Source organism: Pseudomonas sp. HMSC076A11 (genome assembly GCF_001810205.1).
GTDB classification, from domain to species: Bacteria; Pseudomonadota; Gammaproteobacteria; order Pseudomonadales; family Pseudomonadaceae; genus Pseudomonas; species Pseudomonas aeruginosa.
The window spans coordinates 22,193-78,965 of the sequence record NZ_KV800285.1; the positions used below are offsets into that span (position 1 = coordinate 22,193).

The window sequence follows — 56,773 nt, forward strand, 5'->3', positions numbered from 1 at the left end:
GCTGCTCGACGAACCGACCAACCACCTGGACATCAACACCATCCGCTGGCTGGAAGGCGTGCTCACCGCGCGCAACAGCACCATGATCATCATTTCCCACGATCGCCACTTCCTGAACAGCGTCTGCACCCACATGGCCGACCTGGACTACGGCGAGCTGCGCCTGTTCCCGGGCAACTACGACGAGTACATGACCGCCGCCGAACAGGCCCGCGAGCGCCTGCTGTCGGACAACGCCAAGAAGAAGGCGCAGATCGCCGAGCTGCAATCCTTCGTCAGCCGCTTCTCGGCCAACGCTTCCAAGGCCAAGCAGGCCACCAGCCGCGCCCGGCAGATCGACAAGATCCAGCTGGAGGAGGTCAAGCCGTCCAGCCGGGTCAGCCCGTTCATCCGCTTCGAGCAATACAAGAAGCTGCACCGCCAGGCGGTGACCGTGGAAAACATCAGCAAGGGCTATGACGGCAAGCCGCTGTTCAAGGGCCTGAGCCTGCAGGTCGAGGCCGGCGAGCGCGTCGCCATCATCGGCCCCAACGGCATCGGCAAGACCACCCTGTTGCGCTGCCTGGTCGGCGACCTGCCGGTGGATGGCGGCGAGGTGAAATGGACCGACAGCGCCGACGTCGGCTATTTCGCCCAGGACCATGCCGACGACTTCGCCGACGACATGAGCCTGTTCGACTGGATGGCCCAGTGGACCCAGGGCGGCGAACAACTGGTGCGCGGCACCCTCGGCCGCATGCTGTTCTCCAACGACGAGATCAAGAAGTCGGTGAAAGTGATCTCCGGCGGCGAGCAGGGCCGCATGCTGTTCGGCCGGCTGATCCTCAAGCGCCCCAACGTGCTGGTGATGGACGAGCCGACCAACCACCTGGACATGGAGTCCATCGAGGCGCTGAACCTGGCGCTGGACAACTATCCGGGCACGCTGATCTTCGTCAGCCACGACCGCGAATTCGTTTCCTCACTGGCTACCCGCATCATCGAGCTGGGCGAGAACGGCGTGACCGACTTCAGCGGCAGCTATGACGACTACCTGCGCAGCCAGGGCGTGATCGTCTGAGTCCCCGTCGCGCAACGCAAAAGCCCCGCATCCGCGGGGCTTTTTCATTCCGGCATGGACGCGCAGGGCCTATGGGGAGCGCGACTCAGTCGACGTAGCCGGCCATCATCGCCGCGCGGGTCGCCAGGCGCTGGCCCTCGGCGATCTTCTCGCGCTGTTCGGCGGTCAGCTCGCGGGGCGGGTGGTCCTTGATGTAGGCAGCCACGTTCACCCCGATGTAGACGATCAGGGCGGCGGCGATCAGGACGTTCTTCGGATTGATGTCCGAGCGCCGCTTGCAGGCTTCGCAGATGCCGTTCTCGACGAGACGGGTCGCTCGGGCGCCGCAGTTGCGGCAGTAACACGCGCTCACAGGCCGGTTCCTTGTGCTTGTAATTGTCCGGCCAATCTACACGCAGCGCGCCGCTGCGCACAACGCGAAAACCCCGCCGAAGCGGGGTTTTCCGATGACGCGGGGATCAGGCCGCGGCGAACTGCCCGGCGATCTGCCGGCGGGCGACGGCGATGGCCTGGGCGCGGGGCTCCTCGCCATAGGCCAGGCCTTCGGCGCGAACCACTTCGATATCGGTGATGCCGAAGAAACCCAGCACGGTGCGCAGGTAGCCTTCGTGGGCCGCGCCGGTCGGCTGGCCGGCATGCACGCCACCGGCGGTGGAGACGATCACCACTTTCTTGTCGCCGGCCAGGCCAACCGGGCCGTTCTCGGTGTAGCGGAAGGTCTTGCCGGCGACCGCGATGCGATCGATCCAGGCCTTGAGCTGGCTGGAGATGGTGAAGTTGTACATCGGCGCGCCGATGACCACGACGTCGGCGGCGAGGAACTCTTCCAGCACTTCTTCACCCACCGCGACTTCATGCTTCAGCGCGGCATCGCGCAGCTCCGCCGGGGTGCTGCCGGCGGCCAGGGTCAGGGCGGAGAAATGCGCCACCGCGTCGGCGGCCAGGTCGCGGTAAGTGACGTCAAGCCCGTCTTCGTTCTGCCGCCAGGCCTGGACCAGCTCGGCGCTCAGTTGGCGGGAAGCGGAGGCGTCGCCGAGGATGCTGGAATCGATATGCAAAAGTTTCATGTCTCGCTCCTGAAAGTGGGGGATCGCAGTGTGGCGATCGAGTGGTTTGCATCCTACCGGCAAGGCCAATCGACGATTAGTCGGTAGAAACATGACTATTCGTCCCACACATAGGACAATCTGTTTTTCCCCCCAGCGGAGCGCCTGCATGCCCCACGACCTCAACGACCTCTACTACTTCGCCAAGGTGGTGGAATGCGGCGGCTTCGCCGCGGCCGGACGCGAGACGGGGATTCCCAAGTCGCGCCTGTCGCGGCGCATCGCCGAGCTGGAGGAGCGCCTTCAGGTGCGCCTGCTGCACCGCACGACACGCAAGCTGGCGCTCACGGAGGTCGGCGAACGCTACCTGCAGCACTGCCGCAACCTGCTGCTGGAAGCGGAGATGGCTGAACAGGTGATCGCCGAGCTGAGCGTCGAGCCGCGTGGCCGGCTGCGCCTTTCCGCACCGGTGGCCATGGCTTCGAGCAACCTGGCCGACCTGTTGCCGCGGTTTCTCGAACGACACCCGCAGGTCCAGCTGGAAATCCTCCTGACCAACCGCCGGGTCGACCTGCTCAACGAGGGGGTGGACGTGGCACTGCGCGTGCGCGAACTCGGCGACGAGGACCCTGCGCTGGTCTGCCGGCGCCTGGCTCCGGCGACCACGCAGATCCTCGCCGCCCCGTCGCTGATCGCCGGGCGTCGCCTGGAACATCCGGAAGACCTCGAAGACCTGCCCTTCCTCGGCGCTATTCATAACGACCGCAAGGTCCACGCGACCCTGATCGGGCCGGATGGCAGCCGCTACCAGTTGGAACGCGAACCGCGCCTGGGCGTCGACGACTTCGTCCTGCGCAAGAAAGCCGCCGTGGCCGGCCTCGGCGTCACCCTGCTGCCCGAAGGCTACTGCGACAGGGAACTGGCCGATGGCAGCCTGGTGCGCATCCTGCCGCAGTGGACCTTGCCGAAAAGCACCATGCAGGCCGCCTACCTGCCGCGCAGCAGCCAGATTCCGGCGATCCGTGCCTTGATCGACTTTCTCGTGGAAGCCCTGCAACGCCCCTCGGGCGAGACCGGCCCGGCCTACCGCCGCGCCCGCGAGTGAGCCGCGCCGTTCAGCCGATCCACTGCAACAGCGCGGCGGACAGGCGCCCGCCGAGCAGGCTGTCGAGCCAGAACAGCTGGTGCAGCAGGACGATGCCCCAGAACACCAGTTGGAACGAGAGCTTGCGGGTCTTGTGGCGGAATACCTGCTGCGCGACCAGCGCGCCAGGCCAGCCGCCGAGCAGCTCGAACAGGTGCAGGCGGACCTCCGGGGTACGCCAGTCGCCGCGTGCGGCGCTGCGCTTGTCCCGCCAGTAGAGGGCGAATGCGAGCAGGCTGGCCAGCGGATAGGCCAGCAGCGGCCAGAGGGCCTGTCCGTCCAGGTACATCCGCCAGGCGCCAGCGGCCGGCAGCACGCAGAGGATCAGCAGGACCAGCAGCTTCGCCAACGGGCGCTGCAACGCGCTCGGCGGAGTCGGCGCCGGCCGCGCCTGGGCCCGCGTCACCGGCGCCTGGGCGCCACGGCGGACAGTTGGCGGATCGATGGTCAGCGCGTCCAGCCGCGCCCTCTCGGCGCGCAGGCGGCCCTGGGCATCCTGGCTGGCGAGAAACCACACCTGGTCGCCCTGGCGGGGACGGCGGTCGCCGCGGAACGCGGAGATATGCAGGAAGACTTCTTCCCCGCCGGTCTTCGGCAGGATGAAGCCGAAGCCCTTGTCGTCATACCAGCGGCTGATCATGCCCGGCTTTTCCATATCCACATCCACTCGCTCGCTACCCGTTTCGCGCTGCATTCTAGCCACCCGCGGCGGCCAGACGAAAAAAGGCGCGGCTCGCGCCGCGCCTCTTGCCTGTTCCCGGGCCTCACACCTCGCCGGCGGTGCTCCAGTCGATCAGGTGGAATTGCCAGGTCGCCAGGATCAGCAGGCCGAAGGCGATCCGATACCAGGCGAAAGCCGCGTAGCTGTGGTTGCCGATGAACTTCAGCAAGGCACGCACCGCCAGCATGGCGAAGACGAACGAGGTGACGAAGCCGACGGCGAACACCGGCAGGTCCTCGGGGCGGAACAGGTCGCGGTACACGTATCCGGAATAGACCGCCGCGCCGACCATGGTCGGCATCGCCAGGAAGAACGAGAACTCGGTGGCCGCCTTGCGCGAAAGGCCGAACAGCAGGCCGCCGATGATGGTCGCGCCGGACCGCGAGGTGCCGGGGATCATCGCCAGGCACTGGGCACAGCCGATCTTCAGGGCGTCCTTCCAGGTCATGTCGTCGACGTGTTCGGCGCGGATCACATGCTTCCGGCGCTCGGCCCAGAGCATGACCACCCCGCCCACCACCAGCGCCAGGGCGACGGTGATCGGATTGAACAGCCACTCGTGGATCAGGTCGGCGAACAGGACGCCGAGGACTACCGCCGGGAAGAACGCGATCAGCAGGTTGGCGGTGAAACGCTGGGCCTGGCGCTGGCTCGGCAGGTCACGGACGACTTGAAAGATCTTTCCCCGAAATTCCCAGACGACAGCGAGGATCGCCGCCAGTTGGATGATGATGTTGAACGCCTTGGCGCGTTCGCCGCCGAAGCCGATGAGGTCGGCGACGATGATCTGGTGCCCGGTGCTGGAAATCGGCAGGAACTCGGTCAGCCCCTCCACGACGCCCAGGATGAACGCCTGGAAAGCAGTCCACCACTCCATGTTTCTCCCCCTTCTACTACTGTCCCGAACGAGCTTTCGTTGTTCTCGGCGATACACTCGCCGTCTTTTATGAAGGCCTTACGACTCCGAAGAACCCGACCAGTTCCCCCACTGCCGAAGTCGAAACCGGCGGGCATGCTACCAGAGCGGCCGGCCAGGAATCTTGGAATTCTTGCCAGCCGGCGTCTGAACAAATCTGTCCGCGCCCGTCCCCTCCGCCCTGGTCTTCGCGAAGCGCCGGATACATTCGCTACAATGCGTCCTCGTCGCATGAGGGCCTTCCGTGTCACCCCTTGAACTCTTCGCCGCTTCGCTCGGCGCCATCGCCGTCTACCTGACCGTCCGCCAGAATCCCTGGTGCTGGCCTATCGGCCTGGTGATGGTGGCGCTCTACGCCTGGATATTCTTCGAGGTGAAGCTTTATTCGGACATGCTCCTGCAAATGGTCTACGCGGCGCTACAGCTCTATGGCTGGTGGCAGTGGACCCGCGGCGGGCAGGACCACGACGGCCGCTCGGTGAGCCGCCTGAACGCCGCGCAGCGCCTCTACGGGCTCGGTGCGGGCCTGGTCGGCAGCGTCGCGCTCGGTTACCTGATGGCCAACCACACCGATGCCGCCAGTCCCTGGTGGGACGCCGGATTGACCGCCTTCAGCCTGGTGGCGCAATGCTGGATGGCGCAGAAGCGCCTGGAATGCTGGGCCCTGTGGATCGCCGTGGACGTGCTGTTCGTGGCGCTCTTCGCCAGCAAGGCGCTGTACCTGACCGCCGCCCTCTACGCCCTCTTCACCCTGCTGGCGATCCACGGCTGGCGGACCTGGCGCCGCGACCCGGCATTGCGCGAGGGCGTCGCCGCATGAAGGTGCTGGTACTCACCGGGCCCGAATCCAGCGGCAAGAGCTGGCTTGCGGAGCAGCTCCAGGCCCGCTTCGGCGGCCGGGTGGTCGGCGAGTACGTCCGCCACTTCATCGACGAACAGCGCCGCGACACCTGCTACGCCGACATCCCCGCCATCGCCCGCGGGCAACTGGCCTGGGAGGACGCCGCTCGCGCGGAACGGCCGGCGCTGCTGATCCTCGATACCCACCTGCTGAGCAACATCCTCTGGAGCCGGATTCTCTTCGGCGCCTGCCCGGACTGGCTCGAACCCGCCCTGCTGCGGCGGCGCTACGACCTGCACCTGCTGTTCTCGCCGGAGGGCGTAGCCTGGAGCGCCGACGGCCAGCGCTGCCAGCCGGAACTGGCGCAGCGCCAGGCCTTCCACCGCGAATGCCAAGCCTGGCTGGAGCGCCATCGGCAGCCCTACCGCGCCATCGCCGGCGACTGGGCCGAGCGCCGGCGCCAGGCTTTCGCCGCAGTGCAAGGGCTGCTCCGGGACGGCTGAAGGGCCGGCCCTGTCACGCCAGCGATACACCGCCAGCACAGTCCGGCCCTTGGCGCAGAGCGTTTCGCGACGGCGCCGCGGAAAGCTGTCTCGGCGCTGAAACAGCTCCGGGCGCTTCCCCGGCAGGCTTGACCCCATGGTCGGCGGGCCTGCTGTTGCACGGATGCAACACTGTCCGCCAGGTTCCCCCGGCGCTCACCTCCAAGCCCTTGATTGACAAGGAAAACGCAAAACCGGCACGCCCCATGCTCGCTCCCTGCCAACGCTGATTAGGGCTCAGCGCCAACGAAGGAAGCGCCATCATGTCGGGGAGTTCGCTACGCATCGTCGTTCCAGCGCTGCTGGTCATCGTCGGCTCCGTGCCGGTGAGCCTCCCCGCGCATGCGGCGGACGGTACGATCGTCGTCCAGCGCCAGGTCCAGCCACGGGTCGCCTACCGTCCGAGCATGGTGCCCGACCCACATCCCACCGTCGTCGACACCAACGTCTCCGCCGAGGTCAACGCCCTCGCCAACGGGGCGGCCAGCGGCAATACCGTGAGCCGCGAACTGGGCGATGCCGACTTCGCCATCGTGACCAGCGGTTCCGGGATTCGCAGCATGATTCTCACCGGAAGCGCCCTGCCGGGTTTCGCCAGCCAGCCGGCGAACCCGGCGACGGTCCAGGCCGTCGGCAACCTCGGCACCACCCACGGCGCGGGAGGCGGCGCCGGCGCAGGCCTCGCCGGGCAGATCAACGGCAGCCTCAAGCAGGGCCTGGCACCGCTGCAGATGCTCGGGGGTGGTCAATGAAGCGCCTGTCCGCCCTCCTCCTCGCCTTCGCCTGTATCGCGTCGCTCCAGGCCGACCCGCTGGCCTCACGCAATCGCGCCAGCATCGATGACAGCGGCACCTACCGCGGCAACTTCGCCCTCAACCAGGCCGCCGGCGACGCCCAGCAACAGAGCAACGTTCGTGTCGTCGCGGTAGGCTCCGCGGCCCTCGTCGGCAGCGACCAGCGCCAGCATCTGCAACTCGACGCCAGCCAGCCGATCGCAGCCAGCGCCAGCATCTCGGGGGCGGCGCTGCGCGGCAGCGGCATCCTCGGCGTCAACCAGGGCGCCGGCCTCGGCAACCAACAGATCAACGCCTTCCGGCTGAGTCTCAGCAACGGCCCGGAAAGCCTGGATGACAGCGTTCTCGCGCAAAGCGTGGCGCTGACCAAAGTCTCCGGTTCGGCCACTCCGGTCCCGGGGGGACGCAGCGTCTCGACGGACGATCGCGCCTTCGCCGGGAGCAGCGGCGTGGTGCAGGTGAACCAGAGCGCTGGGGTGGGCAATCAGTCGATGAACACCCTCAGCGTCAGGGTCATGGAATGACTCTGCCAAGCCAACACAAGCCCAACACTAAGCACAGAAATGCAAGGAGAAACGCCATGAAAGCGACTATGGTCCTGACCCCGCTGGCCCTGGCAATGGCTGCAGTGCTGTCGGTATCGGCCTACGCCGGAAACGAAGGTGGCTGGCACCCGCCGAAACCCAACCCGCAGTCGAACAACAAGGGCGGAGCCACGGCCCTGGTGGTGGATACGCAGCAGAACTACAACAACAAGGTCAGCAACTTCGGCACGCTGAACAATGCCTCGGTGAGCGGCTCGATCAAGGATGCCTCGGGCAACGTCGGGGTCAACGTCGCCGCCGGCGACAACAACCAGCAGGCCAACGCCGCCGCGCTGGCCAGCGCCGACGCCAGCTTCGTGTTCGGCACCGCGACCGCCAGCACCAGCGTGCTGCAGAGCGGCTACGGCAATACGCTGAACAACTACTCCAACCCCAACACCGCATCGCTGAGCAACTCGGCCAACAACGTCTCGGGCAACCTGGGCGTGAACGTCGCCGCCGGCAACTTCAACCAGCAGAAGAACGACCTGGCCGCCGCCGTCTCCAACGGCCAGTACAGCACTGCCGGTAGCGCCGCGTCGCAGACCTCCACCGGCAACACCACCGTCAACAGCGCCAACTACGCCTATGGCGGCACCTACGTGTCGCTGAAGCTGAACGCCGACGGCAGCTACAAGGGCACCTCCGACCAGATCGGCGACGTCTACCTCGACACCTGGGAAGGCCAGACCCATCCGGGCGGCAGCAATACCGGCCACATCGACGTGGACAGCCAGGCCCAGGGCGCCAAGGACCTGAACCACGACGGCGGCGCGTTCGCCTTCAAGGAAAAGGGCGACGTCGACCTGAAAGGCACGGTGTCCGGCTTCATCCCGGCGATCGTCGGCTTCAAGACCCCGGTCACCAACAACGCCAGCCTGAGCAACTCGTTGCAGAACGTCTCGGGCAACGTCGGGGTGAACATCGCCGCCGGTGGCGGCAACCAGCAGAGCAACTCCCTGTCCATCGCCGCCGGTTGCAGCAGCTGCCCGGCCGGTGGCGAGAGCCTTGGCTTCTGATCCTGGCCCAGGGGTTCCGGCGCCAGCCGGAACCCTTTTCCACCCGACACAGGAACCGGCCATGCGCACGCTCATCCTTTCCCTGCTGCTGCTCGTCGACCTCACCGCCCAGGCGGCGACCCTCGGCTTTCCCGCCCTGCCCGGCGGCGGCCTGGTCTACAAGCAGGTGCAGAGCATCCGCGAGCGGCGCTTCGCCGACCTGGTCGAGCAGAAGACCGATTTCAGCTGCGGCGCCGCGGCCCTCGCGACCATCCTGGAGAAGGCCTACGGCGCCCCGCTCGACGAGCAGGCGGTGATCCAGGGCATGCTCGCCCACGCCGACCCGGAGATCGTCCGCACCCAGGGCTTCTCCATGCTCGACATGAAGCGCTACGTCGAATCCATGGGCATGCGCGCGCGCGGCTACCGGATCGAGGCGGCGCAACTGGAACAACTGAAGATCCCCGCCATCGTGCTGATGGAAATCCGCGGCTACAAGCACTTCGTCGTCCTGCAACGCACCCAGGGCGAGTACGTGTACGTGGGTGACCCGGCGCTGGGGCACAAACGCTACGCGCTGACAGAGTTCGCCAAGGGCTGGAACGGCATCGTCTTCGCCGTGATCGGCCAGGGATACGACCGCGGCAATCCGCTGCTGACGCCGCCCGAGCCGCTGACCGCGCGCAATCGCCTGGACCGCTTCAAACCGGTCAGGGACGCCGAACTGATGGAATTCGGCTTCATCCAGAGCGATTTCTTCTGATCGCAGGAGCCGGATGCTCCGGGAGCACGCCATGTACACGCACCACTGCTTCGTCCTCGCCTGCTGCCTGGGCGCTGCGCTGCCCGCCCCCGCCAGCGACCTCTTCGCCCCCGCCGAACTGAGCGACCAGGAGCTTTCCCAGTTGCGCGGGCGCTACGTGCTGCCGGGGCGGATCGTCAGCTTCGGGGTGACCATGAGCAGCACCTGGCAGAACGCCAGCGGCCAGGTCCTCGGCGCACGCGTCGACCTGCAGGTGCGGCAGAACCTGGCGCGCCCGGTCCTCAACGTCACCCTGGTCGATCGGCCAGGCGACGCCCCGCCACCCGTCGCCGGCAACGGCCAGGTCCTCGGCGGCGCCGGACTGGCGCAGACCCAGGGGGTCAGCCAGAGCATCCGCACCGCCGGCGACCACAACAGCGCCAGCAATGGCGTCAGCATCGAGGTCCGCCACGGCGAGGCGCCGCCGCCACTGCCGGGCGGCACGCCGCTGGAAGGTGCGCTGGCCCTCAGCGGCGAGGCCGGCACGGTCAAGGTCACGCCGAACGGCGGCGCCCTGCAACTGGCGATCCAGGCCAGCGGCCAGGGCGCCAGCCTGCAAAGCCTCGGCGCCGGCGGCCTGGTGCAGAGCGTGGCGCTCAGCGGAAACCGCAACCTGGTGCAGAACCTGGCGGCGCTCGAGGTGATGCTCAAGGACCGGCCGGGCGCCGATCCGGCACTGAATTGCGCCTGGGAGCAATTGCGCGCGCTGCGCCCCAGCGGCTACTGAAAGTTGATCTAGTCTGAAATCACTGTGCTATCGGAAGGCCATAAAAACGGAACGGCAAACATGACCCAGACACTCTCGCTGCGAGCTGTCCTCTGCGCCACCACCCTGGTTTCCCCGTTCCTGGCGCAGGCCGCGACGGAGTCCGAGGTCGAGGCGCTGAAGAAGGAACTCCTGGAGCTGCGCCAACGCTACGAGGCCCAGCAGAACGCCCTGATGGTCCTCGAACAGCGCGTGCGCCAGGTCGAGGCGCAACCCCAGGCGCCGCAGCCGCAACGCCTGGTCAAGTCGATCCAGCCGCCGGCGCAGGCGCGCAACGACGCCAACGCGGTCGCCGGCACCTACGGCGCCAGCCTCAAGGACGATGGCGCGCCCGCGCCCAGCGTGGAAAACATCTACCAGGACGCCAGCGGCTTCTTCGGCGGCGGCACCTTCAGCCTGGAGACCGGCCTCACCTACAGCCACTACGACACCCGCCAGTTGTTCCTCAACGGCTTCCTGGCGCTGGACTCGATCTTCCTCGGCAACATCGGCGTGGACCAGATCGATGCCGACATCTGGACCCTCGACCTGACCGGCCGCTACAACTGGAACCAGCGCTGGCAGGTGGATATCAACGCCCCGGTGGTCTATCGCGAATCGACCTACCAGTCCGCCGGCGCCGGCGGCTCGACCTCGCAGATCACCGAGAAATCGGTGACCGGCGACCCACGCCTGGGCGACGTCAGCTTCGGCGTCGCCTACAAGTTCCTCGACGAAAGCGAGAGCACCCCGGACGCGGTGGTCAGCCTGCGGGTCAAGGCGCCCACCGGCAAGGATCCCTACGGCATCAAGCTGAAGCAGGTACCGGGCAACAACAACCTCAACGTGCCCGACGACCTGCCCACCGGCAACGGCGTCTGGTCGATCACCCCGGGCATCTCGCTGGTGAAGACGGTGGACCCGGCGGTGCTGTTCGGCAGCCTGTCGTATACCTACAACTTCGAAGAGTCGTTCGACGACATCAACCCGCAGCAAGGCGTGAAGACCGGCGGCAAGGTCAAGCTCGGCAACTGGTTCCAACTCGGCGTCGGCGTGGCCTTCGCGCTGAACGAGAAGATGAGCATGTCGTTCTCCTTCTCAGAGCTGATCAGCCAGAAGAGCAAGGTCAAGCAGGACGGCCAGAGCTGGCAGACCGTCAGCGGCAGCGACGCCAACGCCGGCTACTTCGGCCTGGGCATGACCTATGCGGTGAGCAACAGGTTCAGCATCGTGCCCAGCCTGTCCATCGGCATCACTCCGGACGCGCCGGACTTCACCTTCGGCGTGAAATTCCCCTACTACTTCTGAGGGGCCACCGTTCGAGCCTGGGCATGCCTTACCCCTCGAAGGGATGCGTGAGCCTGGGAGCGATCCTCGCCTAGCTGCGCAGGGCGGATAACGCCGCAGGCGTTATCCGCCGGTAGCAACGGCACCGTCCCTCTCAAGCCTCGCCAGCGAGCGCCCGCTCGACTTCCTCGCGCGAGGGGATCGAGGTCTGCGCGCCGAGGCGGGTCACCGAGATCGCCGCGGCGGCCTGGCCGAAACGGATCGCCGCCGCCTCGTCGAGGCCGCGCGCAAGGGCCGCGGCGAAGCCACCGACGAAGGTGTCGCCGGCCGCCGTGGTATCCAGCGCCTTGACCCGCGCCACCGGGAAATGCTCGACCCGCCCCTCGCCCACCAGCAGGGCGCCCTGGGCGCCGAGGGTGACGATCACCCTGCCGGCGCCCATTTCGCGCAGGCGCTCGGCGGCACGCCCGGCGCTCTCCAGGGAGTCCACCGGCAGGCGGCAGAGCAGTTCGCTTTCGGTCTCGTTGGGGACCAGGTAGTCCACCAGCGGCAGCCAGTCCGCCGGCACGTCGCGGGTGGCCGGCGCCGGGTTGAGGATCACCGTCTTGCCCAGCGCATGGGCCCGGCGCAGCACATGGCCAACCGTCTCCAGCGGGCTTTCCAGCTGGCAGACCACCACCTGCGCCTGCTCCAGCAAGTGTTCGTGGCGCGCCAGCACGGCCGGCGACAGGTGGCCGTTGCCGCCGGCGACGATGACGATGGCGTTCTGGCTGCTGTCGTCGACCACGATCAGCGCCACCCCGCTGGACTCCCCGGCCACCCGCTCGACGCCCTGGCAGTCGATGCCCTCGGCCTGCAGCGCGCGGTACAACTGGTCGCCGTAGGCATCGTCGCCAAGGCAGCCGATCATCGCCACCCCAGCGCCGAGACGCGCCGCGGCGACCGCCTGGTTGGCGCCCTTGCCGCCGGGAATGGTGGTGAAGGACTGCCCGGCGAGGGTCTCGCCGCCCCGTGGCAGGCGCGGCGCGCGCACTACCAGGTCCATGTTCAGGCTGCCCACCACCAGTACTTTCGCTTGCATCGTTGCGTCCTTGTTCCAGCCTCTCTCTAGCGAGGGCGCCCCCGGCGCCCGGTTCAGACCCGCACCAGCGGCGGCGCGGTGGATTCGCGCAGGACCAGCGCCGGCGCCACCACCCGTCGCTGCATCGGCTCCTCGCGCTCGGCGATGCGTTGCAGCAGCAGTTGCGCGGCGATCTCGCCGAGCAGGCGGATCGACTGGCCCACGGTGGTCAAGGCGGGAAACACGAAGCGGCTCAGCTCGATATCGTCGAAGCCGATCACCGACAGTTCGTGCGGCACCCTGATATTCAGCTCGGCCGCGGCGCGCAGCACGCCGATGCCGATCATGTCGTTGCCGGCGACGATCGCCGTCGGTCGCTCGCCCTCGCCGCCCAGCAGGCCGAGCGCCGCGTGGTAGCCGCCGGGGCTGCTGAACTCGCTTTCCAGCAGCCACTGCGGGCGCACCTCCAGGCCGGCCTTGGCCATCGCCCGCCGGTAGCCCTCGACTCGCAGGGTCGAGACCTTGGTCGACAGCGGCCCGCCGATGCAGGCGATGTCGCGATGGCCCAGTTCGAGCAGGTGGCGGGTCGCCAGGTAGGCGCCCATCTCATGGTCGATCTGCACCCGGTCGGCTTCCACGCCTTCCACCTCGCGGTCGACGATCACGGTCGGCGTGCGCATGTTCGCCAGTCCCTTGGCCAGCGCGCCGTCGCCGCCGGCGGACGCCAGGACCAGGCCGTCGATACGTTTCTCCTGGAGCACGCGCAGGTAGTTGGCCTGCTTCTGCGGGTTGTCGTCGGAGTTGCAGAGGATCACGCAGTAACCGTTGCGCTCGCAGCAATCCTCGATGCCGCGCGACAGCTCGGCGAAATACGGGTTGGTACTGTTCGGCACCAGCAGGCCGATGATCGAGGTGGTGCGCACCTTCAGCGAGCGCGCCACCGCGCTGGGCACGTAGTGCAGCTGCGCGATGGCGTCCTCGACCTTCTTGCGCACCGCGTCGCTGACCGGCCGCGTCCTGTTCACCACATGCGATACGGTGGTGAAGGAAACCCCCGCCATCGCCGCCACGTCCTTCATTGTCGCCATCGTTCAGCCCTGTCTGCGGGCGCGATGGCTGCGGTAGGTATCCAGCACCACCGCTACCACGATCACCGCCCCGGTAATGATTCGTTTGGTCGGCTCCGACGCACCGATCTGCGCCAGCCCCGCCGCCAATACGGAAATGATCAGCACGCCGAAGAAGGTGCTGACCACCGAACCTCGCCCGCCCATCAGGCTGGTGCCGCCGATCACCACCGCGGCGATGACCTGGAGTTCCAGGCCGACCCCGGCGTTGGGATCGGCCGCTTCCAGACGCGAGATCTGGAACAGCGCGGCCAACCCGGCGAGCAGCCCCATCAGGGCGAATACTGCAATCTTATAGGGTTTCGGGTTCACACCGGCCAATCGCACCGCTTCTTCGTTGGTACCGATGCCGATCAGGTAGCGGCCGAACACCGTGCGGGTGAGCACCGCCTGGGCGGCGAACATCACCAGCAGGGCGATCACGAAGGCCGGCGAGATGCCGAACGCCAGCGGATTGGACAGCCAGGCATAGGCGTCGCCGATATAGGCCGTGCGCGAGTCGGTCATCTGGTAGGCCAGCCCACGGGCCATCTCCAGCACCCCGAGGGACACGATGAACGAGGGAATCCGCCAGGCCACCGTGATCGAACCGGTGACGCAGCCGGCCAGGGTCGCGCAGGCCATCCCGAGCATCGCCGCCGGCAGCACGCCCCAGCCCCAGCCGAGCGTCGCCAGGCTTACCGCCGAGGCCGCCAGGGCCAGCACCGAACCTACCGAGAGATCGATGCCGCCGACGATCAGGATGAAGGTCATGCCCACCGCCAGCACCACCAGGTCGGGGATCTGGTTGGCGATGGCGAGGAAGGTGCCATAGCTGAGGAAGTGGCTGCTCAGCGCCGAGAACAGCGCGATCATCGCCAGCAGCGCGCCGGCCAGGCCGAGGTAGGTGCCCAGGCCGAAATAGTTGCCGCGTCGCAGGGTTGGCGCTGCGGCGGCGGTAGCGGAAGACGTCGGGTCGCTCATTTCTGGTTCCTTGCGTTGCGTATTCACGACGTCGCCAGCAGCGCGTCGCGTTTCTTGTAACCGGCGAAGGCCGCCGCCAGCAGCGCGTCCTGGGTCCAGGCGTCGCGCTCGAAGGTGTTCACCATACGTCCCGCCGAGAGCACGCCTATGCGATCGCAGATCAGCATCAGCTCGCGCAGGTCGCTGGACACCACCACCAGCGCCTTGCCCCGGCGGGTCAGTTCGGCGAGCAAGGCATAGATGTCGAACTTGGCGCCGACGTCGATGCCACGGGTCGGCTCGTCGAACAGCAGCACCTGGCAGTCGCGCTCCAGCCAGCGGCCGATCACCACCTTCTGCTGGTTGCCGCCGGACAGTTCGCCCACCGCCTGCGCGGTGTCCGCGCAGCGCACCCGCAGCGCCTCCACCTGACGCCGCGCCAGGGCTTCCTCGCGGCGCCGGTCGATCACCCCGTGGCGCGCCAGCGCCGGCAGGTTGCCCAGGGCCAGGTTGGCGCTGATCGACTGGTCCAGCAGCAGGCCCTCGCCCTTGCGGTCCTCGGTGATCAGCGCCACCCCCTGGCGCACCGAGTCGGCCGGCGAACGCAGGCTCAGGCGCTGCGGCGGATCGCCGAGCAGGACCTGCCCACCGTCGGCGCGGTCGGCGCCGTAGATCAGGCGCAACAATTCGGTGCGCCCGGAGCCGATCAGTCCGGAGATGCCGAAGATCTCCCCCGCGCGCACCTCGAACGACACCTCATGCACCTTGCCGCGCCGGCTCAGCCGCTCCACCCGCAGCAGCGGCGCACCGGTCTGCCGTGGGCCCAGGTCGAAGCGCTCGCCCAGTTCGCGGCCGACCATCAGGGTCACCAGTTGGTCGGCGTCGTAGCGCTCGATCGGCTCGACGCAGACCAGGTGGCCATCGCGCAACACCGCGATGCGCTGCGAAATCCGCGCCAGTTCCTCCAGTCGATGGGAGATGTAGACGATCGCCACGCCGCGTTCGCGCAGCCGCTCGACCTGCTCGAAGAGCATGTCCACTTCGCGCGCGGTAAGCATCGCCGTGGGTTCGTCGAGGATCAGCAAACGGCAGTCGCCGATCAGGTTGCGGGCGATCTCGACCATCTGCTGGTGGCCGATGCCGAGGTCGCCGACCAGCGTGTCGGGATCGATCGCCTCCAGGCCGACCTGGGCCATCGCCTCGCGGGCCGCCGCGCGCAGGCGCCGACGGTCGATCCAGCCGGCGCGCCGGGGCAGGTCGTGGAGGAACAGGTTCTCCGCCACCGACAGGGTCGGCAGCAGGTTCAGTTCCTGCATCACCATGCGCACGCCCAGCGCCTCGGCCTCGCGGCGGCTAGCGGGGGCGTAAGGCCGGCCGAGGAGCTCCAGGCTGCCGGCGCCGGGACGTTCCAGGCCGCCGACGATCTTCGACAAGGTGCTCTTGCCGGCACCGTTCTCGCCGGTCAGGGCCAGCACCTCGCCGCCGAACAGTTGCAGGTCGATCTCCGCCAGCACCGGCTGCGCGTAGGTCTTGCCGACCCCGCGGATGCTCAGCAGCGGCAATGCGTCGCTAGACATGGGAAGGCTCCATCGGACGGCTCAGGGCGCGGTCACCAACTCGACAGGCGTCTCGACCACGCCGTCCTTCTCATGTTCCGGGGTTTGCCCGGCGAGCAGCTTGAGCGCGGTCTGGATACCGAACACCGCCTGCTTCGCGGCGAACTGGTCGGCAGTGGCCAGCACCCGGCCATCCTTGAGCATCGGCTTGATCGCCTGGATATTGTCGTAGCCGACCACCTTCACCTGCCCGGCGCGGCCCGCCGCGCGCACCGCCGATACCGCGCCGAGGGCCATGCTGTCGTTGCCGGCGAGCAGCGCCTTGAGGTCCGGATGCTCGTTGAGCATCGCCGAAGCCACCGCGTTGCCCTTCTCGATTTCCCAGTTGCCCGACTGCAAGGAGACGATCTTCATCCCCGCCGCGTCCATCGCATCCCTGAAGCCGGCGGTGCGCTGCTGGGCATTGGTGGTCGTGGAGACCCCTTCGATGATGCCGACCTCGTCGCCGGCCTTCAGTCGCTTCGCCAGGTACTCGCCGACCAGCCGCGCACCCTTGCGGTTGTCGGGCCCGACGAAGGGCACGCCGATCTTCTTCACCTGCAGCACCTGCGGGTCGAAGCGGTTGTCGATGTTGACCACCACGATGCCGGCATCCAGCGCTTTCTTCACCACCGGCACCAGCGCCTTGGAATCGGCCGGCGCGATCACCAGTGCGTCGACCCCGGAAACGATCATCTGCTCGACGATGCGGATCTGGCTGGAGGTATCGGTCTCGTCCTTGATGCCGTTGGAAACCAGTTCGAACCGGTCGGCATGCTCCTTCTGGTAGGCCTTGGCGCCGTCCTCCATGGTCAGGAAGAACTCGTTCGCCAGCGACTTCATCACCAGCGCGATCCTGGGCTTCTCGGGAGTTTCCGCGTGGACGGCGGACAGGGGCAGGAACGAGGAACAGGCAGTCAGCACAACGGCAGCCAACAGGCGCCGGGAAGCGACCCGCTTCATGGTGTATCCTCCAGCTTTTCTTATCGTTGTATTGAGGCTTTTCCAGGAGATTATCCAGACGCAAACGTTTGCGTTAGGTGAATATGCGTCGATCTGACAGATTCTGTCAATCGCCACGAGCAACTGTCGCGAACCGGTCGGGATCGGTTGGATTCTAGTTCGCTACGGCTGGGAAACGCAGGATATTTTGCCTGGCCGGCAGATCTCCCGCCGCCCACTCAGCGCAACCGGTGCTTGTGCAACAGGCGGTAGAAGGTCGGCCGCGACACCCCGAGCATCCGCGCGGCCACGCTGAGGTTGTCGCCGTAGCGGGCCAGCGCGTCGCACATCGCCTGGCGCTCGGCGCAGAGCTTGTAGACCTCCAGGCTGGACAACGGCGGGCCGTCGCCGCGCGCGCATTCCAGGCCGAGGTCCTGGGCCTCGATCTGCCGCCCCTCCGCCAGGACCAACCCGCGACGCACCCGGTTGGCCAGTTCGCGGACGTTGCCCGGCCAGGCGTGCATCGCCATCGCCGCCAGCGCGTCCTCGCTGAAGCGGCGCGGGCGGCGGCCGGTCTCCAGGCTGTAGAGCCGGGAGAAATGATTGGCCAGCAGCGGCAGGTCCTCGCTCCGTTCGCGCAACGGCGCGGTGCCGACCTGCAGGACATTGAGCCGGTAGTAGAGGTCCTCGCGGAAGGTCCCGGCGTCGATCGCCGCCTCCAGGTCGACATGGGTCGCCGCCAGCACCCGCACGTCCACCTCGACCGGCCGGCTACCGCCGACCCGCTCGATCTGCTGTTCCTGGAGAAAGCGCAACAGGTTGGCCTGCAACTCCAGCGGCAGGTCGCCGATCTCGTCGAGGAACAGGGTGCCGCCGTCGGCCGCCTCGATCCGCCCGACCTTGCGCTGGTGCGCGCCGGTGAAGGCGCCCTTCTCGTGGCCGAACAGCTCGGACTGGATCAGGTGCTCGGGAATCGCCCCGCAGTTGATCGCGACGAACGGCCTGTCCGCGCGCCGCGACTGCCGGTGCAGGGTACGCGCGACCAGTTCCTTGCCGGTGCCGCTCTCGCCCCGGATCAGTACCGGCGAGTCGGTCGGCGCCAGCTTCGCCAGCAGCCGGCGCAGGTCGCGTACGGCCAGGCTCTCGCCGAGCAGTTCGTGCTCGCCCTCGGCATCGCCGGGCACCGTGCCGCGCCCGCGCAGGCGGGCCATGCCAAAGGCGCGGCCGAGGGTCACCTGCACCCGCGCCATGTCGAACGGCAAGGTATGGAAGTCGAAGAACCATTCGCAGACGAAATCGCCGACGCCATTCACCGGCAGGGTGTCCGGGCTGAGCACGGCGATCCACTCGGTGCCGCTGCGGCTGATCAGGTCCTTCACCGTCTCCGGCCGCTCCAGGTGGAACGGCCGCAGGCGCAGCAGGCCGACGTCGCAGGCGCGTTCGCGCGCCGTTTCCAGCGCGCAGCTGTCCACTGCCCAACCCGCCTCGCGAAGTCCCGGCAACAGGCGCCGGCAATCGTCGCACGGGTCCACCACCAGCAGACGGCGGAGGTTCGATGCATCTGGCATGTGTGCTCCTTTGCGGCGCCAATTCTTTGAGCCGTCATAAAAACGGCATGTTGGCGCTCTGAAAGGAAAATCTAGCAATTTTTTGACGCGCGAAAGTGAATCTTTGTTTATATCGCCAATGCCGAAATCGTCTTATCAGTCGTAGCCGCGACGCTTGACTTCCAGGCGCCGGACGAACTCCTCCAGGACCAGCTTGTAGAGGTCGTCGCCGAGGTAGACATCTTCCACCCCGCAGTCGATGTTCGGGTTGTCGTTCACCTCGATCACCACCACCTTGTCGCCGGCCTGCTTCAGGTCCACCCCGTAGAGGCCGTCGCCGATCAGATTGGCGGTCTTCACCGCCAGCTCCACCACCTTGCGCGGCGCCTCGTGCACGGGCATGGTGCGGAAATCGCCGCTGACCTCCTCGGCGTCCGGGCTGTGGTCGTAGATCTGCCAGTGGCCCTTGGACATGAAGTACTGGCAGGCGAAGATCGGCTTGCGGTTGAGCACGCCGATACGCCAGTCGTACTCGGTATAGAAGAACTCCTGGGCAAGGATCAGCACCGAGCGCTCGAACAGCTCGGCGCTGGCCGCCAGCAACTGCTCCTGGTCCTCCACCTTGATCACCCCGCGCGAGAAGCTGCCGTCGGGAATCTTCAGCACCAGCGGGAAGCCCAGGCGCTCGCCGACCTTCTCCAGTTCCTGCGGGTTCTCCTTGTAGAGAATCTCCGTGGCCGGCATGCCCAGCTTGTGGCTGCGCAGCAGGTCGGCCAGGTACACCTTGTTGGTGCAGCGCAGGATCGACACCGGGTCGTCCATCACCACCAACCCTTCGCTCTCGGCCTTCTTGGCGAAACGGTAGGTGTGATCGGCGACATTGGTGGTCTCGCGGATGAACAGCGCGTCGTACTCGGCGATCCGCGAATAGTCCTTGCGCTCGATCAGGTCGACGTCGATGCCGAGGCTGCGGCCGACCCGCACGAAGTTCTTCAGCGCCTTGGCATCGGAAGGCGGGAACGCCTCGCCGGGGTCGTGGAGGATCGCCAGGTCGTAGCGGAACGGCTTGCGCGAACGCGGCTTGCGCCAAATCTGCCGGCTGAAGCTGTCCAGGGCGTTGGCGAAGAGGTCTTCCTGGTCCTCGCGCAGCTTGTGGATGGCGCCGGGCTTGATGCCCTCGATGTGCCAGGTGCGGTTGCGCTTGAACTCCACCAGCAGCAACGGGCAGGGAAACGCCTCGAACAGTTGTCGCGCCAGGTCCTGCAGCGGCTCGATATCGGTACGGCCGAAATACAGGGTCAGGGTGAAACCATCGGTGCTGCCGTAGGGGTGCGCGGCCAGGGCCTTGTCCAGGGTGCGATCCAGATCTTCCAGGACCAGGCTGTACAGCGACTTCCTGGCCAGCTCGCTGATCGTCCGCACCGAGGGGATCACCTTGTGCCCGCGCGCCTCGGCGAGCAGCGAGCAGTAGTAGCCATGGCGCAGGTACTTGTAGTGCCGGCACAGGTTGATCACCTGGACCCGCTTGCCAGTGTCGTCGTCGATGGGCAGTTCCAGGTATTCCTGGGCGGTGACCACATCCTCGCTGGGGTAATAGGACGTCCAGTCTTCCTTGCGTTCCACGATGATGAACAGCTTGCTCACGACACCTCCCGGGGTGACAGCGAAACCACGGCGCATTCGGAACCGGCTTGCCGGCGCACGCATCCCGGCCAATACTCGGCGGGAATCCCTTGCGAAACCGCTCTATGGCGCCTGCCAGCAAACCGAAGCGTACAGCACCCATTACAGCACGCCCGCGCGGAAGTTCCCGCCCGCGGCCGTGGAGACCGCTATGAACCTGACCCTCCGCCCGGCCGGTGTGGACGACCTGTCCGCCCTGGTCGAGCTGGAAAACCGCTGCTTCGACTACGATCGCCTGTCCCGCCGCAACTTCCAGTGGATGCTCACCCGCGCCCACGCCAGCCTGACGGTAGCCGAGGGCGACGGCGGCGTGCTCGGCTACGCCCTGGTGCTGTTCCACGAAGGCACCTCGCTGGCCCGCCTCTACTCCATCGCCATCGACCCGCGCGCCCGCGGCATCGGCCTCGGCCAGAAGCTGCTGGAAGCCGCCGAGCAGGCCGCGCGGGACAACGACCGCGCCTACATGCGCCTGGAAGTGCGCCCGGACAACCGTGGCGCCATCGCCCTCTACGAGCGCAACGGCTACCGTCCCTTCGCCACCGTGCGCGACTACTACGAGGACCACAGCGAAGCGCTGCGCTTCGAGAAACGCATCCGCAATCCCGGCCACGACCAGCGCCGCCACGTGCCCTTCTACCGGCAGACCACCGATTTCACCTGCGGCCCGGCCTGCCTGCTGATGGCCATGGGCGCGCTGCAACCGGAGCGCCAGTTGACCCGCCGCGAGGAACTGCGCCTGTGGCGCGAGGCGACCACCATCTACATGACCGCCGGGCACGGCGGCTGTAGCCCCCAGGGCCTGGCGCTGGCCGCCTGGCGGCGCGGCTTCCGGGTCAAGCTGGTGCTGTCCGCCGGCGGCCCGCTGTTCCTCGACGGCGTACGCAACGAAGACAAGAAGGCGGTGATGCGCCTGGTCCACGAGGACTTCTGCGAGGAACTGGACGCCTCGGGCGTCGAGCAGAAGCGCTCGGCCAGGCTCGACATCCCGCGCCAGCTGGCCAGGGGCGGCCAGCCGCTGGTGCTGATCAGCAGCTACCGCCTGACCCGCTCCAAGGCCCCGCACTGGGTGCTGGTCACCCACTACGACGAGGACTTCGTCTACCTCCACGATCCCGACGTCGACCACAGCCAGCACCGCCAGCCGCTGGATTGCCAACACATCCCGGTAAGCCACGCCGAGTTCGACAAGATGAGCCGCTTCGGCCGCAGCAAGCTGCGCGCGGCGGTGATCCTGTTCAACCCGGAATGATCCGCATCGCCCCGCCCTGCGGCGGGGAGATGTTCTCACCTATCAATCAATTCCATCGATAGTGGCTAGTGAGACTATCCATTTTTCATTCGCCAACGCCGATGTTTACATAGTCGCCAGATCCCCGAATAACCAGAACGGAACTGGAGACGACACCATGAGCTACTCCGCCAAATCCTTCTCGGCCCTGATCAATGCCATGCGCGCCGACGGCATCACCCGCCTGGAACAACTGGCCCGCCAGCCCTTCCGCAACGCCCAGGGCTTCTGGAGCGCGGAGGCGAAGAAATGAAAGCCCTGCTCGACCGCCGTACCGATCCCACCTGGATGCTCTACGCCGCAATCATCGCCTGGCTGGCCTTCTCCGGTCTCTGACCGGCAGGCCGCTGGCGCCTCGCCCTGCCATTCCAAGACGCTCCGGCGTCCCGCCTTTCTCCGGTGAAATACCGAGCTTTCGTCGCCAACATCGCCAGGCGAGGCCTGCGCAAACGTTTCACCCGTTCGCTGTCAAGAAAACCTTGTCAAAAAAGCTGATAGCAGCTTGCCAATATGCCAACGCCTTGGCATAACGGTGCCAAAAAAAGGCCTACAAGGACGTTCCTGATGCGCACCGTGAAAAAGGCTCTGCTGGTTGTCGGCGTGATCGTGCTGGCGGTCGTCGGGGTGGTGGTCTACTACGTCGCCAATCCCAACCTCCCCCACTACCAGGCGCCGAGCGAGGTACGCTACCTGCCGCAATGGCAGGACGAGGCCCGCCAGCGCTTCTACTACACGCCCCAGGGCACCCTGGTGAAGGGCCTGCACTACGACTGGTTCACCGCCCTCGAACTGCCCTTCTCCGAAGAACCCTTCGCCGCCCCCGAATACCTCGCCCGCTTCGGCTTCCTCGTCGATCCGCAGCAGAAGGCCAGCGACCTCAACCCCGGCAACCTGCCGGTGGGCTTCAGCCAGCACCGCGACGAGAAGACCGGCACCCGCTACCTGGACATCACCTGCGCCGCCTGCCACACCGGCGAACTGCGCTACCAGGGCAAGTCGCTGCGCATCGACGGCGGCGCCGCCATGCACTCCATCGCCGCCACCGTGCCGACCCTGCGCGGCGGCGCCTTCGGCCAGGCGCTCGGCGCAAGCATGGCCGCCACCTACTACAACCCGTTCAAGTTCAACCGCTTCGCCAGGAAAGTCCTCGGCGAACGCTACGAACAGGACAAGTCGCAACTGCGCGCCGACTTCAAGGCCGTGCTCGACACCCTCCTGCGCACCGCCTGGAACGACACCCGCCGCCACCTCTACCCCACCGAGGAAGGCCCCGGCCGCACCGACGCCTTCGGGCGCATCGCCAACAGCGTCTTCGGCGATGCCATCGACCCGGGCAACTACCGCGTCGCCAACGCCCCGGTGAGCTATCCGCAGCTCTGGGACATCTGGAAATTCGACTGGGTGCAATGGAACGGCTCGGCCATGCAGCCGATGGCGCGCAATATCGGCGAGGCCCTCGGCGTCGGCGCGCGCCTGCAGATCTTCGACGAGCACGGCCAGCCGCTGCGGGGCGAGCAGCGCTACGCCTCCAGCGTACGCCTGCACGACCTGCACGCCCTGGAAGAAACCCTGCAACAACTGAAACCGCCGACCTGGCCGGAAGACCTCTTCGGCCGCATCGACCTGCAACGCGCCTCCCAGGGCCGCGCCCTGTTCGAAGCCAACTGCGCCTTCTGCCATGCACCCAAGGTGCAACCGGCGGAATACGCCGCCCCCGGACGCAATCCCGAGTGGCGCATGCACATGGTGCCGACCGAGGTGATCGGCACCGATCCGACCACCGCCGACAACATCGCCGACCACCGCTACGACCTGCGCAAGCTCGGCTGGAGCGTCGACGAACTGGCGCGGATGAACGTCCAGCTGATCGGCGCCGATCCGCAGCAACTCGACCTCTCGCAACTGTCCTCGGCCAAGGGCCTGGCCTACATCACCGCCTTCGTCGAGCAGCGCGCCTACCGGGACGCCGGCATCCCGCCGGAACAGCAGAAGACCATGAACGGCTTCGACCTGCCGATCGGCGTACAGGAACTGCGCGCCTACAAGGCCCGCCCGCTGGACGGCGTCTGGGCGACCCCGCCGTTCCTGCACAACGGCTCGGTGCCCAACCTGTTCCAACTGCTCTCCCCGGCCGCCGAACGCTCGCCGCAGTTCTACGTCGGCACCTTCGAATTCGATCCGAAATTCGTCGGATTCCGCACCGAGAAATTCCCCGGCGGCTTCCTCCTCGACACCCGTCTCACCGGCAACCGCAACAGCGGCCACGAATTCCGCGACGGCTGCCGGCAGAACGGCGTGATCGGCCGCGCCCTCAGCCCGGAAGAACGCTGGGCGCTGGTGGAATACCTGAAGGTGCTCGGCAACCCCGAATTCGAGCGCCGCCTGGTCCCGGCCCAGACCCCACCCTGGACGCCCGGCCCGAAATGCCCGGCGCCGGAGCAACGGACCGCGCAACGCTGAACCTGGGAAATGGAGAAGCGCGAGGCATGGCGCCGCCGCCCCTCTCCACCCCGAGCAGCCCCTCTCCCTTCAGGGGGGACGCCTGGCCAGAGGACGGGGAGAAGCAATCGTGGCGCACTCCCCGCCCAAGAAGAATAAAAGCCCACAGCCAACGCACACCACCAAGGACACCCACTCCATGCGCGCACTCCTCACCCACGCCTGGCTGTTCCTCGGCAAATGGCTCGGCCGCCTGCTCCTCCTGCTGCTGGCCGTCGGCCTCGGCGGCTGGGCCATCGGCAGCCTCTACTACGCCTGGAAATTCTCCGGCCCGGTGTCCGCGGAAGAGCAGATCGCCCCGGACGAAGCCCGCATCACCCAGGCGATCATCCAGGACGCCATCCGCGTGGTCGAACAGCACCGCGACAACACCCGCGTCCTGCGCGATGCCCACGCCAAGGCCCACGGCTGCGTGAAGGCCGAATTCAAGGTACGCGCCGACCTCGACCCAACCCTGCGTCGCGGCGTGTTCGCCGAAGCGGGCAAGAGCTGGAACGCCTGGGTGCGCTTCTCCAACGGCAACGCCTACCCGCAGTTCGACAGCAAGAACGACGCGCGCGGCATGGCCATCAAGCTGCTCGACGTGCCCGGCGAAAAACTCCTGCCCGGCCGCGGCCATGACGGCGAGCAGGACTTCGTCATGTTCAACCAGCCGGTGTTCTTCATCCGCGACATCGCCGAATACCGGCAGAACTTCGCCGCCCAGGCCGACGGCAAGAAAGCCCTGGCCTTCTTCCCCAACTGGAACCCCGCCAGCTGGGAACTGCGCCACCTGCTGATCGCCCTGCGCACCCTCGCCCCCGCCCCGGACAGCCCGCTGCACGCCGGCTACAACGGCATCTCGCCGTACAAGCTGGGCGAACACAACATCAAGTTCCGCGTCGTCCCCGCCCCGGAGAAGTGCCCGGCCTACGAGCTGCCGAAGCAGAACCAGGACCTGCCCAACTTCCTCCGCGCCGCCCTGTACCAGCAACTCTCCATCGACCGCGCCCCCGCCTGCTACGCCTTCCAGGTGCAGCGCCAGGACCCGGCCAAGTACATGCCCATCGAAGACACCAGCGTCGAATGGAAGGAGTCGGACGCGCCCTTCGCCACCATAGCCGACATCATTGTGCCAGCTCAGGATTTCGATAGCCGGGAACAGAACCTGTTCTGTGACAACCTCTCGTTCAACCCCTGGCACGCACTGCCGGAGCATCGGCCGATCGGCGGGATCAACCGGTTGCGGAAGGCGGTTTACGAGGCGGTCAGTGGGTATAGGTTGGGGAGGAATGGGTGAAGAGTTGGGTGGAAGGTAGCTGCGTATGGCGTCTCTCTTGGTATTGATTTCACCAATTTGGACTGTCAGAAAACGGCCCAAAATGGACATTCGTCAGAGGCTCCAGAGATCGCCAAGGTGGCGAACTTCGTCTTAGACAAAATCTATGCGTCAGCACAATAAAAAGGAGGTTTACTCCCTTTTTACGAGCGGAAGACACCGCCATTGCCGTCAAACTTGACTAAGAGATCATGAATCCTGGCCATCTCATCAACAATTGGCTGGATCTCGTATCGTTCACCTAGCACTTGAAAAATGCCTTCCTTCAAGTAGTAAGCCCTGAAAATGTGATGAGGCACATCCGAGTCTTCAGGCTCAGGAAGAATGAGGCTAGGAAAGATGTATCCGACTATCCCGTCTTGAAGATAAAGATCAAGCCGCTCGTCAAAGTGTTCAATCGAATTTCTTAACGCCCTATTCATCAGGGGGCTGTCGTCCTTTACACCAAAGACCTTTGATAGATACTGTCCGCGATCCCTGTGAATGGTCTTCTTGTCCGTTCCTTTCACACCATCACGCGACGGGAAGAAGTATCGCGATATAGCTCCAGACTGGTTGACGACGTTCTGCAAGCAGTCCAGTAGTATGTCCTTCTTCTCTTGCGGATCAATCTTCCCATCTGAGATCTTCTGGATGATCTTTTCTGCAATGTTGCACGACTGGAAGGCAGAGGCCGTATTGAAGAGCATCGACTGAATGTAGAACGCCTGGTGCGGCGTCCAGATACTAAATGCCTCATCCTCCATCCTTCACCCCTATTCATGTTCAAAATTTAGCAGTTCATATACCGAAGAATAGTGCCTAGAGAGGCGCCCTAGGTCAATCAAAGTCTCCTTTGTGTCGGTAAGCGTCCTTGGCTCTAGTTGGCATCCTTGTCCTTCCCACATGGAGGACAAACCATGAACACTATTGCGACATACAACCATCAACCATGGAACAAAGGAAAACTGGTCGGGCAGAAAGCCCCGCTCCGGCTCAAAGATATCTGGGCCATACGGGTAAGGCTCCAAATCGCGGAAGAAACCCGGGATTTGGCTCTTTTCGATCTGGCCATCGACAGCAAGCTACGAGCCTGCGATTTGACCACGCTTCGCGTCCGCGATGTTGCCCATGGGGAACACGTATCTTCGCGAGCGATCGTGATGCAGCAGAAAACCCAGCGTCCAGTGCAGTTCGAGATTACAGAGCAAACGCGGGTGGCTCTGGAAGCTTGGATACATCAAGCCCATCTCCAGAGCGAGGATTGCCTTTTTCCAAGCCGGCTACATGATTCAGAACATCTCTCTACCCGGCAATACGCCCGAATCGTCAAAGCTTGGGTAAAAGCGATTGGCCTTGATCCAGCCATGTATGGCACCCACACGATGAGACGTACGAAGGCATCACTGATCTATCGCAGAACAAAGAACCTAAGAGCAGTGCAACTCCTGCTCGGCCATACGAAGCTTGAGAGCACGGTCCGATACCTAGGGATTGAGGTCGATGACGCATTGGAGATGGCGGAGCAGACTGAGGTCTGACGAGCAACTGCGGCGGTCGAGGGATGACCGTCGCAATCCGACCCATAGCGGCCCTTCGCAGATGGCTGTTACCGGCCAGAAGCGGTAGCTAACGCCAGCCATGAGCAGTGGCTGCGAAGCAGCCGTCGTGCTCCATGGCTTTGCTAGGGCTCTTGTTCCATCCGCCCTCTGTGCTCGGACTACCGATAGGTTGGCCTCACCCACTCACAGAGCCACCAGCCATCAGTGCCATTCCGCGACTTCTTAATGCACCCGATGCTCTCCAAGTTTCGGAGAGCATGAGTAAGATCCTGACTTGAAAGAGGCGATCGACCGTATTTCCCTTGATGATCGTTGACTTTCTGGAGTAGCCCAGAGGAAACAACTTCGTGCTTCGCGTCCTTATGCATCCACATGACGTACACCACCACCGCCTCTTGCTCCGTGAGCTGTATGTTCATGGCTCTCCAGATAGCATTCCAGAAGACGATAGCAACCAATGGGATCAAGTATGGGGTAGCCTGTGCTCCCGTGATACCCAAAGTTCCGCTCGCAACTGCGTCTATCAGGGCGCGGAGGTTAAAACGGACATTGCCGGGCTTCGAAGAACGACCACCACCCCTTCCGGACCGGCCGACCATGATGCACTCGAGGAGCGGCTCTACCTCATCCGGTGGCGAGACTTGGACGGCCTGCTGCATAAACGAGTCGGCTAACTGACGCGCCTCCGTATCCGAAACACCGTGCTTGGCGAATTCGGAAGAGATCCATGACTCTAACTCAGCTTGCTTTTCTAGCTGCCTAGTCCGGTTCCATGCCAACGATACTTCTCCTTGCTCTAACGTTTGATTAAGAGGCCGACTATAGCCGGCCACTCAGTGAGTGGTTCGAACGATTTGTTAGTCGATGCATTTTGGCATTTTTTTATTTACAGAAACTCACCGCGAACGTGTTCATACGTTGGAGTGATTCCTATGTTATTAAAAAATACATCTGCGAAACTTACAGCACTTGAAACGGCCCAATTGGCACAGCCCGCCCCTAGAACCTTGTCGGGGTAGAATGGATTGCCTATGCCAGTTAGTTTATTTACTTCAAATTTTCCAGTGAGGCGCTTTTCAAATTTATGAATTCTTCGTCCCTCACTAGCTGATTGGCTGATTATAGTTTCTGGCTCAAAGTGAATTAATGCATTTCTTAGCTCAATGAGGATTTTTGCGTTTTGATATGGATTAAGACCTTGATCTATTGGTTGCTTATTATTCAGCTCAAGCGCAATTTCATATTTTTCCAAGATAGGGTATGCGGCGGTTCTTGGTATCCCAAGCTTCCAAAGTCGCGCCATAAGGTCTTTTGCAGGCAGCTCTTTAATGCGCTCTGTCACATGATCATCCGCACAATCGGAAAATATTTCATTTATGACGGCCTCTAAAAACGCAACTGAGAGAATTATGCTTGATATGACGTATGCGTTGTGGCTGCTGCGAACGCTTGCTTCAATTTTTAGCGGGTCCACACTTTCTTCAATCTTGGAGCATTTTTGTGCAAATAAAGTTGCAGCAGAAATATGGCTTATTGAGAGATAACTGCGCATTGATATGGTTATAGACATACTCTCTACCGTCTAACTATAACTAGACACCAATTGGCGGATAAAATTCTCCTTTAAACAGGCGACAGCTCTAAATTACGCTTTCTGCGCCGACATTGGATTATGAATCAACCCGGCAAAATTCTTCTGCTAGCATGCTGGCAGAATTGCACATTAGCTTTCAAATTGGGTGTTAGGCAAGGGGGGGCGGCTTACGTGCCGAAATCACTAGGACGGATTGCCACGCAATTGGTGATCAGGGTTTCTCCCAACTTTCTCAGATGCCCTTGAGTGACTGCTATTGGCCGTATACAGCCCTTCCCTCCCTAAGCCATAGCCTCTCCCATACCTGGTGGGCACCTCTATTGCCACCCGCAGAACCACAACCTCCCCCACTGCTAACCGCAATAGTCGCGGCTTGAGTGCTGCGGATTTGGTTTTTGAAATGTGGTGTTGGCGGCCCTCACCCCAACCCTCTCCCGCACGCGGGAGAGGGGGCCGGGCGTGCCTTGTGGGTCGAGCGCCTCGCTCGGGCGCAGCCTGGAACGATGTCTACCCTCCTCTAGGCCCCGGGTATCTAGAATTCGGCCCCCAGCCCAGGCAACCAGAAGCGCCGGAAACGCGCCCTGAATGATTTCAGATTCGCGCCGAAACCTTCGAAAGCCGTTTCCTCGCACCCGAAAGCCGCCGAGGCTGCCCTGCGGCTTTCGCTGCGCAACGGCTAGTCGCCTACTTGCACCGGTCGCTCAGCCTGACCAGCGATGCGCCGTACACCGCGTCGTCTTCGGAGGCGAAGATCGCGTCGCCTTCGACGGAGGCGCCCGGCTTGAGGGTCTCGGCGGTGAGTTCCTCGTCCACGGTATCCAGCCTGAAGGACTGGCCGGCGGCGGACAGCGCCACCAGGCAGCTGTTCTTCAGGCTGATCTCGCTCTTCGCCGCATTCACCAGGCGGACCTTGAAGGCCTGGGTGCGGAAATGCTTGTCGCCGACGGATACGCTGCCCTTGTCGCCCTGGCGGGCGAAGACCATCACTGCATCCGGCGCGGCGGCGAAGCCGAGGGAAGGAGCGGCCAGCAGGCCGGCCAGGGTCAGGGCCATTGCGTTCTTCATACTGATTTCCTTTGGCAAAGACTGAACGACCCGGTGATTTTCCGTGGGTCTTTTCGCCGCGATCAAGCGCAGTGCCAAGGAATGCGGGCTGCCTCGTGTTCTGCAAGTCGGAGGGTTTCCAGCGGAACTTTTCCCGCAACCGTGCTTCCAGGCGAAAACCGCTCGCTACGCGGAACGCCGGTCTTCCAACCCACACGGTCCTCGCGCCCGCCAGGTTGCCCTCGAACGCTTGCAACCACAGGCCGGACGCTCGGCCCAGGCGATGGCCCAATGGGCGCCGGGCAGGTCCGCTTCGGCGTGGCCGCGATGCAACAAGTGCGCCTGGACCGGCATCGCGGTAGCGCTCGGCGAGGGCGCCACCGAGGCTGTCGGCGGCATGTCGTGTTCGACTCCGTTGCGGGTGGCGAGCGGGGCCTGCGATCTTCCCTTGGGGGAGAGTCCAGCCCGGCGACCCGGCAGGTGGCCGCCAAGCCGCTTGCGCAGGCTGCCGGGCTCAGCCGAGCAACTTGTCGACGGTCAGCGGGAAGTCGCGCAGGCGGCGGCCGGTGGCGTGGTACACGGCATTCGCCACTGCGGCGGCGACGCCGACGATGCCTATTTCGCCGACGCCCTTGGAGCCCAGTTCGTTAACGATATCGTCGGGTTCGTCGACGAAGATCACCTCGATATCGCCAATATCGGCGTTAACCGGGATGTGGTACTCGGCGAGGTTGTGGTTCATGCAGCGGCCCAGCGCATGGTCGACCTGGGTTTCCTCCTGCAAGGCCATGCCCAGGCCCCAGACCACCCCGCCGAGTATCTGGCTGCGAGCGGTCTTCGGGTTGATCACCCGCCCCGCCGCGACCGCGCTGACCACCCGGCTCACACGCAGGGTACCGAGGGCTTCGTCGATCCGCACCTCGACGAATACCGCCGAATGGGTCGCGGTGGCGTAGCCTTTGCGCCGCGCCGAGGGTTCAGCTTCCACCTCCACCTGCAACGCGTCTTCCGGCAGCCCTTGCAGCAGGTCGGCCAGGGCGTATCGCGTATCGCCCGCTTCCAGATGGCCACGGCATATGCGGAAGCGTTCTTCGGCGGTGCCGGCCAGCTCCGGATGGCGGGCCCTGGCATGGGCGACCAGGGCCTGGCGCAGGCGCAGGCAGGCCAGGCGGACGGCGGAACCGACCGACGAGACGGTGAACGAGCCGCCCTGCAATGGAGCCTTGGGCAACGCACTGTCGCCAAGCTGGAAGCGCACCTCTTCCGGCGCCATGCCAGCGGCGTCGGCGGCGATCTGGGTCATCACCGTGTAGGTGCCGGTGCCGATATCCGTGGTCGCGCTGGCCACCCGCAGCAGGCCGTCCGCCTCCAGCCGCGCCCTCGCGCTGGCCTTGCTCTGCATGGCCTCCCAGACGCCGCCGGCCATGCCCCAGCCGAGCAACTGGCGCCCTTCGCTCATGCTCCGTGGCCGTGGGTCGCGGGCCTGCCAACCGAAGCGCCGGGCGCCCTCCTCGTAGCAGGCCAGCAGCGCCTTGCTGGAGTACGGCTTGTCCTCGTTGCCGTTGCGCTCGGCGAAGTTGAACCGGCGCAGCGCGATGGGGTCCATGCCGAGCCGCACCGCCAGTTCGTCCATCGCGCATTCCAGCCCGATCAGCCCCAGCGCCGCGCCGGGGGCGCGCATGTCCAGCGGGGTATAGACGTCCAGCGGCACCAGACGGTAGGCCAGGGAAAGGTTCTCGCAGCGATAGAGCATGCCGCTCCACTCCACCACGTGCTCGGTGAAGTCTTCGAAGCGCGAGGTCTGCGCTGTCGCCTGGTGGCCCAGCGCAAGGAGGCGCCCCTCGGCATCGGCGCCCAGTTGCAGGCGCTGCAGGGTGCGCGGCCGGTAGCCGAAGGTGAACATCTGCTGGCGGGTCAGCACTACGCGCACCGACCGCCGCAGTTGCAGCGCCGCCATCACCGCCAGGGCCAACTGGTATTGCGGACGCAGGCCGGAGCCGAAGGCGCCGCCGACGTAGGCGGCACAGACCCTTACCTTGTCGGCGGGCAGGCCGAAGACCTTTTGCAGGTAGGCCTGGCTGTTCTGCGTCCCCTGGGTCTTGTCGTGCACCAGCAGGCTGCCGTCGGGCTGGACGATGACCGTGGACGCGTGCGGTTCCATGGGATTGTGGTGCTCGATCGGCGTGCTGTAGCTGGCCTCGACCCGAATCGGCGCGGCGCGGTAGGCGGTGTAGAAATCGCCGCGCTCGGCGGGCAGTTCGGCGGGAGCCTCATGGGCCTGGTCGAGGGCGGCCAGCAGGTCGGTCTGGTGCGGCTCGGGCTCGATATCGATGCGCAGCAGCGAGCCCGCGTAGCGGGCCAGTTCCAGGCTCCGTGCCAGGACCAGGGCAAGGGGCTGGCCGCTGTACAGGACGCGGTCGTCGAACAGCGGGCGGAAGGGTTCGCCTTCGGCGGCATCGGCGTCCTTGTAGGGCTCGTCGTCGCCCGCCATCGGCGGCCGGTTCAGGTGATGCAGTACCGCGACCACCCCGGGTACCGCCAGGGCCGCCGCACAGTCGATGCCGCGCACCCGGCCGCGGGCGACGTCGCTGCTGACCACGCTGCCGTGGAGCAGGTCGGCGGCAGGATATTCGGCGGCGTAGCGAGCCTGGCCGGTGACCTTGGCTGGCCCGTCGACGCGATCCAGGGCTTGCCCGGTGCTGTGTGGCAGGCTGCTCATTGGCCGATCCCTCCCGAGTGGGCTTCTTCCAGTGCGCGAACGATGGTGTTGCGCGCCAATCCGATCTTGAAGGCGTTGTGGGCCAGCGGCCTGGCGTCACGCAGCAGCGCTTCGGCGAAGCGGACATAGCTGTCCCGGTTCGCCGGGTGGCCCCTGAAACGTTCCTCCAGCTCTGCGACGCGCCATGGCTTGTGGGCCACGCCGCCGAGCGCCAGGCGCAGTTCGCCAATGCGCTCGCCGTCCGGTTCCAGGGCCGCCGCCACCGAGACCAGGGCGAAGGCGTAGGAGGCCCGGTCGCGCACCTTCAGGTAGTGGCAATGCCGGGCGAAGCGCGGCGCTGGCAGCTCGATGGCGGTGACCAGTTCGTCGACGGCCAGGCAGTTGTCGCGCTCGGGCGTGTCCGCCGGCAGGCGATGGAAGTCGGCGAAAGCGACCCGCCGCTCGCCAGCGCGGCCGCGCACCAGTACCTGAGCCTCCAGCGCCGCCAGCGCCACGCACAGGTCGGATGGATGTACCGCCACGCAGTGTTCGCTGGCGCCGAGGATCGCATGGTTGCGGTTCAGCCCGCTGCGCGCGGGGCATCCGCTGCCCGGCTCGCGCTTGTTGCATGGCGTGCCGGTGTCGTAGAAATACTGGCAGCGGGTACGCTGCAACAGGTTGCCGCCGGTGCTGGCCATGTTGCGCAACTGCGGCGAGGCGCCGGCGAGGATCGCCTGGGCTAGCAAGGGATAGTCCGCCTCCACAGCGGGATTCCAGGCCAGTTCGGCGTTGCTGACCAGGGCTCCGACCAGCAGGCCGCCGGTGGGCGTCCGGCGGATGTCGCGCAGCGGGAGGCCGGTGATGTCGATGAGTCGCCGGGGCCTGGCAACGTTTTCCTTCATCAGGTCGAGCAGGTTGGTGCCACCGGCGATGTAGCGCGACTCCGGACCGGCGAGGCCCAGCGCCTGCTCGATGTCGGCCGGCTTGGCATAGGCGAAGGGCGTCATGCGCGCTGCCCTCCCTGCCCGTCGCGATCGAGCAGCGGCAAGGCGTCTTCCACGGCGTCGAGGATATTGCCGTAGGCGCCGCAGCGGCACAGGTTGCCGCTCATGCCCTCGCGGATCTCTGCCCGCGAGCGCGCCCGCCCCTCGCTCGCCAGGCCAAGGGCCGAACAGATCTGTCCGGGCGTGCAGTAGCCGCACTGGAAGGCATCATGGCGGATGAACGCCTGTTGCAGGGGATGCAGGCGATCACCCTCGGCCAGACCTTCGATGGTAGTCAGTGCATCGCCGTCGCACATCACCGCCAGCGTCAGGCAGGCGTTGATCCGGCGACCGTTGCACAACACCGTGCAAGCGCCGCATTGGCCGTGGTCGCAGCCCTTCTTGCTGCCCACCAGGTCGAGCCGCTCGCGCAGCAGGTCGAGCAGCGTCAGCCACGGGGGTACTCTCAGCTCTCGGCGCTGGCCATTGATCAGCAGGCTGATCGGCAGGTCCGCCGGCTCCGGATTGGTCATGGTACAAGCCTCACGGTCGGTGCATCGGCGCGGCGGATGCCGCTTTTTCAGGTCCGACCGAACGGCTCGAAGATACGTTCAAAGTAAATGACGGCCATGGCCATGCCACAAAGGCGGGCGGATGCTCGACGCCTGCGCCGCTATCGGCCGCCGGAGGCCTGCGCCGAGGTCACTTGAACAGGCTCGACACCACCCGCGCCACGTGCTCGGCGCCCTTGCTGATCTCCTGCATGATGCCGGCCACGGTGGTGATCTGGTTGTTGTTCTCCTGGGCGCTGGACTCGATGGTCTGCATGTTGTGGTTGATCTGCTGGGTCAGCTTGACGTTCTCGGTGACCACGTTCTTGATCTCCACCGTGGCGCCGCTGGTGCGCGCCGCCAGTTGCCGCACCTCGTCGGCGACCACCGCGAAGCCGCGCCCCATGTCGCCGGCGCGAGCCGCCTCGATGGCGGCGTTGAGGGCCAGCAGGTTGGTCTGTTCGGCGACGCTCTGGATGGTGGTGACGATGTTCTCGATGTCCTTGGTCTGGTGGGTGAGCTGGGAAATCAGGCCGACGGCGGTGTTGACCATCGACAGGGTCTTGGCCGACAGGGCGACGGACTGGTCGAGGGAGTCGATGCCGCGGGTGGAAATCTGCGCGGTCTCTTCCGCGGTGGAGAACGACAGCTCGGCGGCGCGCCGTACCTCCTCGTTGCGATTGACCTGCTCGGTAACGTCGATGGCGAACTTGATGACCTTGATTATCCGCCCCGAACTGTCCTTGACCGGGTTGTAGGTGGCTTCGATATGTACCCGCTCGCCGGCGGCGCTGCGGCGCTCGAAATGCCCGCGGGAGAATTCGCCGTGCCGCAGCCGGGCCCAGAAATCCGGGTTCTCCCGATAGAACTCGTCGAAGCAGAGCATGCGGTGGTGCTGGCCCTTGAGCGACTTGAGGCTGTAGCCGAAGAGACGCAGGAAGTTCTCGTTGGCATCGAGTATCTCGCCGTCCGGGGTGAACTCGATGACCGCCATGGACTGGCGTATGGCGTCGTTGATCGCGTTGAGCAGGAGCAGTTCGGAATGGTTGCGGGTCACGTCGGCGGCGATCTTCAGCACCTCGACGACCGCCCCTTCGGCATTCTTCACCGGGAAATAGGTGGCCTCCAGCCAGACCGGCGTACCATCGCGCCGCAGGCGCTTGAACACGCCGCGCTGGGGCGTGCCGCTGGCCAGCTCCTTCCAGAAGCGCACGTAGGCGGCGGAGGCCTGGAAGTCCTCTTCGCAGAAGATCCGATGGTGCTTGCCGACCAGCTCGTCCGCCGAGTAGCCGACCACCGCGAGGAACAGCGGGTTGGCGGACAGTATCTGGCCATCGGGAGTGAAACGGATGGTGGCGACGTTCTGCCCGATGGCATCGAGTCGCCACGCCAGGTCTTCATCCTTGGCGGCGCTTTCCACCGCCCTGCTTTTTCTGCCGAAGAGCATCGCGCACGACTCCTTGATGGCGCCTGTCCATCGCGAGGGAGTGGAGAACCGGAGATAGCCGTCCTACCGCTAAACGCCAGTGTAGATCGGGCTCCGGCAACTTTCCTCGGCGCCCGCATCGCCGTCCGTCCCCTAGCGGGCGGGTCCCAGCGGGGCGCGCGATGCCAGGATCGCCAGGCCGGCCAGCCCGACTACCGAGACGCTCTGGTTGAGGCAGGCATTGGTACGCCCAGACAATCGCCCCGCGCCCGCGCATCAGCCAGGCTGCGAGCCATGCCAGCGCCGGTCCGCGCTATGATCGCTGCACCCGGCCTGACCGCGCTCCGACCTCGCGCCGTCGTATCCCGAAACCCACTTCCAGGAGGAAGCACATGGCAACCGATCTCTACGCGCTGGCCGAACAGGTCGAGGACGAAGCGGGTTTCCTGCGCTTCCTCGCCGCGCTGGCGGCGGACTGGGAGGAAGACCGCCGCCTCGCCGCCGCCAACCCGCCGAAACCGTTCGGCCCCAGCCCGCTGGGTTGGGAGAACGGCAGCATCGGTGGCTTCCTCGATGCCGCCGCGACCTGGGGCGAGGACTCCCGCGACGGCCTGCCGGGCTATTCCAGGCCGGAGAATGCCTGGCGGCGCGCGGCGCAGCTGATGCTGGCGGGCAAGTTCTATGAATGACTTCAAGTCTGCCCTGGCGCCCTTCCCGCCCGGCTACCCGAGGGTCTTGCCGGGCAACCGGCGGCAGGTGCCGATATTGCATCGCGACGCGGACTTCCTCCTGCGCGCGCTGCAACCCGACGATTTCGTCCGGACCAGCCGCTACGAGAACGCCAACCGCGAGCACCTGGCGCCATGGGAGCCGCTGCGCGACCCGGGGTATTTTTCCGTGGACAACGCCCGCGCCCGCACCCTGCTACAGGTGGCGAGCATGGACGACGGCGAGGCGCTTCTCCTGCTGTTGCTCGATCCCGACGACGGCGAGGTGCTGGGGCGCTGCAGCTACACCAACATCGTCCGCGGGGTATTCCAGGCCTGCCACCTGGGCTTTTCCCTGGCCGCTGCGGCGCAGGGCCGCGGCCTGATGGCACGAGCCCTGCGGGTAGCCAACCGGTATTGCTTCGAGCAGCTCGGCCTGCACCGGATCATGGCCAGCCACCTGCCGCGCAACGCACGCAGCGAGCGCCTGCTGGAAAGCCTCGGCTTCGAGAAGGAAGGCTACGCCCGCGCCTACCTGAAGATCGCCGGGGTCTGGGAAGACCATGTGCTACGGGCGCTGGTGGACGCTCCGCGCTGAACCGACGTGCAAATGCGGAACGGGACGCCAGGCGTCCCGTTCCGCTCACCAGGCCCGCCGGTCAACCGCGGGCGAGGTCGCCACGCAGTTCGCGGGCCGCGGCGACCATGTTCACCAGCGCTGCCTCGGTTTCCGGCCAGGCGCGGGTCTTCAGGCCGCAGTCCGGGTTGACCCAGAGCCGCTCGGCGGGTATCCGCCGGGCCGCCTTGCGCAGCAACGCGACGATCTCTTCCCGGCTCGGCACGCGCGGCGAATGGATGTCGTAGACGCCCGGACCGATCTCGTTCGGGTAGTCGAACTGCTCGAAGGCCTCCAGCAGCTCCATGTCCGAACGCGAAGTCTCGATGGTGATCACGTCGGCGTCCATGGCGGCGATGGACTCGATCACATCGTTGAACTCGCTGTAGCACATGTGCGTATGGATCTGGGTTTCGTCGCGGACTCCGGAGGCGCACAGGCGGAAGGCCTCGGTGGCCCACTCCAGATAGTGCGGCCAGGCGTTGCGGCGCAGCGGCAGGCCTTCGCGGAAAGCCGCCTCGTCGATCTGCACGATCCTGATGCCGGCGGCCTCCAGGTCGACCACTTCGTCGCGGATCGCCAGGGCCAACTGGCGCGCCTGCACCTCGCGAGACACGTCCTCGCGCGGGAAGGACCACATCAGCATGGTCACCGGGCCGGTCAGCATGCCCTTCATCACCTTGTCGGTAAGGCTCTGGGCGTACCTGATCCACTCCACGGTCATGGCCCGCGGACGGCTCAGGTCGCCATAGATCACCGCCGGCTTCACGCAGCGCGAGCCGTAGCTCTGCACCCAGCCGAAGCGGGTGAAGACGTAGCCGTCCAGTTGCTCGGCGAAGTACTCGACCATATCGTTGCGCTCGGCCTCGCCGTGCACCAGCACGTCCAGCCCCAGTTGCTCCTGGATCTGCACCGCATGGCGGATCTCGCTGTGCATCGCCTCGATGTACTCGGCCTCGCTCAGCTTGCCCTGCTTGAACGACTGGCGGGCCAGGCGGATCGACGAGGTCTGCGGGAAGGAGCCGATGGTGGTGGTCGGTAACGCCGGCAGGTCGAGTCCGGCGCGCTGCCTGGCGATGCGTTCGGCGAACGGCGAGCGGCGCTGGGCGTCGCTGGCCTTGATCGCGGCCAGGCGCGCCTGCACGGCCGGCTTGTGGATTCGCGGCGAAGAAGCGCGGCTGGCCTGGACCGCACGGCTCTCTTCCAGGGCGGCAAGCACCTCGGCGGCCTCCGGCTCAGTGGCGGCACGGGCCAGCACCGCGACTTCGCGGCACTTCTGCACGGCGAAGGCCAGCCAGCTCTTCAGCTCGGCGTCCAGCCCGTCTTCGCGCTCCAGGTCCACCGGGCTGTGCAGCAGCGAGCAGGACGGCGCGACCCACAGCCGCTCGCCCAGGCGCTCCCGGGCATGGCGCACCACTTCCAGGGCTTTCTCCAGGTCGCAGCGCCAGACGTTGCGTCCGTTGACCAGGCCCAGCGAGACGACCTTGTAGGCCGGCAGGCGGTCGAGGATGCTCGGATACTGTTCCGGCGCTCGCACCAGGTCGATGTGCAGGCCGTCCACCGGGAGGTTGGCGGCCAGGCCCAGGTTGTCTTCCAGGCCGCCGAAGTAGGTGGCGACCAGCTTCTTCAGCGGTTCGCTCTGTAGCAGGTTGTAGGCGCGCTCGAAGGCGTTCTTCCATGCCTGCGGCAGGTCGAGGACCAGGATCGGCTCGTCGATCTGCACCCACTCCACGCCCTGGCCGGCGAGGCGGCGCAAGATCTGGCCGTAGAGCGGCAGCAGGCGGTCCAACAGGTCGAGCCTGTCGAACTCGGCGCCCTTGCCCTTGCCCAGCCACAGGTAGGTCAGCGGACCGATCAGCACCGGCTTCACCTGGTGGCCGAGGGCCCTGGCCTCGTCGACCTCCTCGAACAGTTGTTCCCAGCTCAGCTGGAACTGCTGGTCGGCGCTGAACTCGGGGACCAGGTAGTGATAGTTGGTGTCGAACCACTTGGTCATTTCCTGGGCATGGGCACCGCCGCAACAACTGTCGTCGCTGACGCCACGGGCCATGCCGAACAGGGTATGCAGGGTCGGCCCGGCCTCGCCGTGCGCCCGGAAGCGCTCGGGGATCACGCCGAAGGTCAGCGAATGGGTCAGCACCTGGTCATACCAGGCGAAATCGCCGACCGGCAGCAACTGGATGCCGGCATCCTTCTGTACCTGCCAGTGGGCAGCGCGCAGCTGCCGACCGACGGCCCGCAGGCCTGCCTCGTCCAGCTCGCCCTTCCAGAACGCTTCCTGGGCTTTTTTCAGTTCGCGATCGCGTCCGATGCGTGGGAAGCCGAGAGTGTGGGCCAGGGCCATGGGTGTTCCTCCAGTCGAAAGGTCGATGGAGGGATTCTCGTGAGGCTCATGCCATGAGACAAACTCAATTTCTTCGTGATGAAATCAAGTTTCCCTCATGATCATCCTCGCGCCCTGACCTCGGCGCCCTCCTCACTTGCGCTTGCGGATCGCCATGCGCCGAGGCTTGAGACCGCCAGCCGCGGCAGCGCCGGCCTCGCCGTCGACCACGGGCTGCATCCTGGCTCGCGCCGCGTGCAGCTTCTTGTAGCTGTCGATCAGCCGCAGGTGCCGGTCGAGCCCTTCCAGCTTCATGCTGGTCGGGGTCAGGCCGAAGAAGCGCACGCTGCCGTCCACCGAGCCCAGCGCGGCGTCCATCCGCGCGTCGCCGAACATGCGGCGGAAATTGGCCTCGTAGTCGGCGATCTCCAGCTCGTCGTCGAGGAGGACCTCCAGCACCACGTTCAGCGCCTGGTAGAACAGGCCGCGCTCGACGCTGTTGTCGTTGTACTGGAGGAACGCCTCCACGCCTTCCTTGGCGTCTTCGAAGCGCTTCAGGGCGAGGCCGATGAGCACTTTCAGCTCGAGGATGGTCAGTTGGCCCCAGACCGTGTTGTCGTCGAACTCGACGCCGATCAGCGTGGTGATGTCGGTGTAGTCGTCCACCTCGCAGTCTTCCAGGCGCTCCAGCAACGCCCCGAGCGCTGCGTCGTCGAGGCGGTGCAGGTTGAGGATGTCCTCGCGGAACGCCAGGGCCTTGTTGGTGTTGTCCCAGATCAGGTCTTCCACCGGATAGATTTCCGAGTAGCCCGGCACCAGGATCCGGCAGGCCGTAGCGCCGAGGTGCTCGTACACCGCCATGTAGACCTGCTTGCCCATGGCTTCGAGGATGCCGAACAGGGTCGCGGCTTCCTCGGCGTTGGCAGCCTCGCCCTGCCGGGTGAAGTCCCACTCGACGAACGGGAAATCGGCCTTGGCGCTGAAGAAGCGCCAGGACACCACGCCGCTGGAATCGATGAAATGCTCGACGAAGTTGTTCGGCTCGGTCAGCGCATGGCTTTCGAAGGTCGGCTGGGGCAGGTCGTTCAGGCCTTCGAAGCTGCGCCCCTGGAGCAGTTCGGTCAGGCTGCGCTCCAGGGCCACCTCGAAGCTCGGGTGGGCGCCGAAGGAAGCGAACACGCCGCCGGTGCGCGGATTCATCAGGGTCACGCACATCACCGGGAATTCGCCGCCCAGCGAGGCGTCCTTGACCAGTACCGGGAAGCCCTGCTCTTCCAGGCCGCGGATCCCGGCGAGGATGCCCGGGTACTTGGCCAGCACCTCCGGCGGCACGTCCGGCAGCGCCAGCTCGCCTTCGAGGATTTGCCGCTTGACCGCACGCTCGAAGATCTCCGACAGGCACTGCACCTGCGCCTCGGCCAGGGTATTGCCGGCGCTCATGCCGTTGCTGAGGTAGAGGTTCTCGATCAGGTTGGAGGGGAAATACACCACCTGGCCGTCGGACTGGCGCACGAAGGGCAAGGCGCAGATACCGCGCTGCACGTTGCCCGAGTTGGTGTCGTACAGGTGCGAGCCGCGCAGCTCGCCGTCGGGGTCGTAGATCGCCAGGCAATGGCCGTCGAGCAGTCCCAGCGGCAGCGCATCGTCGCGGCCGGGCTTGAACCAGCGTTCGTCCGGGTAATGGACGAACGCCGCATTGGCGATCTCTTCTCCCCAGTACTGGTCGTTGTAGAAGAAGTTGCAGTTCAGCCGCTCGATGAATTCGCCCAGCGCCGAGGCCAGCGCGCTTTCCTTGCTCGCGCCCTTGCCGTTGGTGAAGCACATCGGCGACTGCGCATCGCGGATGTGCAGCGACCAGACGTTGGGCACGATGTTGCGCCAGGAGGCGATCTCGATCTTCATGCCGAGGCCGGCGAGGATGGCCGACAGGTTGGCGATGGTCTGCTCCAGCGGCAGGTCCTTGCCCGGGATGCGCGTGCAGCCGGCGGCATCGGTGCCGGGCATCAGCAGCGCCTGGGCGTCGGCATCGAGGTTGTCGACCTCCTCGATGACGAACTCGGGCCCGGTCTGCACCACCTTCTTCACCGTGCAGCGGTCGATGGAGCGGAGGATGCCCTGGCGGTCCTTCTCCGAGATGTCGGCCGGCAGTTCCACCTGGATCTTGAAGATCTGCCGGTAGCGGTTCTCCGGGTCGACGATGTTGTTCTGCGACAGGCGTATGTTGTCGGTGGGGATGTTGCGCGTCTGGCAGTACAGCTTGACGAAGTAGGCGGCACACAGCGCCGACGACGCCAGGAAGTAGTCGAACGGCCCCGGCGCGGAGCCGTCGCCCTTGTAGCGAATCGGCTGGTCGGCGATCACCGTGAAATCATCGAACCTGGCTTCCAGTCGAAGGTTATCGAGAAAATTGACCTTTACTTCCACGGCGAGCACCAAGAGAAACGGAAACCGGCCATTATCCGGGAACTCCGGGCAAAAGTCCCAGCTCTCCGCCGTACGCGTCGCTACTTGCCGGCCTCCCCGCCGCTCTCCGGCACGTAGATCATCCGTCCGTCGGCCAAGCGGTAGGTCACCCCGGCGCGGCTGCCCTGCCCTTCGCCGATCTCGCCGCTGGCCTGGTAGCGCTTCAGCTCCTTGCCGTCCTTGACCAGCATGCGCATGTCCGCCTCGCCGGGATTCTCGACCACCACCACCTTGTCCTGGCTGAACGGGTTGAGCGGGTTCTGCACGATGACGATCAGGAGGATGCCGATCACCACCAGGAACAGGTCGATCAGGTTGACCATCGAGAGGATCGGGTCGTCCGCCTCGTCGTGTTCGAGGAAGCGCATCAGCCGGCCTCCCGCGCACGTTCGACGGCGCGCAGTTCCTGGAGCAGCCAGCGGCGACGCACGGTAAGGATGAAGAAGGTGATGCTGGCGGCGACCAGGGCCAGGATCACCGCGGAAAACGCCACCACCAGGTTCTCGCCGATCCCCTGTGCGTCGTTGCGGGTCAGCGCCAGCAGTGCCGGCCCCATGGGGATCATGGTTGCCACCAGGCCGAGCATCGGCGCGCTGCGCGAGGTGATCCGCAGCCATTCCAGGCGCTGCATGATCCACAGTTCGAGATCGTCGCTGTTGCCGCCATGCAGCGCCTGCCAGGCCGCCAGGCGCGAGCGGTAGCGCCCGCGACGGCGCTGCCAGGCTTCCATGGCGAAGCCGCCGAGGGCGACGAAGGCGTAGGCCAGCGCGGCGAGGATCAACAGCAGCACCGGCTGCAGGAACAGGCGGGTGAGTTCGTAGAGGCTGGTTTCCAGACCATTCATGAGCGATTTTCCATCGGACGACGATTGACTACGGATTGCCGGACGGCGCCGGCGGCGAACAGCGCGAGCAGCACGGCGGCGGCCAGCCGGAGCCACGGCTGCGGCTCGCCGGACGGCGGCGGCGCGACTTCTTCGAGGACGCGGCCGCTGACCGTTTCGCCGGCACCGGACGCGGCCGCGCCCTCTGCCTGCGCCGCGGCCTCGCCGAAACCGCCGGCCATCCGTTCGATGAATTCACGGGTGGTCGCCGCGCCGACCTCGCCGGCGCCGGCGGCCGCCAGTTGCCGCCAGCGCTCGGCCAGTTCGCGGCGGGTCTGCTCGCTGGCGTCCCAGTAGCCCTTGCGGATGGCCTCGGCCATGCGCGCGATGATCTGCGCCTGGGCGGTCGGATTATGCGTTTCGAACCACGCGGCGAGACCCAGCTCGCGGCGGTCCATGACGAAGGTGTCGTGCAACGCCTGCCACTGGTCGGCGCGGACCATGGTGCGATCCGCCGCCTGCCAGCCCCACAGGTTGTTGGCCAGGTCGAGCATTTCCAGGCTGCCGGCGTAGCCCTCGCGCTGCATCGCGGCGATCCACTGCGGGCTGAGGTAGCGCCCGCGCAGCTCGCTGGCGAGGAACTGCGCGGCGGCCGTGGTGCGCGGCTGGCGCTGGCGCAGGTCGGCGATGTACAGCGCCGGGCTGGCGCCGTCGAGGTGGCGTACCGCCAGTGACAGGCCGCCGAGGTACTCGAACGGGTGGTCGGTGGAGAGCACGCCGTTGAGCGTCGAGGAGCGCGAGAGGATCGCCGCCTGTACGCCCTTCAACTGTTCGGCGAACAGGTTGCCCCCATCCAGCTTCACGCCCCAGTCGCGACTGCCATAGGCGTATTGCAAGCGCCCGAGGAACTGCTCGGCGAGCGCCGAGTCGTCGTCCCAGCGGGTGGAGTCGAGGGTCAGTTGCGTGACCCCGGTGCCGTAGTCGCCCGGCGCATTGCCGAACAGCCGCAGGCGCGACAGGCGCTGCGCCAGTGGCGCTTCGACGCCGCGTTCGCGCAGGCGCCGCTCCAGCGCTTGGCTGTTGCGCGCCAGCGGGTTGCCCGGCTCGTCCAGCGCGGCGAGGCGCTCGATGGCCTCGGCGAGCAGGCGCATGAAGCCGTCGAACTGGTCGCGGTAGACACTGGTCACCTGTAGCACCACGTCCACCCGTGGACGCCCCAGTTCCGCCGCCGGCACGATGTCCAGAGCCAGCAGGCGGCCACCGGCGTCCCAGCGCGGGCGCAGGCCGAGGGCGTGCAGCGCCTGGCTTTCGACGATGCCCAGGTGGCGCATGGTTTCCGACGACCAGAGGCTGAAGGCGAGCTTTTCCGGCGCCCTGCCCTGGTGCTCGGCGCGGTAGCTTTCCAGCAGTTGGCCGAAGGCCTCGGCGCCGGCTTCGTAGGCGGCGCGGGTCGGTACCTTGTCGGCCTCGAAGGCGAACAGGTTGCGCCCGCTGGGTACCTGCGGATTGCGGATCGGATCGCCGCCCGGCCCGGGCGCGACGAAGCGCCCGGCGAGGCCGGCGAGCAGCGCCTCCAGTTCGCCGGTGTCGGCGAGCTGGCGGTCCAGTTCGCGGGCGCGCAGCAACTGCTCGCGCAGGCGCGGATCGGCCACCTTGGCGATCTCGCCGCCGTCGCGCAGGTAGCGTTGCAGCGTGCGGTAGGCACGACCTTCCCGCAGCGCCCTGAAATCGGCGGCGAACAGTTCGTCGGGGTCGAGACCGAGCGCGCGGTAGTAGGGCTCGCCGAGCTGCTGCATGACGGTGCCCAGGCGCAGCTCCGGCGAGGCGGCGACACCGAAGGTGTGCAGCCCCAGCGGCATCGCCGAGCCGGCCAGTCGGTGCAGGTGGTCGTGGAGCACGCCGAGGAACGCCGGGAAATCCTCGCGCATCGCTGCCTCGCTCCAGCCCAGGTCGTCGTTCATGTGCGCCGCCCGCACCGCCGCGCGGATCTGCTCGGCGCTGCGTTCGCGCACCGCGCCCTCGTCCAGTTGCTGGTATTCGTGGATCAACTGGTGCAGGTCGCGCAGTTCGTCGTACAGCCCGGCCGGGGCGAACGACGGCGTCTGGTGGCTGACGGTGACCGCGCGCCCGCGCCGGCGCGCCTGGATCGCCTCGCCAACGTTGTCCTGGATGTACGGGTAGAACACCGGCAGGTCGCCGAGCGCCCGCAGCGGGTAGTCGCCCACCGCCAGCCCGCGGTCCTTGCCGGGTAGCCATTCCTGGGTGCCATGGGTGCCGAAATGGATCAGCGCGTCGGCGCCGAAACCCTCGCGGACGAACTGGTAGACCGCCAGGAAGAGATGGTCCGGCGGCACCGCGCTGTCGTGGTAGGCCTCGCCCGGACGGCCGGCACGCGGCGGCTGCGGCAACAGCAGCAGATTACCCAGGCGCGCCGCCGGGAACACGAAGCGTCGCTGGCCGTCGATATCGCGCAAGGCCCAATGTCGACGCGGGTCGCCCCAGCGCGCGCGCATCTCCTCGCGCAGGTCCGCCGGCAGCGCCTCGAACCAGTGCAGGTAGGCGTCCAGCGGCAGGCTCGCGGCGAGGCCGTCGCGATACAGCGCGTCCAGGGTCTGCGGCCGGTAGTAGCCGCCGAGCAGGCGCTGGGCGGTATCGATCAGCGCGCTTTCGTCGCTCGTCGCAACCCGGTAGCCGGCCGCCCGCAGCGCTTCGCCGAGACGGGCCAGGCTGGCCGGTACATTGAGATGCGAGGCGGCGACGTTCTTCTCGCCCTCCGGGTGGTTCCAGAACATCAGCGCCAGGTGCTTGTCCGCCGCCGGCAGGCGACGCAGGCGCAGCAGCCGGTCGAGCTTGTCCAGCAGGGCCTCGGCCTGCCCGGCCATCAGCTTCGGCTCGCCGTTCTCCAGGGCGCTGATCACCAGCGGATCGCTCATTCCCCAGGTTTCCGGCATGCCGAGGAAGGCCGCCGCGGTACGCGGCGCCACCCCGCTGGCGGCGGCCAGCCAGTCGGCCTCGTTGCCGTCGCGGTAGCCGAGGGTCTGCAATACCGGCACGTCCAGCGCGAGGAACTCGGCACGGCGCGCCGGGCCGTTCTGCAGGTGCTGCAGGTTGACCAGCGCCTGGACATCGGCGCCAGCGAAGGACTTCCTCAACGCCTCCGGATCGCTGTCGTCGAACCACACCGCCAGCGGCGCCTGGCCGTGCCGCTCGCTACGCCGCAACAGTTCGTCGATGGCGCCGGTCTGGGCGTCGGCGATGGCGCCGCGCGGGATCAGGAAGGCGATGCGCGGGGCATCGCTGGCCCAGCGCGAGGCGCCCCAGGCGAGGTAGTCGGCGAGGCCGGCGAACGGCGCCGGTGCGTCGGGATGATAGAAGCCGGCCTGCGCCAGGGGCTGCGGCGCCGGCAACGCGTCGACGGGCAGGCCGGCATGCCAGCGTCGGACCGCCTCGAACAGCCGGCGCAGGTTGGCTTCGCCGCCGTTCGCGTAGTAGCCGACCAGGCGCCCGCCCAGCGCCGCCGGCAGGTTGCCGAAACCCGGCGGACCGCCGCCGACGCGGATCCAGGGTTGCGTCCCGCCTTGCAAGCGCTCGCCCAGCGCCTCCTCGACCTGGGCGCGATCGGTCGGCCGCGGCGTGTCGAGGATCAGCAGGTCGCCGCCGTCCAGCCACTCGCCGGGCGGCGCCTCGCCGATGCCGAGGCGCAGGCCGCGCAACTCGACACCGGCCTCGCGCGCCCAACCGGCTAGGCGCTGGTGCTTGCCCGGGAGGACGAAATCGCTGCTGAGCAGACGCACCTGGGCCGGCTCCGCCCAGGCACAGAGACTGGCCAGCAGCGCGCCGCAGAAGAGTAGCGAACGGCGCATCAGAAGCTCGCCACCAGACCGAGATGGAAAGTCCGCCCAGGTTCGGCATAGGTGAAGTGCGTGTCGTCGTCGGCCAGGCGCTGGTCGCCAAGGTTCTCGATGCCGCCGCGCAGCGTCAGGTTCTCGCTGAGTTTCTGGCTCAGCTCCAGGTGCCAAAGGCTGTAGGCCGGCAAGGCATAGCCGACGTTGCTGCTGTAGGCCACCTGGCTGCCGACGTATTCGGTGCGCAACTGGGCGCTGAAGCGGGCATTGGGGCTCCAGCGCAATTGGCTGTTGGCGAGGTGCCGGGAGCGATCGCCGAGGCGCTGGCCGGCGGTGCGGTTGCGCGCGTCGAGGTAGGTGTAGTTGAGTTCCCAGCGCAGGTCCGCCGGCAGGTCCACGCCGCCGCCCAGCTCGAGGCCGCGGATCCGTGCCCTGTCGACGTTCTCGTAGTTGCGTATCTCGCCGCCGCGCACCCCGCAGCGCGCTACGCAGACGGTCTGGATCAGGTCGCGGACATCGTTCTCGAACACCGTGCCCTTCAGCGACCAGCCATCGCCCTGGTAGTCGGCGCCCAGTTCGTAGGACGTATTGGTCTCCGGCTTCAGGTCGGGATTGCCGTAGATGGTGAAGCGCCCGCCGCCACCGACCGCCGCATACTCCGGCGATAGCTGCTTCAGGCTCGGCGCCTTGTAGCCGCGGCCGACGCCGGCGCGCAGGGTCAGCGCATCGGAAAGGTGGTGCAGCAGGTACAGGCGCGGACTGCTTTCCCAGCCGAACGCCTCGTGCTTGTCGAAGCGGCTGCCGAGGGTCAGCGACCAGTCCGGGCCGAAGGCGATCTCGTCCTGCAGGAACAGCGCCTTGTGTCGCGCGCTGGCGTCGCCGGCGGTATTCACCGAGCGATCCTCCAGTTCTTCCTTGCGCCATTCGCCGCCGAGGGTGAAGAGATGTCGCTCGAAGGCCGGCACGCTGAGGTGGCCGTCGACCACGCTGTCGGTAAGCCGCTGCGGGTTGCTCGGCGGTTGTCCGTCGGAACGCGCGTTGTGCCGCTCCAGGCGGTTGCGGTAGGTGCGCAGCTGGCTGCTGCCCCAGTCCCACTGGCCATTGTGGGCGAGCGACCAGCGCTCGCGTTCGATCACGTCGCGCGACTCGTAGTAGCGCGAGCGCGGCCCTCCGGTCTCGCTGTTGCGCCAGCGTCGTTCGCGCCCGCGCTGGTGGCCGAGGTCGATGCGCTGGGCGTCGTCCGGGGTCCAGCTGAGGTTCAGCCCACCGCTGTCGGCGTTGCCGCCTTCCAGCTCGGAGAGTCGGCGCTCATCGGCGTCCGGGGTTTCCTGCTGGCGGCGGCTCTCGCCGTTCAGGGCGAGGCCCAGCTTGCCGGGCACCAGCGGCCCGGCGAGATAGGCGCCGAGCTGGTGGCTCTGCCCGCCGAGGCCGTCCTCGCGCACGCCGCCATCGAGCAGACCGCTGCCCGTCCAGGTATCGGTGGCGCGCCGGGTGATCACGTTCACCACCCCGCCGAGGGCTTCCGAACCGTAGAGCGAGGACATCGGTCCGCGTACCACCTCGATACGCTCGATGCTCTCCACCGGCACCCAGCCGAGGTCGAAGTCGGAATGGGCGATGGCCCCGGACGAGGTGGAGATCCGCTGGCCGTCCACCAGCACCAGGGTGTGCTCGCTGGACATGCCGCGAACGCTGATGCCCCGCCGGGACATGCCGACGCCGTTGAACTGCAGGCTTTCCGAACCGCGCAGGGCTTCCTGCAGGTCGCGCACCGGGCGCCGCCGCAGGTCCTCGACGGCGATCAGCGAAACGCTGGCCGGGGCGTCGCGCAGCTTGCGCTCGGTAGTGGTGGCGCTGACCACGGTCGGCTCCAGGTCGACCGGCGCGGCCAGCGCCAGGCAGGGAAGCAGGTAGAGGAACGGCACGGCGCGGGCCAGCCGCAGCGGAGGAAGACGGTGCGGGGAGGAATGGGGGGTCATGGTCGGCAGGTATGAATTATGAATATTTATAAGTTATAACATAACATTTCTTCGAATGAAGAATGCCCGCCGTTTCTTCTTCATCGAGGCGAGGGAACGTCTCGCTCGCCGTATCCCTCGAAGCACAGGACCCCACTCTCAACCGGGCATGCCCCCCTGGAGGAAAGATGACCGCAACCGAGCAGATCATGGCGCTCCTCGAACGCTGGGACCGCCAGCAGGAGGGCTACATCCGCCAGCGCGAGGAGCGCTACGAGGCGATGTTCCAGTTGCTCGAAGACCTCTTCGGCCGCGACGGGCGCTTCACCGCCATCGACGCCGCCTGCGGCCCGGGCTCCCTCGGCCGGCGCCTGCTCGAACGCTTCCCGGCGGCGCGGGTGGTGGCGCTGGACGCCGACGTCATGCTGCTGGAGATCGCGCGTACGGCGCTGGCCGGTTTCGCCGAGCGGGTCCGCGTGGTGGAGTGCGACCTCACCGATCCAGGCTGGACCGAACGGGTCGCCGAAGCGCGCGAGTCCCTCGCCGGCGAACGGCCCGCGGCGCTGCTCTCTTCCACCGCGTTGCACTGGCTGTCGCCCGCCGAACTCGCCGGGTTCTACGCCCAGGCCGGCGAGCTGCTCGCCCCCGGCGGCGTGCTGCTGAACGCCGACCACATGCGCTACGACCGACGCTGGCCGGGACTCGCGGAATTGTCCCGGAAGCACCGCGAGCGGGTCCTCCAGGCGTCCGTGGCCAGCGGCGCGGACAGTTGGGAAGACTGGTGGCAACGCGCCGCGCAGATCCCCCGGCTGGCCCCGCTGAAGGCGCAGCGCGACGCCCATTTCGCGCGGCGCCCGCTCAGGCGCGCCAGCGAAGACGAAGACTGCTCGCTCGATTTCCATCTCGCCGCCCTGCGCCAGGCGGGTTTCGCCGAGGCCGCCACGGTCTGGCAGCAGTTGGACAACTACGTCGTCTTCGCCCGCCTCGCCCAGGCCTGATACGCCGTCACCCGGGCACGGGGAATACCTCCAATGGAACCCGGGCAATCCGCCGGACGTTGACGCAGATCAACGCCGGCTCGGCATCGCTCGCCAGAATCCACAACATCTTGTTGTTTTTCAAAATCAAAACACATCATGTTGTGGAGAAGTTGAAATGACCCAGCCCCGGAAGGCTACCTGGCCGGCCACCCTGCTCAAGCGCAACGGACGTGAAGTCCCTTTCGATCCCGGCAAGATCGAACGCGCCATCGCCGCCGCCGGCCAAGCCACCGGCGAGTTCGACCCGCAGCAGGCGCAGGCGCTCGCCGAACGCGTGGTGGAACGCCTGCCGGAACGCGCCTGCCTGGATATCGAACGGGTCCAGGACCTGGTCGAACGGGTGCTGATGGAGGCCGGCCACTACCCCACGGCGCGCGCCTACGTGGTCTACCGCGAACGCCACGGCCGGCTGCGCCGCGAGCGCAAGACCCTGGTGGACGTCGCCGCGTCGATGAACGAATACCTGTCCCGCGAGGATTGGCGGGTGCGCGCCAACGCCAACCAGGGCTATTCCCTCGGCGGGCTGATCCTCAACGTATCCGGCAAGGTCACCGCGAACTACTGGCTGGATGAGGTCTACGATGCCGACATTGCCGCCGCCCACCGCGACGCCGACCTGCATATCCACGACCTCGACATGCTCGCCGGCTATTGCGCCGGCTGGTCGCTGCGCACCTTGCTGAACGAAGGCCTGAACGGCGTGCCGGGGCGGGTCGAGGCCGGTCCGCCGAAGCACCTGGGCAGCGCCCTGGGGCAGATGGTCAACTTCCTCGGCACCCTGCAGAACGAGTGGGCCGGGGCCCAGGCCTTCAGCTCCTTCGATACCTACCTGGCGCCCTACGTGCGCAAGGACCGCCTCGACTACGCCAGCGTGCGCCAGGCCCTCCAGGAGTTCATCTACAACCTCAACGTGCCGTCGCGCTGGGGCACCCAGACGCCCTTCACCAACCTGACCTTCGACTGGGTCTGCCCGGACGACCTGCGCGACCAGGTGCCGCGCATCGGCGGCGAGGAGATGCCCTTCGCCTACGGCGAGCTGCAGGCCGAGATGGACCTGATCAACCGCGCCTACATCGAGGTGATGCAGGCCGGCGATGCCCACGGCCGGGTATTCACCTTCCCGATCCCGACCTACAACATCACCCACGACTTCCCCTGGGACAGCGACAACGCCACGCGCCTGTTCGAGATGACCGCGCGCTACGGCCTGCCCTACTTCCAGAACTTCCTCAACTCGGACATGCAGCCCAACCAGGTGCGCTCGATGTGCTGCCGCCTGCAACTGGACGTGCGCGAACTGCTCAAGCGTGGCAACGGCCTGTTCGGCTCGGCGGAGCAGACCGGCTCGCTGGGCGTGGTGACGATCAACTGCGCGCGCCTGGGCTATCGCCACCGTGGCGACACCGCCGGCCTCTACCGCCAGCTCGACCACCTGCTCGAACTCGCCTTCGCCAGCCTGGAGCTGAAGCGCAAGGTGATCCAGCAGCACATGGATGCCGGCCTCTATCCCTACACCCGACGCTACCTGGGTACCCTGCGCAACCATTTCTCCACCATCGGCGTGAACGGCCTGCACGAGATGGTGCGCAACTTCAGCGACGACCGCGAGGGACTGCACAGCGAAGCCGGGCGCGAGATGGCCCTGGCCCTGCTCGATCACGTGCGCGCGCGGCTGGTGGGTTTCCAGGAGGACAGCGGGCACCTCTACAACCTGGAAGCCACGCCCGCCGAGGGCACCACCTATCGCTTCGCCCGCGAGGACCGCAAGCGCTATCCGCGCATCCTCCAGGCCGGCACGCCGGAGGCGCCCTACTACACCAACTCCTCGCAACTGCCGGTGGGCTTCACCGACGACCCGTTCGAGGCGCTGGAGCTGCAGGACGCCCTGCAATGCAAGTACACCGGCGGCACCGTGCTGCATCTCTACATGGCCGAGCGGATTTCCTCCGCCGAAGCCTGCAAGACCCTGGTGCGCACCGCCCTCGGTCGCTTCCGCCTGCCGTACCTGACCGTCACCCCCACCTTCTCGATCTGCCCGCGGCACGGCTACCTGGCCGGCGAGCACGAGTTCTGCCCGAAGTGCGACGAGGAGCTGCTGCAACGCTCCACGCCCAAGAGCTGTTGCGGCGGCTGCGGCGGTTGAGTCGCCTGTCGTTCCTTTCATCCACCAGCAAGGAGTACCACCGATGAACCCCAACCAGTTGCCCGAAGGCCAGCGCCAGCGCTGCGAAGTCTGGACCCGCGTGATGGGCTACCACCGTCCCGTGGCAGCGTTCAATGCCGGCAAGCAGTCCGAGCATCGCGAACGCCGCCATTTCCGCGAGACGCGATGAGCGCCACGCTCAGGGTCGGGGGCCTGGTGCCCCTGACCACCCTCGACTACCCCGGCCTGCTCGCCTGCGTGCTGTTCTGCCAGGGCTGCGCCTGGCGCTGCCGCTACTGCCACAACCCGGAACTGATCGCGCCGCGCGGCGCGGAGGAAATCCCCTGGCCACGCCTGCTCGAATTCCTCCGCCGACGCCAGGGCCTGTTGCAGGCGGTGGTCTTCAGCGGCGGCGAGGCGACCCTGCAGGCGGCCCTCGGCGACGCCATGCGCACGGTCCGCGAACTGGGCTTCCGCGTCGGCCTGCACAGCGCCGGCATCAACCCCCGCGCCTTCGCCCGGGTGCTGGCGCAGAGCGACTGGGTGGGCTTCGACGTCAAGGCGCCGGCCGAGGACGTCGCCGCCATTACCGGCGTGGACGGCAGCGGCGCGGCCAACTGGCGCAGCCTGGAATGCCTGCTGGACAGCGGCGTGGCCTACGAATGCCGGACCACGGTGCACTGGCGCTTGTTCGATAGCGAACGCCTCTGGCGCCTGGCGACGCGCCTGCGCGCGATGGGCGTGGAGCGCTTCGCCGTACAACTGGCGCGCCCGGCCCGCCAGCTCGATCCGCAGCTTCTCGCGAAGCCCGCGCCGCAGGGCGCTGCGCAGCTATGGCGAGAACTGGAAGAGCTGTTTCCCGCCTTCGAACTGCGCGACGCCTGAGCCTCCGGTTCAGCGGCGCCGCTCGGGCCTGCCAGCTCGCTCGGACAGGGCGGGCAGTCCCGACCACGCCTGTCCTTCACAAGACTCATACGATCGTACGAGAGCACCTCCTCGATTCCTAGTTGCGTCCAATTGTCGCGGACGGCGCCGCTCGCCACCCTTGCTCCAGATTCAGCGACCCCGGACCCGCGCCATGAAACTCACGCTCACCCCTCCCCTGACCCCCAGCCACTGGATGCGCTCGACCGACCTGGCCGACGCCGCCAGCGCCCCCCTCGTCGGCACCCACTCGGCGGACGTGGCGATAGTCGGCGGCGGTTTCGTCGGGCTCTGGACCGCCATCACCCTCAAGCAACTGGAGCCGGACGCACGGGTCCTGCTGCTGGAGCAGGACGTCTGCGGCGGCGGCGCTTCCGGCAGGAACGGTGGTTTCGTGATGTCCTGGTGGCCGAAGATCGGCACCTTGCTGGGCTTCTGCAGCGAGGCGCAGGCGCGCTTCCTTGGCGAAAGCGCGGAGCGGGCGATCCAGGAACTCGGGGAGTTCTGCGCGCGGCATGACATCGATGCGCACTTCCAGCAGAAGGGCTGGCTGTGGACCGCCACCACGGCGCACCACCTCGACGCCTGGAACGATACCCTCGCCGCCTGCGAACGGCTCGGCGTCAGTCCCTTCGAACGCCTCGACGCCAGCGAAGTGGCACGCCGGACCGGTTCGCCGGTGCATCTCGCCGGGGTCTTCGAGCGCAGCAATGCCACCGTGCAACCAGCCTTGCTGGTGCAAGGCATGCGCCGCGTGGCGCTGGCCCTCGGCGTGGAAATCCACGAGCGTTGTGGCGTCAGCCAGATCGTTCCCGGCCAGCCGGCACAGCTGCTGAGCGCCGGGGCCCGGGTCCAGGCCAAGGCGGTGGTTCTCGCGACCAACGCCTGGTCGGCCGCCCTGCCCAGGCTCTCCAGGCTGATCGTGCCGGTGAACAGTTCCATCGCGGTTACCGAGGCGATACCGCAACGGCTGGAGCGAATCGGCTGGACCGGCGGGGAAGCCATCACCGATTCCCAACTGATGGTGGACTACTACCGCACCACCCGCGACGGGCGCATCGCCTTCGGCAAGGGCACCGGCGCCATCAGCTACGGCTCGCGCATCGGCCGGGTATTCGACGTCGACCGGGAGAGCCTGGCCCTGACCGAGGCCGACTTCCGCCGCACCTATCCCTCGCTAGGCGACATCCCGCTGGTCGACGGCTGGTCCGGCCCCATCGACCGTACCTACGACAGCCTGCCGGTCTTCGGCCGCCTGCACGAGAACATCCACTACGGCATCGGCTGGAGCGGCAACGGCGTGGGACCGAGCCGCCTGGGCGGGCGGATCCTCGCCAGCCTCGCCCTCGGCCGCGACGACCCGTGGAGCCGTTGTCCGCTGGTAGAACGCCGCTGCCGGAGCTTCCCCCCCGAGCCGCTGCGCTACCTGGGTGGCTCCCTGGTGCGCAACGCCGTCCTGCGCAAGGAACGCGCGGAACTCGCCGGTACCGCGCCCTCGGCCACCGACCGCTTTCTCGCGCGCTTCGCCCCCGCCGGCCTTGAAGACAAATCCTGAGGAGCCCATGGCATGAACCCTTCGCTCATCCGTCTCGACGACGAAAGTCCTTTCACCTCGCCCACGCCCGTCGGCCAGCCCCTGGGCGAACCGGTAGCCCTGACCCGTACCGCGGCCCACCGCCCGCTCGCCGACGGCAACGGCGTGACCGGCATCTGGGAATGCACCCCGGGGCGCTTCCGCCGACAGGTCGAGCAGGCCGAGTACAGCTACATCGTCAGCGGTGAAGGTCGCTTCACCCCCGACGAAGGCCAGGCCGTGGAGTTTCGCGCCGGCGACGCGCTCTATTTCGCCGCTGCCACCCAGGGCACCTGGGACATCCGCCAGACCGTGCGCAAGACCTACCTGATCTTCGACTGACCCCGAAGAACCGAACTCCACCGCCCTGACAGAGGAAACAAGAAATGGGTATGCGAGAAGCGAACGACAACGCATCGGGCCTCAAGGCCCATCCCCTGGGCTCGCTCGAGACGATCGCTATCATCATCGGCACCAACATCGGCGCCGGCGTGCTGAGCATGGCCTACGCCGCCCGCAAGGTCGGCTACGTGCCGTTGCTGGTATGCCTGGCCCTGACCTGCCTCTTCTGCATCGTCACCATGCTCTACGTGACCGAAGCCTGCCTGAGAACCCGCGGCAACAACCAGCTCAGCGGCCTCTCCCGGCGTTACCTGGGTCCGCTCGGCGGCTGGCTGATCTTCATCGCGGTGGCGGCCAACAGCTACGGGGCCCTGGTCGCCTACATGACCGGCAGCGGCAACATCATGCTCGAGTTCTTCGGCCAGTACGGCCTCACGCGCGAGGTCGGCAGCCTGATCTTCTTCGTCCCCTCGGCGCTGGTGCTCTACCTGGGCCTGAAGGCGCTCGGCGTGGGCGAGAAGCTGATCAGCGCCGGCATGGTGGCCATCGTCTGCATCCTCATCGGCGCTACCCTGATGCACGACGACGCCCGTCTCGCCCACCTTTGGCAGAGCCAGTGGCAATACGTGGTTCCAGTGTTCAACCTGGCGGTCTTCGTGTTCGGCGCGCAGTTCCTGGTTCCGGAGCTGGTGCGCGGCAACCTGGCAACCCCCGGGCGCGTGCCGCGCCTGATCGTGGTCGGCATGCTGCTGACCTTCCTGCTGGTGGCGGCCATTCCTGCCTCGGTCATCGCCCTGGTCGGCCCCGACAACCTCAGCGAGGTGGCGACCTTGAGCTGGGGACGCTCCCTCGGCCAATGGGCCTACTACGTGGCGAACACCTTCGCCTTGCTGGCGATGCTGACCTCCTACTGGGGACTCGGCGGGTGCCTGTTCACCAATATCTTCGACCACTTCCGCCTGGGCAGCGAAACCAACCGGCGCAAACGCCTGGCGGTGCTCGCCGCGGTCTCGGTCCCGCCGTTCCTGCTGGCCTATGCGGGGCTCGGCGGCTTCGTGAACGCGCTGTACTTCGCCGGTACCTTCGGCGGCGTACTGATGGGCATCATCCCCATCCTCCTGCTCAACGCGGCGCGGCGCCACGGCGACCAACTGCCGGCATTCAGCTGCGGCTGGTATGCCCATCCGCTGATACAGGGGCTGATCGTCCTGGTGTTCGCCTCCAGCGGGGTCTACGCGATCGCCTCGGCACTGGGGATGCTGCCCGCCAGTTGGTGACAGGGCGCGCTGCCTGCGCCCGGGGCGATTACACTGAAGGCCCATGCCTGGAGTTTCCTGGACATGCCGCAGAGCATCCGCCACCTGATCGCCCTCCCCGAACTCCGTTCGCGCCTGCTGAGCGGAGCCGGCGGCCTCGACCGCCCGGTTCGCTGGGCGCATGTCTGCGAACTCGACGACCCCACCGAATGGCTCGGCGAGGGTGACCTGCTGATGACCACCGGGCTGGGCATACCGAGCGACGCCGAGCGGCAACGGCGTTACGTCCGAAGACTGGCCGAGGCCGGCCTGGCAGGCATGATGATCGGCGAGAACATGGAAGCCCCGAGCGACCTCGATGCCCTACGCGAGACGGCCGAGGCCCTGGGCTTCCCGTTGATTCTCACCCACTACGGCGTCCCTTTCGCCGCCGTGACCCGGGCCATCGTCGATGCGGGACAGAAAGACGAATACGAGCGCCGCAACGCCCTGGCCCGGATATACGAAAGCGCCCGGTTGAGCATGCAGGGACTGGGCCTGCCGGCGCTGCTGCAACGCCTCGGCAAGGACGTGCGAAGCAGCCTCTACCTCATCGTTCCCGACACCCTGGCGGCCTGGCAGCCAGGCCTGCCAGGGCTGCCCGTGGAGTTGGCCGACGCGCTGCGCAACCGCCGTCGCGAGCAGGCGGAGCCGCAGCCAATGGTCCTTCGCCATCCGCTCGCGGAAGGCGAAGCGCTCAGCATCGGCATTCCTTCCGACCGGAACTGCCTGCTGATAGCCCTGGGCGAGCGGCTGCCGGACTACAGTCTCCTGCACCACCTGACGGCAGTGCTCGGCATAGAGATCGAACGGCTGCGCGTCGAAAGCGAACGCCACCTGCGCCTGGGTTCGGAATTGCTCGACGACCTGCTGCAACGACGGCTATACCGGGAACAAGCCGAGGAGCGGCTGGAGGAACTGCTGCCCGGGCTCGATCTCGACGATGCAGTCGTTTCCGTGGCAAGTTCCGAGGGGCTCGCGACCGACCCTATCGGTCTTTTCCGGGGCCACGACTCACGCCTGCTGGTTCGCGCGCAAGGCCAGGAAATCATTCTGCTGCACCAGGCCGGCCTCGCCTCGACACTGCAGGAAGCCCTGGACAGCTCGCTGGGCGTGAGCGCCCCGCTCCGTCGTGCCGAACGTTGCGCCGAGGCCTTGCGCGAAGCGCGTCTGGCCCTGGCCCACAGCCATTCCCGGCGACCGTTGTGTCGCTACGCGGAACTGGACGACGAGGCGCCCTGGCTACCCAGAAGCCTCGCCGAGGCCGAGCGGGCGTTCCGTCTGGTCCTCGGCGCCCTCCACGACTATGACGCGGCCAATGGCTCCGCACTGCTACACACGCTGCAGGTCTTTCTCGAGGAAAACAGGTCCTGGTTGAACGCCGCGCAGCGGCTACACATACA

General features: G+C 66.5%; 49 protein-coding genes and 1 pseudogene (1 of these 50 only partly in view). 25 read left to right on the top strand and 25 right to left on the bottom strand.

Going from position 1 to position 56,773, the window contains the following annotated elements:
• The coding region (locus HMPREF2716_RS07270; protein ID WP_049266480.1) for an ATP-binding cassette domain-containing protein at window positions 1-1,060 on the top strand (1,060 nt) is incomplete at its 5' end.
• Window positions 1,061-1,145: 85 nt separating this feature from the next.
• Here the strand turns inward: HMPREF2716_RS07270 and HMPREF2716_RS07275 are convergent.
• A complete protein-coding gene (locus HMPREF2716_RS07275) occupies window positions 1,146-1,412 on the bottom strand; it encodes a hypothetical protein (protein WP_003088334.1) in 267 nt (88 codons plus the stop codon).
• A gap of 106 nt (window positions 1,413-1,518) precedes the next feature.
• The gene (azoR2, locus tag HMPREF2716_RS07280) at window positions 1,519-2,127 is read right to left on the bottom strand and encodes an FMN-dependent NADH-azoreductase AzoR2 (RefSeq protein WP_023518786.1); all 609 of its coding nucleotides are present in this window, start codon (window positions 2,125-2,127) and stop codon (window positions 1,519-1,521) included.
• A 148-nt stretch (window positions 2,128-2,275) separates the two neighbouring features.
• On the opposite strand from azoR2, the gene HMPREF2716_RS07285 reads away from it, so the two are divergent.
• Window positions 2,276-3,211 (top strand): LysR substrate-binding domain-containing protein, encoded by a 936-nt coding sequence (locus tag HMPREF2716_RS07285; RefSeq protein WP_003119152.1) that lies wholly within the window; start codon window positions 2,276-2,278, stop codon window positions 3,209-3,211.
• Window positions 3,212-3,221: 10 nt separating this feature from the next.
• Here the strand turns inward: HMPREF2716_RS07285 and HMPREF2716_RS07290 are convergent, their stop codons facing one another.
• Together HMPREF2716_RS07290 and HMPREF2716_RS07295 are read right to left on the bottom strand one after the other, a co-directional pair.
• Window positions 3,222-3,944, bottom strand: coding sequence for a DUF1294 domain-containing protein (locus tag HMPREF2716_RS07290; RefSeq protein WP_010895592.1), 723 nt, complete (start codon window positions 3,942-3,944; stop codon window positions 3,222-3,224).
• Window positions 3,945-4,014: 70 nt separating this feature from the next.
• Entirely contained in the window at window positions 4,015-4,848 is an 834-nt protein-coding gene (locus HMPREF2716_RS07295) for an undecaprenyl-diphosphate phosphatase (RefSeq protein ID WP_003113476.1), read from the bottom strand.
• Between the two features lie 283 nt (window positions 4,849-5,131).
• Between HMPREF2716_RS07295 and pnuC the strand changes: the two genes are divergently transcribed.
• From pnuC to HMPREF2716_RS07335, 8 genes are all read left to right on the top strand, one after another.
• Window positions 5,132-5,707: a nicotinamide riboside transporter PnuC gene (gene pnuC / locus HMPREF2716_RS07300; protein ID WP_003088324.1), complete on the top strand. Its 576-nt coding sequence runs from the start codon at window positions 5,132-5,134 to the stop codon at window positions 5,705-5,707.
• Window positions 5,704-6,231 (top strand): AAA family ATPase, encoded by a 528-nt coding sequence (locus tag HMPREF2716_RS07305; protein WP_009876313.1) that lies wholly within the window; start codon window positions 5,704-5,706, stop codon window positions 6,229-6,231. The genes pnuC and HMPREF2716_RS07305 overlap by 4 nt, the downstream gene beginning before the upstream one ends.
• A 302-nt stretch (window positions 6,232-6,533) precedes the next feature.
• On the top strand, window positions 6,534-7,022 hold the full coding sequence (locus tag HMPREF2716_RS07310) for a hypothetical protein (protein ID WP_003113478.1): 489 nt from the start codon (window positions 6,534-6,536) through the stop codon (window positions 7,020-7,022).
• Window positions 7,019-7,588, top strand: coding sequence for a hypothetical protein (locus HMPREF2716_RS07315; protein ID WP_003113479.1), 570 nt, complete (start codon window positions 7,019-7,021; stop codon window positions 7,586-7,588). Before HMPREF2716_RS07310 ends, HMPREF2716_RS07315 begins: the two co-directional genes overlap by 4 nt.
• Before the next feature lie 56 nt (window positions 7,589-7,644).
• A complete protein-coding gene (locus tag HMPREF2716_RS07320) occupies window positions 7,645-8,667 on the top strand; it encodes a hypothetical protein (protein WP_003113480.1) in 1,023 nt (340 codons plus the stop codon).
• A 61-nt stretch (window positions 8,668-8,728) separates the two neighbouring features.
• On the top strand, window positions 8,729-9,409 hold the full coding sequence (locus HMPREF2716_RS07325; protein ID WP_003117395.1) for a C39 family peptidase: 681 nt from the start codon (window positions 8,729-8,731) through the stop codon (window positions 9,407-9,409).
• A gap of 13 nt (window positions 9,410-9,422) precedes the next feature.
• Entirely contained in the window at window positions 9,423-10,175 is a 753-nt protein-coding gene (locus HMPREF2716_RS07330) for a hypothetical protein (RefSeq protein WP_003121981.1), read from the top strand.
• Between the two features lie 60 nt (window positions 10,176-10,235).
• The gene (locus HMPREF2716_RS07335) at window positions 10,236-11,501 is read left to right on the top strand and encodes a transporter (protein WP_003088309.1); all 1,266 of its coding nucleotides are present in this window, start codon (window positions 10,236-10,238) and stop codon (window positions 11,499-11,501) included.
• A gap of 133 nt (window positions 11,502-11,634) precedes the next feature.
• On the opposite strand, the gene rbsK is transcribed toward HMPREF2716_RS07335, so the two are convergent.
• From rbsK to HMPREF2716_RS07370, 7 genes are all read right to left on the bottom strand, one after another.
• A complete protein-coding gene (gene rbsK, locus HMPREF2716_RS07340) occupies window positions 11,635-12,561 on the bottom strand; it encodes a ribokinase (protein WP_003088307.1) in 927 nt (308 codons plus the stop codon).
• Between the two features lie 53 nt (window positions 12,562-12,614).
• Window positions 12,615-13,628 (bottom strand): LacI family DNA-binding transcriptional regulator, encoded by a 1,014-nt coding sequence (locus tag HMPREF2716_RS07345; RefSeq protein WP_003119158.1) that lies wholly within the window; start codon window positions 13,626-13,628, stop codon window positions 12,615-12,617.
• Window positions 13,629-13,631: 3 nt separating this feature from the next.
• Complete coding sequence (locus HMPREF2716_RS07350; protein WP_003088303.1) at window positions 13,632-14,630, bottom strand: ABC transporter permease; 999 nt, start codon at window positions 14,628-14,630, stop codon at window positions 13,632-13,634.
• 23 nt (window positions 14,631-14,653) lie between these two features.
• On the bottom strand, window positions 14,654-16,186 hold the full coding sequence (locus HMPREF2716_RS07355; protein WP_023518784.1) for a sugar ABC transporter ATP-binding protein: 1,533 nt from the start codon (window positions 16,184-16,186) through the stop codon (window positions 14,654-14,656).
• 21 nt (window positions 16,187-16,207) lie between these two features.
• Window positions 16,208-17,167: a sugar ABC transporter substrate-binding protein gene (locus HMPREF2716_RS07360; protein WP_003121985.1), complete on the bottom strand. Its 960-nt coding sequence runs from the start codon at window positions 17,165-17,167 to the stop codon at window positions 16,208-16,210.
• Between the two features lie 218 nt (window positions 17,168-17,385).
• Window positions 17,386-18,714: a sigma-54 dependent transcriptional regulator gene (locus tag HMPREF2716_RS07365; RefSeq protein WP_009876309.1), complete on the bottom strand. Its 1,329-nt coding sequence runs from the start codon at window positions 18,712-18,714 to the stop codon at window positions 17,386-17,388.
• A gap of 135 nt (window positions 18,715-18,849) precedes the next feature.
• Window positions 18,850-20,337, bottom strand: coding sequence for a RimK family protein (locus tag HMPREF2716_RS07370; RefSeq protein WP_003088294.1), 1,488 nt, complete (start codon window positions 20,335-20,337; stop codon window positions 18,850-18,852).
• 190 nt (window positions 20,338-20,527) lie between these two features.
• Between HMPREF2716_RS07370 and HMPREF2716_RS07375 the strand changes: the two genes are divergently transcribed.
• The 4 genes from HMPREF2716_RS07375 to HMPREF2716_RS07385 all read left to right on the top strand — a co-directional run bounded on the left by HMPREF2716_RS07375 (window position 20,528) and on the right by HMPREF2716_RS07385 (window position 25,442).
• Window positions 20,528-21,625, top strand: a complete 1,098-nt coding sequence (locus HMPREF2716_RS07375; RefSeq protein ID WP_003113487.1) for a GNAT family N-acetyltransferase/peptidase C39 family protein — start codon at window positions 20,528-20,530, stop codon at window positions 21,623-21,625.
• 157 nt (window positions 21,626-21,782) lie between these two features.
• Complete coding sequence (locus HMPREF2716_RS29800) at window positions 21,783-21,917, top strand: hypothetical protein (RefSeq protein ID WP_003088290.1); 135 nt, start codon at window positions 21,783-21,785, stop codon at window positions 21,915-21,917.
• Between the two features lie 311 nt (window positions 21,918-22,228).
• Window positions 22,229-24,124 carry a di-heme-cytochrome C peroxidase gene (locus tag HMPREF2716_RS07380; RefSeq protein ID WP_003117389.1) on the top strand — a complete coding sequence of 632 codons (1,896 nt, stop codon included), beginning with the start codon at window positions 22,229-22,231 and terminating at the stop codon, window positions 24,122-24,124.
• Window positions 24,125-24,302: 178 nt separating this feature from the next.
• The gene (locus tag HMPREF2716_RS07385; RefSeq protein ID WP_003117388.1) at window positions 24,303-25,442 is read left to right on the top strand and encodes a catalase family protein; all 1,140 of its coding nucleotides are present in this window, start codon (window positions 24,303-24,305) and stop codon (window positions 25,440-25,442) included.
• Between the two features lie 182 nt (window positions 25,443-25,624).
• Here HMPREF2716_RS07385 and HMPREF2716_RS07390 read toward each other — a convergent pair whose 3' ends face one another.
• Complete coding sequence (locus tag HMPREF2716_RS07390; RefSeq protein WP_023122160.1) at window positions 25,625-26,227, bottom strand: hypothetical protein; 603 nt, start codon at window positions 26,225-26,227, stop codon at window positions 25,625-25,627.
• 153 nt (window positions 26,228-26,380) lie between these two features.
• Here HMPREF2716_RS07390 and HMPREF2716_RS07395 point away from each other — a divergent pair, with 153 nt between their 5' ends.
• Complete coding sequence (locus tag HMPREF2716_RS07395; protein WP_003111265.1) at window positions 26,381-27,001, top strand: tyrosine-type recombinase/integrase; 621 nt, start codon at window positions 26,381-26,383, stop codon at window positions 26,999-27,001.
• Window positions 27,002-27,908: 907 nt separating this feature from the next.
• Here HMPREF2716_RS07395 and HMPREF2716_RS28595 read toward each other — a convergent pair.
• From HMPREF2716_RS28595 to HMPREF2716_RS30000, 7 genes and pseudogenes are all read right to left on the bottom strand, one after another.
• On the bottom strand, window positions 27,909-28,574 hold the full coding sequence (locus tag HMPREF2716_RS28595) for a hypothetical protein (protein WP_023122161.1): 666 nt from the start codon (window positions 28,572-28,574) through the stop codon (window positions 27,909-27,911).
• Between the two features lie 726 nt (window positions 28,575-29,300).
• Complete coding sequence (locus HMPREF2716_RS07410) at window positions 29,301-29,681, bottom strand: DUF4354 family protein (protein WP_003102356.1); 381 nt, start codon at window positions 29,679-29,681, stop codon at window positions 29,301-29,303.
• A 493-nt stretch (window positions 29,682-30,174) separates the two neighbouring features.
• A complete protein-coding gene (locus HMPREF2716_RS07415) occupies window positions 30,175-32,379 on the bottom strand; it encodes a xanthine dehydrogenase family protein molybdopterin-binding subunit (RefSeq protein WP_003102357.1) in 2,205 nt (734 codons plus the stop codon).
• Window positions 32,376-33,365 carry an FAD binding domain-containing protein gene (locus HMPREF2716_RS07420; protein ID WP_010794084.1) on the bottom strand — a complete coding sequence of 330 codons (990 nt, stop codon included), beginning with the start codon at window positions 33,363-33,365 and terminating at the stop codon, window positions 32,376-32,378. The genes HMPREF2716_RS07415 and HMPREF2716_RS07420 overlap by 4 nt, the downstream gene beginning before the upstream one ends.
• Window positions 33,362-33,874 (bottom strand): (2Fe-2S)-binding protein, encoded by a 513-nt coding sequence (locus HMPREF2716_RS07425; protein WP_010794083.1) that lies wholly within the window; start codon window positions 33,872-33,874, stop codon window positions 33,362-33,364. Before HMPREF2716_RS07425 ends, HMPREF2716_RS07420 begins: the two co-directional genes overlap by 4 nt.
• 169 nt (window positions 33,875-34,043) lie before the next feature.
• Complete coding sequence (locus tag HMPREF2716_RS29995; protein ID WP_369700333.1) at window positions 34,044-34,595, bottom strand: methyl-accepting chemotaxis protein; 552 nt, start codon at window positions 34,593-34,595, stop codon at window positions 34,044-34,046.
• Window positions 34,572-35,339 (bottom strand): annotated as a pseudogene (locus HMPREF2716_RS30000) (PAS domain-containing protein); the annotation flags it as partial. The gene HMPREF2716_RS29995 and the pseudogene HMPREF2716_RS30000, both read right to left, overlap by 24 nt.
• Window positions 35,340-35,710: 371 nt before the next feature.
• On the opposite strand from HMPREF2716_RS30000, the gene HMPREF2716_RS07435 reads away from it, so the two are divergent.
• Together HMPREF2716_RS07435 and HMPREF2716_RS07440 are read left to right on the top strand one after the other, a co-directional pair.
• Entirely contained in the window at window positions 35,711-36,007 is a 297-nt protein-coding gene (locus HMPREF2716_RS07435) for a DUF7660 family protein (RefSeq protein ID WP_003114923.1), read from the top strand.
• Window positions 36,008-36,053: 46 nt separating this feature from the next.
• Complete coding sequence (locus tag HMPREF2716_RS07440) at window positions 36,054-36,623, top strand: GNAT family N-acetyltransferase (protein WP_004343221.1); 570 nt, start codon at window positions 36,054-36,056, stop codon at window positions 36,621-36,623.
• A gap of 61 nt (window positions 36,624-36,684) precedes the next feature.
• On the opposite strand, the gene metE is transcribed toward HMPREF2716_RS07440, so the two are convergent.
• The 6 genes from metE to HMPREF2716_RS07470 all read right to left on the bottom strand — a co-directional run bounded on the left by metE (window position 36,685) and on the right by HMPREF2716_RS07470 (window position 48,074).
• A complete protein-coding gene (gene metE, locus HMPREF2716_RS07445; RefSeq protein WP_023518592.1) occupies window positions 36,685-38,985 on the bottom strand; it encodes a 5-methyltetrahydropteroyltriglutamate--homocysteine S-methyltransferase in 2,301 nt (766 codons plus the stop codon).
• Between the two features lie 132 nt (window positions 38,986-39,117).
• Window positions 39,118-41,388 carry an OsmC domain/YcaO domain-containing protein gene (locus HMPREF2716_RS07450; protein ID WP_024082579.1) on the bottom strand — a complete coding sequence of 757 codons (2,271 nt, stop codon included), beginning with the start codon at window positions 41,386-41,388 and terminating at the stop codon, window positions 39,118-39,120.
• A gap of 80 nt (window positions 41,389-41,468) precedes the next feature.
• Window positions 41,469-41,795, bottom strand: coding sequence for a DUF2149 domain-containing protein (locus HMPREF2716_RS07455; protein WP_003088238.1), 327 nt, complete (start codon window positions 41,793-41,795; stop codon window positions 41,469-41,471).
• Window positions 41,795-42,271, bottom strand: coding sequence for a MotA/TolQ/ExbB proton channel family protein (locus HMPREF2716_RS07460; RefSeq protein WP_012614258.1), 477 nt, complete (start codon window positions 42,269-42,271; stop codon window positions 41,795-41,797). Before HMPREF2716_RS07460 ends, HMPREF2716_RS07455 begins: the two co-directional genes overlap by 1 nt.
• Window positions 42,268-46,113, bottom strand: a complete 3,846-nt coding sequence (gene cobN, locus HMPREF2716_RS07465; RefSeq protein WP_023518591.1) for a cobaltochelatase subunit CobN — start codon at window positions 46,111-46,113, stop codon at window positions 42,268-42,270. The genes HMPREF2716_RS07460 and cobN overlap by 4 nt, the downstream gene beginning before the upstream one ends.
• The gene (locus HMPREF2716_RS07470; RefSeq protein ID WP_033863083.1) at window positions 46,113-48,074 is read right to left on the bottom strand and encodes a TonB-dependent receptor domain-containing protein; all 1,962 of its coding nucleotides are present in this window, start codon (window positions 48,072-48,074) and stop codon (window positions 46,113-46,115) included. Before HMPREF2716_RS07470 ends, cobN begins: the two co-directional genes overlap by 1 nt.
• A 167-nt stretch (window positions 48,075-48,241) precedes the next feature.
• On the opposite strand from HMPREF2716_RS07470, the gene HMPREF2716_RS07475 reads away from it, so the two are divergent.
• The 8 genes from HMPREF2716_RS07475 to HMPREF2716_RS07510 all read left to right on the top strand — a co-directional run.
• Window positions 48,242-49,051, top strand: a complete 810-nt coding sequence (locus HMPREF2716_RS07475; protein WP_003088221.1) for a class I SAM-dependent methyltransferase — start codon at window positions 48,242-48,244, stop codon at window positions 49,049-49,051.
• 157 nt (window positions 49,052-49,208) lie between these two features.
• A complete protein-coding gene (locus tag HMPREF2716_RS07480) occupies window positions 49,209-51,236 on the top strand; it encodes a ribonucleoside triphosphate reductase (protein WP_017002232.1) in 2,028 nt (675 codons plus the stop codon).
• 43 nt (window positions 51,237-51,279) lie between these two features.
• The gene (nrdD, locus tag HMPREF2716_RS07485; protein ID WP_003088212.1) at window positions 51,280-51,426 is read left to right on the top strand and encodes an anaerobic ribonucleoside-triphosphate reductase; all 147 of its coding nucleotides are present in this window, start codon (window positions 51,280-51,282) and stop codon (window positions 51,424-51,426) included.
• On the top strand, window positions 51,423-52,121 hold the full coding sequence (locus tag HMPREF2716_RS07490; RefSeq protein WP_004343208.1) for an anaerobic ribonucleoside-triphosphate reductase activating protein: 699 nt from the start codon (window positions 51,423-51,425) through the stop codon (window positions 52,119-52,121). Before nrdD ends, HMPREF2716_RS07490 begins: the two co-directional genes overlap by 4 nt.
• A 193-nt stretch (window positions 52,122-52,314) precedes the next feature.
• Window positions 52,315-53,715: an NAD(P)/FAD-dependent oxidoreductase gene (locus tag HMPREF2716_RS07495; protein ID WP_003119176.1), complete on the top strand. Its 1,401-nt coding sequence runs from the start codon at window positions 52,315-52,317 to the stop codon at window positions 53,713-53,715.
• 12 nt (window positions 53,716-53,727) lie between these two features.
• The gene (locus tag HMPREF2716_RS07500) at window positions 53,728-54,075 is read left to right on the top strand and encodes a cupin domain-containing protein (protein WP_003088200.1); all 348 of its coding nucleotides are present in this window, start codon (window positions 53,728-53,730) and stop codon (window positions 54,073-54,075) included.
• A 44-nt stretch (window positions 54,076-54,119) separates the two neighbouring features.
• Window positions 54,120-55,352, top strand: a complete 1,233-nt coding sequence (locus HMPREF2716_RS07505) for an aromatic amino acid transport family protein (RefSeq protein ID WP_003088197.1) — start codon at window positions 54,120-54,122, stop codon at window positions 55,350-55,352.
• A gap of 63 nt (window positions 55,353-55,415) precedes the next feature.
• Window positions 55,416-56,773: the 5' portion of a PucR family transcriptional regulator gene (locus HMPREF2716_RS07510; RefSeq protein WP_033937377.1), read on the top strand. Its footprint extends 190 nt past the window's final position; the window shows 1,358 of its 1,548 coding nt (coding positions 1-1,358); the start codon lies at window positions 55,416-55,418; the stop codon falls past the right edge of the window.

Excerpts from the sequence above, each read along its gene's own strand:
- azoR2 (WP_023518786.1), bottom strand. The coding sequence starts at position 2,127 with ATGAAACTTTTGCATATCGATTCCAGCATCCTCGGCGACGCCTCCGCT.
- HMPREF2716_RS07285 (WP_003119152.1), top strand. The coding sequence starts at position 2,276 with ATGCCCCACGACCTCAACGACCTCTACTACTTCGCCAAGGTGGTGGAA.
- HMPREF2716_RS07290 (WP_010895592.1), bottom strand. The coding sequence starts at position 3,944 with ATGCAGCGCGAAACGGGTAGCGAGCGAGTGGATGTGGATATGGAAAAG.
- HMPREF2716_RS07295 (WP_003113476.1), bottom strand. The coding sequence starts at position 4,848 with ATGGAGTGGTGGACTGCTTTCCAGGCGTTCATCCTGGGCGTCGTGGAG.
- HMPREF2716_RS07305 (WP_009876313.1), top strand. The coding sequence starts at position 5,704 with ATGAAGGTGCTGGTACTCACCGGGCCCGAATCCAGCGGCAAGAGCTGG.
- HMPREF2716_RS07310 (WP_003113478.1), top strand. The coding sequence starts at position 6,534 with ATGTCGGGGAGTTCGCTACGCATCGTCGTTCCAGCGCTGCTGGTCATC.
- HMPREF2716_RS07315 (WP_003113479.1), top strand. The coding sequence starts at position 7,019 with ATGAAGCGCCTGTCCGCCCTCCTCCTCGCCTTCGCCTGTATCGCGTCG.
- HMPREF2716_RS07320 (WP_003113480.1), top strand. The coding sequence starts at position 7,645 with ATGAAAGCGACTATGGTCCTGACCCCGCTGGCCCTGGCAATGGCTGCA.
- HMPREF2716_RS07325 (WP_003117395.1), top strand. The coding sequence starts at position 8,729 with ATGCGCACGCTCATCCTTTCCCTGCTGCTGCTCGTCGACCTCACCGCC.
- HMPREF2716_RS07330 (WP_003121981.1), top strand. The coding sequence starts at position 9,423 with ATGCTCCGGGAGCACGCCATGTACACGCACCACTGCTTCGTCCTCGCC.
- HMPREF2716_RS07335 (WP_003088309.1), top strand. The coding sequence starts at position 10,236 with ATGACCCAGACACTCTCGCTGCGAGCTGTCCTCTGCGCCACCACCCTG.
- rbsK (WP_003088307.1), bottom strand. The coding sequence starts at position 12,561 with ATGCAAGCGAAAGTACTGGTGGTGGGCAGCCTGAACATGGACCTGGTA.
- HMPREF2716_RS07345 (WP_003119158.1), bottom strand. The coding sequence starts at position 13,628 with ATGGCGACAATGAAGGACGTGGCGGCGATGGCGGGGGTTTCCTTCACC.
- HMPREF2716_RS07350 (WP_003088303.1), bottom strand. The coding sequence starts at position 14,630 with ATGAGCGACCCGACGTCTTCCGCTACCGCCGCCGCAGCGCCAACCCTG.
- HMPREF2716_RS07355 (WP_023518784.1), bottom strand. The coding sequence starts at position 16,186 with ATGTCTAGCGACGCATTGCCGCTGCTGAGCATCCGCGGGGTCGGCAAG.
- HMPREF2716_RS07360 (WP_003121985.1), bottom strand. The coding sequence starts at position 17,167 with ATGAAGCGGGTCGCTTCCCGGCGCCTGTTGGCTGCCGTTGTGCTGACT.
- HMPREF2716_RS07365 (WP_009876309.1), bottom strand. The coding sequence starts at position 18,714 with ATGCCAGATGCATCGAACCTCCGCCGTCTGCTGGTGGTGGACCCGTGC.
- HMPREF2716_RS07375 (WP_003113487.1), top strand. The coding sequence starts at position 20,528 with ATGAACCTGACCCTCCGCCCGGCCGGTGTGGACGACCTGTCCGCCCTG.
- HMPREF2716_RS29800 (WP_003088290.1), top strand. The coding sequence starts at position 21,783 with ATGAGCTACTCCGCCAAATCCTTCTCGGCCCTGATCAATGCCATGCGC.
- HMPREF2716_RS07380 (WP_003117389.1), top strand. The coding sequence starts at position 22,229 with ATGCGCACCGTGAAAAAGGCTCTGCTGGTTGTCGGCGTGATCGTGCTG.
- HMPREF2716_RS07385 (WP_003117388.1), top strand. The coding sequence starts at position 24,303 with ATGCGCGCACTCCTCACCCACGCCTGGCTGTTCCTCGGCAAATGGCTC.
- HMPREF2716_RS07390 (WP_023122160.1), bottom strand. The coding sequence starts at position 26,227 with ATGGAGGATGAGGCATTTAGTATCTGGACGCCGCACCAGGCGTTCTAC.
- HMPREF2716_RS07395 (WP_003111265.1), top strand. The coding sequence starts at position 26,381 with ATGAACACTATTGCGACATACAACCATCAACCATGGAACAAAGGAAAA.
- HMPREF2716_RS28595 (WP_023122161.1), bottom strand. The coding sequence starts at position 28,574 with ATGCGCAGTTATCTCTCAATAAGCCATATTTCTGCTGCAACTTTATTT.
- HMPREF2716_RS07410 (WP_003102356.1), bottom strand. The coding sequence starts at position 29,681 with ATGAAGAACGCAATGGCCCTGACCCTGGCCGGCCTGCTGGCCGCTCCT.
- HMPREF2716_RS07415 (WP_003102357.1), bottom strand. The coding sequence starts at position 32,379 with ATGAGCAGCCTGCCACACAGCACCGGGCAAGCCCTGGATCGCGTCGAC.
- HMPREF2716_RS07420 (WP_010794084.1), bottom strand. The coding sequence starts at position 33,365 with ATGACGCCCTTCGCCTATGCCAAGCCGGCCGACATCGAGCAGGCGCTG.
- HMPREF2716_RS07425 (WP_010794083.1), bottom strand. The coding sequence starts at position 33,874 with ATGACCAATCCGGAGCCGGCGGACCTGCCGATCAGCCTGCTGATCAAT.
- HMPREF2716_RS07435 (WP_003114923.1), top strand. The coding sequence starts at position 35,711 with ATGGCAACCGATCTCTACGCGCTGGCCGAACAGGTCGAGGACGAAGCG.
- metE (WP_023518592.1), bottom strand. The coding sequence starts at position 38,985 with ATGGCCCTGGCCCACACTCTCGGCTTCCCACGCATCGGACGCGATCGC.
- HMPREF2716_RS07455 (WP_003088238.1), bottom strand. The coding sequence starts at position 41,795 with ATGCGCTTCCTCGAACACGACGAGGCGGACGACCCGATCCTCTCGATG.
- HMPREF2716_RS07460 (WP_012614258.1), bottom strand. The coding sequence starts at position 42,271 with ATGAATGGTCTGGAAACCAGCCTCTACGAACTCACCCGCCTGTTCCTG.
- cobN (WP_023518591.1), bottom strand. The coding sequence starts at position 46,113 with ATGCGCCGTTCGCTACTCTTCTGCGGCGCGCTGCTGGCCAGTCTCTGT.
- HMPREF2716_RS07470 (WP_033863083.1), bottom strand. The coding sequence starts at position 48,074 with ATGACCCCCCATTCCTCCCCGCACCGTCTTCCTCCGCTGCGGCTGGCC.
- HMPREF2716_RS07475 (WP_003088221.1), top strand. The coding sequence starts at position 48,242 with ATGACCGCAACCGAGCAGATCATGGCGCTCCTCGAACGCTGGGACCGC.
- HMPREF2716_RS07480 (WP_017002232.1), top strand. The coding sequence starts at position 49,209 with ATGACCCAGCCCCGGAAGGCTACCTGGCCGGCCACCCTGCTCAAGCGC.
- nrdD (WP_003088212.1), top strand. The coding sequence starts at position 51,280 with ATGAACCCCAACCAGTTGCCCGAAGGCCAGCGCCAGCGCTGCGAAGTC.
- HMPREF2716_RS07490 (WP_004343208.1), top strand. The coding sequence starts at position 51,423 with ATGAGCGCCACGCTCAGGGTCGGGGGCCTGGTGCCCCTGACCACCCTC.
- HMPREF2716_RS07495 (WP_003119176.1), top strand. The coding sequence starts at position 52,315 with ATGAAACTCACGCTCACCCCTCCCCTGACCCCCAGCCACTGGATGCGC.
- HMPREF2716_RS07500 (WP_003088200.1), top strand. The coding sequence starts at position 53,728 with ATGAACCCTTCGCTCATCCGTCTCGACGACGAAAGTCCTTTCACCTCG.
- HMPREF2716_RS07505 (WP_003088197.1), top strand. The coding sequence starts at position 54,120 with ATGGGTATGCGAGAAGCGAACGACAACGCATCGGGCCTCAAGGCCCAT.